Source organism: Desulfosporosinus acididurans, assembly GCF_001029285.1.
GTDB lineage: Bacteria > Bacillota > Desulfitobacteriia > Desulfitobacteriales > Desulfitobacteriaceae > Desulfosporosinus > Desulfosporosinus acididurans.
Genome location: NZ_LDZY01000005.1, coordinates 230687 through 288357, shown reverse-complemented (window position 1 = coordinate 288357; position 57671 = coordinate 230687). Strand labels below are relative to the sequence as shown.

54 protein-coding genes (2 of these 54 running past the window's edge) are annotated in these 57671 nt (G+C 39.8%); 51 read left to right on the top strand and 3 right to left on the bottom strand.

The features are described from left to right. From DEAC_RS09085 to trxA, 8 genes are all read left to right on the top strand, one after another. On the top strand, positions 1–439 hold the 3' portion of the coding sequence (locus DEAC_RS09085) for an adenine phosphoribosyltransferase (RefSeq protein ID WP_047809711.1). The gene continues 80 nt to the left of window position 1, outside the view; 439 of the gene's 519 nt are visible here — the last part of the coding sequence; its start codon lies beyond the left edge, outside the window; its stop codon occupies positions 437–439. A gap of 26 nt (positions 440–465) precedes the next feature. Beyond that, positions 466–2685, top strand: a complete 2220-nt coding sequence (locus tag DEAC_RS09080; RefSeq protein WP_047809710.1) for a RelA/SpoT family protein — start codon at positions 466–468, stop codon at positions 2683–2685. A 1-nt stretch (position 2686) separates the two neighbouring features. Further along, positions 2687–3136, top strand: coding sequence for a D-aminoacyl-tRNA deacylase (gene dtd / locus DEAC_RS09075; RefSeq protein ID WP_047809709.1), 450 nt, complete (start codon positions 2687–2689; stop codon positions 3134–3136). Between the two features lie 13 nt (positions 3137–3149). Continuing rightward, positions 3150–3770 (top strand): MBL fold metallo-hydrolase, encoded by a 621-nt coding sequence (locus DEAC_RS09070; protein WP_047809708.1) that lies wholly within the window; start codon positions 3150–3152, stop codon positions 3768–3770. Between the two features lie 378 nt (positions 3771–4148). After that, positions 4149–5420: a histidine--tRNA ligase gene (hisS, locus tag DEAC_RS09065; RefSeq protein WP_047809707.1), complete on the top strand. Its 1272-nt coding sequence runs from the start codon at positions 4149–4151 to the stop codon at positions 5418–5420. A gap of 3 nt (positions 5421–5423) precedes the next feature. Next, a complete protein-coding gene (gene aspS, locus DEAC_RS09060) occupies positions 5424–7193 on the top strand; it encodes an aspartate--tRNA ligase (protein ID WP_047809706.1) in 1770 nt (589 codons plus the stop codon). Positions 7194–7337: 144 nt separating this feature from the next. Beyond that, positions 7338–7619, top strand: coding sequence for a metal-sensitive transcriptional regulator (locus DEAC_RS09055; RefSeq protein WP_047809705.1), 282 nt, complete (start codon positions 7338–7340; stop codon positions 7617–7619). Between the two features lie 36 nt (positions 7620–7655). Next, entirely contained in the window at positions 7656–7985 is a 330-nt protein-coding gene (gene trxA, locus DEAC_RS09050) for a thioredoxin (RefSeq protein ID WP_047809704.1), read from the top strand. 156 nt (positions 7986–8141) lie between these two features. On the opposite strand, the gene DEAC_RS09045 is transcribed toward trxA, so the two are convergent. After that, on the bottom strand, positions 8142–9425 hold the full coding sequence (locus tag DEAC_RS09045) for a replication-associated recombination protein A (protein WP_047809703.1): 1284 nt from the start codon (positions 9423–9425) through the stop codon (positions 8142–8144). 234 nt (positions 9426–9659) lie between these two features. Here DEAC_RS09045 and DEAC_RS09040 point away from each other — a divergent pair, with 234 nt between their 5' ends. The 14 genes from DEAC_RS09040 to mltG all read left to right on the top strand — a co-directional run bounded on the left by DEAC_RS09040 (position 9660) and on the right by mltG (position 22828). Beyond that, positions 9660–10112: an RrF2 family transcriptional regulator gene (locus tag DEAC_RS09040; RefSeq protein ID WP_047809702.1), complete on the top strand. Its 453-nt coding sequence runs from the start codon at positions 9660–9662 to the stop codon at positions 10110–10112. Positions 10113–10148: 36 nt separating this feature from the next. Then, on the top strand, positions 10149–11336 hold the full coding sequence (gene nifS / locus DEAC_RS09035; protein WP_047809701.1) for a cysteine desulfurase NifS: 1188 nt from the start codon (positions 10149–10151) through the stop codon (positions 11334–11336). A 119-nt stretch (positions 11337–11455) separates the two neighbouring features. Continuing rightward, positions 11456–11833, top strand: a complete 378-nt coding sequence (gene nifU, locus DEAC_RS09030; protein ID WP_047809700.1) for a Fe-S cluster assembly scaffold protein NifU — start codon at positions 11456–11458, stop codon at positions 11831–11833. Positions 11834–11839: 6 nt separating this feature from the next. Continuing rightward, positions 11840–12934 carry a tRNA 2-thiouridine(34) synthase MnmA gene (gene mnmA / locus DEAC_RS09025; RefSeq protein WP_047809786.1) on the top strand — a complete coding sequence of 365 codons (1095 nt, stop codon included), beginning with the start codon at positions 11840–11842 and terminating at the stop codon, positions 12932–12934. A 73-nt stretch (positions 12935–13007) separates the two neighbouring features. Next, positions 13008–13502, top strand: coding sequence for a PRC-barrel domain-containing protein (locus tag DEAC_RS09020; RefSeq protein WP_047809699.1), 495 nt, complete (start codon positions 13008–13010; stop codon positions 13500–13502). After that, a complete protein-coding gene (locus tag DEAC_RS09015; protein ID WP_047809698.1) occupies positions 13499–13693 on the top strand; it encodes a hypothetical protein in 195 nt (64 codons plus the stop codon). The genes DEAC_RS09020 and DEAC_RS09015 overlap by 4 nt, the downstream gene beginning before the upstream one ends. A 123-nt stretch (positions 13694–13816) precedes the next feature. Beyond that, on the top strand, positions 13817–14875 hold the full coding sequence (locus DEAC_RS09010; RefSeq protein WP_047809697.1) for an AI-2E family transporter: 1059 nt from the start codon (positions 13817–13819) through the stop codon (positions 14873–14875). 185 nt (positions 14876–15060) lie between these two features. Then, complete coding sequence (gene alaS, locus DEAC_RS09005; protein WP_047809696.1) at positions 15061–17691, top strand: alanine--tRNA ligase; 2631 nt, start codon at positions 15061–15063, stop codon at positions 17689–17691. A gap of 72 nt (positions 17692–17763) precedes the next feature. Beyond that, positions 17764–18018, top strand: coding sequence for an IreB family regulatory phosphoprotein (locus DEAC_RS09000; protein ID WP_047809695.1), 255 nt, complete (start codon positions 17764–17766; stop codon positions 18016–18018). A 196-nt stretch (positions 18019–18214) separates the two neighbouring features. Then, positions 18215–19156: an aldo/keto reductase gene (locus DEAC_RS08995; protein WP_047809694.1), complete on the top strand. Its 942-nt coding sequence runs from the start codon at positions 18215–18217 to the stop codon at positions 19154–19156. 222 nt (positions 19157–19378) lie between these two features. Continuing rightward, positions 19379–19801: a Holliday junction resolvase RuvX gene (gene ruvX, locus DEAC_RS08990; protein ID WP_047809693.1), complete on the top strand. Its 423-nt coding sequence runs from the start codon at positions 19379–19381 to the stop codon at positions 19799–19801. Positions 19802–19864: 63 nt separating this feature from the next. Next, positions 19865–20191: a DUF1292 domain-containing protein gene (locus DEAC_RS08985; RefSeq protein ID WP_047809692.1), complete on the top strand. Its 327-nt coding sequence runs from the start codon at positions 19865–19867 to the stop codon at positions 20189–20191. Positions 20192–20381: 190 nt separating this feature from the next. Continuing rightward, entirely contained in the window at positions 20382–21770 is a 1389-nt protein-coding gene (locus DEAC_RS08980) for a VanW family protein (RefSeq protein ID WP_047809691.1), read from the top strand. A 38-nt stretch (positions 21771–21808) separates the two neighbouring features. Beyond that, positions 21809–22828, top strand: coding sequence for an endolytic transglycosylase MltG (gene mltG, locus DEAC_RS08975; RefSeq protein WP_047809690.1), 1020 nt, complete (start codon positions 21809–21811; stop codon positions 22826–22828). A 6-nt stretch (positions 22829–22834) separates the two neighbouring features. On the opposite strand, the gene DEAC_RS08970 is transcribed toward mltG, so the two are convergent. Then, on the bottom strand, positions 22835–24043 hold the full coding sequence (locus DEAC_RS08970; RefSeq protein ID WP_047809689.1) for a vWA domain-containing protein: 1209 nt from the start codon (positions 24041–24043) through the stop codon (positions 22835–22837). Between the two features lie 3 nt (positions 24044–24046). Next, on the bottom strand, positions 24047–24910 hold the full coding sequence (locus DEAC_RS08965) for an AAA family ATPase (RefSeq protein ID WP_047809688.1): 864 nt from the start codon (positions 24908–24910) through the stop codon (positions 24047–24049). A 229-nt stretch (positions 24911–25139) separates the two neighbouring features. Here DEAC_RS08965 and DEAC_RS08960 point away from each other — a divergent pair, with 229 nt between their 5' ends. The 29 genes from DEAC_RS08960 to DEAC_RS08825 all read left to right on the top strand — a co-directional run. Then, positions 25140–26399, top strand: a complete 1260-nt coding sequence (locus DEAC_RS08960; protein WP_047809687.1) for a peptidase U32 family protein — start codon at positions 25140–25142, stop codon at positions 26397–26399. 122 nt (positions 26400–26521) lie between these two features. Next, positions 26522–26773 carry a DUF4911 domain-containing protein gene (locus DEAC_RS08955; protein ID WP_047809686.1) on the top strand — a complete coding sequence of 84 codons (252 nt, stop codon included), beginning with the start codon at positions 26522–26524 and terminating at the stop codon, positions 26771–26773. A gap of 16 nt (positions 26774–26789) precedes the next feature. Further along, positions 26790–27029 (top strand): DUF4911 domain-containing protein, encoded by a 240-nt coding sequence (locus tag DEAC_RS08950; protein WP_047809685.1) that lies wholly within the window; start codon positions 26790–26792, stop codon positions 27027–27029. A gap of 211 nt (positions 27030–27240) precedes the next feature. Continuing rightward, the gene (locus DEAC_RS23520; protein ID WP_161796434.1) at positions 27241–27390 is read left to right on the top strand and encodes a hypothetical protein; all 150 of its coding nucleotides are present in this window, start codon (positions 27241–27243) and stop codon (positions 27388–27390) included. 271 nt (positions 27391–27661) lie between these two features. Then, on the top strand, positions 27662–29533 hold the full coding sequence (locus DEAC_RS22175; protein ID WP_053006352.1) for an HD-GYP domain-containing protein: 1872 nt from the start codon (positions 27662–27664) through the stop codon (positions 29531–29533). A gap of 67 nt (positions 29534–29600) precedes the next feature. After that, positions 29601–30383, top strand: a complete 783-nt coding sequence (locus DEAC_RS08940) for an endo alpha-1,4 polygalactosaminidase (protein ID WP_047809684.1) — start codon at positions 29601–29603, stop codon at positions 30381–30383. Positions 30384–30484: 101 nt separating this feature from the next. Next, complete coding sequence (gene pelF / locus DEAC_RS08935; RefSeq protein ID WP_053006351.1) at positions 30485–32485, top strand: GT4 family glycosyltransferase PelF; 2001 nt, start codon at positions 30485–30487, stop codon at positions 32483–32485. Positions 32486–32500: 15 nt separating this feature from the next. After that, positions 32501–32944, top strand: a complete 444-nt coding sequence (locus DEAC_RS08930; protein ID WP_047809683.1) for a coiled-coil domain-containing protein — start codon at positions 32501–32503, stop codon at positions 32942–32944. Beyond that, positions 32931–33899, top strand: a complete 969-nt coding sequence (locus tag DEAC_RS08925; RefSeq protein WP_047809682.1) for a hypothetical protein — start codon at positions 32931–32933, stop codon at positions 33897–33899. The genes DEAC_RS08930 and DEAC_RS08925 overlap by 14 nt, the downstream gene beginning before the upstream one ends. A 2-nt stretch (positions 33900–33901) precedes the next feature. Next, entirely contained in the window at positions 33902–35485 is a 1584-nt protein-coding gene (locus DEAC_RS08920) for a hypothetical protein (protein ID WP_047809681.1), read from the top strand. 13 nt (positions 35486–35498) lie between these two features. Further along, complete coding sequence (locus DEAC_RS08915) at positions 35499–37454, top strand: hypothetical protein (protein WP_047809680.1); 1956 nt, start codon at positions 35499–35501, stop codon at positions 37452–37454. Between the two features lie 98 nt (positions 37455–37552). Further along, on the top strand, positions 37553–39508 hold the full coding sequence (locus tag DEAC_RS08910; RefSeq protein WP_047809679.1) for a hypothetical protein: 1956 nt from the start codon (positions 37553–37555) through the stop codon (positions 39506–39508). Positions 39509–39623: 115 nt separating this feature from the next. After that, positions 39624–42023: a choice-of-anchor A family protein gene (locus DEAC_RS22170; protein ID WP_053006350.1), complete on the top strand. Its 2400-nt coding sequence runs from the start codon at positions 39624–39626 to the stop codon at positions 42021–42023. A 277-nt stretch (positions 42024–42300) separates the two neighbouring features. Beyond that, positions 42301–43002 (top strand): glycosyltransferase family 2 protein, encoded by a 702-nt coding sequence (locus DEAC_RS08900; protein ID WP_242847111.1) that lies wholly within the window; start codon positions 42301–42303, stop codon positions 43000–43002. Next, positions 42999–43349 (top strand): DUF2304 domain-containing protein, encoded by a 351-nt coding sequence (locus DEAC_RS08895; protein WP_047809677.1) that lies wholly within the window; start codon positions 42999–43001, stop codon positions 43347–43349. The genes DEAC_RS08900 and DEAC_RS08895 overlap by 4 nt, the downstream gene beginning before the upstream one ends. A gap of 110 nt (positions 43350–43459) precedes the next feature. Further along, complete coding sequence (galE, locus tag DEAC_RS08890; RefSeq protein WP_047809676.1) at positions 43460–44467, top strand: UDP-glucose 4-epimerase GalE; 1008 nt, start codon at positions 43460–43462, stop codon at positions 44465–44467. 116 nt (positions 44468–44583) lie between these two features. Beyond that, positions 44584–45327: an RNA polymerase sporulation sigma factor SigK gene (sigK, locus tag DEAC_RS08885; protein ID WP_047809675.1), complete on the top strand. Its 744-nt coding sequence runs from the start codon at positions 44584–44586 to the stop codon at positions 45325–45327. A 191-nt stretch (positions 45328–45518) separates the two neighbouring features. After that, on the top strand, positions 45519–46568 hold the full coding sequence (locus DEAC_RS08880) for a recombinase family protein (RefSeq protein ID WP_053006349.1): 1050 nt from the start codon (positions 45519–45521) through the stop codon (positions 46566–46568). Between the two features lie 79 nt (positions 46569–46647). Next, positions 46648–47160, top strand: a complete 513-nt coding sequence (locus DEAC_RS08875) for a CBO0543 family protein (RefSeq protein ID WP_047809674.1) — start codon at positions 46648–46650, stop codon at positions 47158–47160. A gap of 107 nt (positions 47161–47267) precedes the next feature. Continuing rightward, entirely contained in the window at positions 47268–47444 is a 177-nt protein-coding gene (locus DEAC_RS23515) for a hypothetical protein (RefSeq protein WP_207642580.1), read from the top strand. A 228-nt stretch (positions 47445–47672) separates the two neighbouring features. Further along, positions 47673–47855, top strand: a complete 183-nt coding sequence (locus DEAC_RS08870; RefSeq protein WP_047809673.1) for a hypothetical protein — start codon at positions 47673–47675, stop codon at positions 47853–47855. A gap of 6 nt (positions 47856–47861) precedes the next feature. After that, positions 47862–48827 carry a polyprenyl synthetase family protein gene (locus tag DEAC_RS08865; protein WP_047809672.1) on the top strand — a complete coding sequence of 322 codons (966 nt, stop codon included), beginning with the start codon at positions 47862–47864 and terminating at the stop codon, positions 48825–48827. Positions 48828–49005: 178 nt separating this feature from the next. After that, the gene (locus tag DEAC_RS08860; RefSeq protein ID WP_242847109.1) at positions 49006–51198 is read left to right on the top strand and encodes a sensor histidine kinase; all 2193 of its coding nucleotides are present in this window, start codon (positions 49006–49008) and stop codon (positions 51196–51198) included. After that, positions 51182–51868 (top strand): response regulator transcription factor, encoded by a 687-nt coding sequence (locus tag DEAC_RS08855; protein WP_047809670.1) that lies wholly within the window; start codon positions 51182–51184, stop codon positions 51866–51868. The genes DEAC_RS08860 and DEAC_RS08855 overlap by 17 nt, the downstream gene beginning before the upstream one ends. A 330-nt stretch (positions 51869–52198) precedes the next feature. After that, entirely contained in the window at positions 52199–52564 is a 366-nt protein-coding gene (locus DEAC_RS08850) for a hypothetical protein (protein ID WP_152671374.1), read from the top strand. A 735-nt stretch (positions 52565–53299) separates the two neighbouring features. Then, on the top strand, positions 53300–55135 hold the full coding sequence (locus DEAC_RS08840; RefSeq protein WP_047809667.1) for a hypothetical protein: 1836 nt from the start codon (positions 53300–53302) through the stop codon (positions 55133–55135). A 528-nt stretch (positions 55136–55663) separates the two neighbouring features. After that, the gene (locus DEAC_RS22165) at positions 55664–56341 is read left to right on the top strand and encodes a hypothetical protein (protein WP_053006348.1); all 678 of its coding nucleotides are present in this window, start codon (positions 55664–55666) and stop codon (positions 56339–56341) included. A gap of 186 nt (positions 56342–56527) precedes the next feature. Then, the gene (locus DEAC_RS08830) at positions 56528–57613 is read left to right on the top strand and encodes a hypothetical protein (RefSeq protein WP_047809666.1); all 1086 of its coding nucleotides are present in this window, start codon (positions 56528–56530) and stop codon (positions 57611–57613) included. 44 nt (positions 57614–57657) lie between these two features. Then, positions 57658–57671: the 5' portion of a response regulator transcription factor gene (locus DEAC_RS08825; protein WP_242847108.1), read on the top strand. 307 nt of this gene lie beyond the right edge of the window; the window shows 14 of its 321 coding nt (coding positions 1–14); the start codon lies at positions 57658–57660; the stop codon falls past the right edge of the window.

The following is a 57671-nucleotide window of genomic DNA, read 5'->3' as shown; positions in this document are numbered from 1 at the left end:
TAAAGAGGGCGGCGTTTATCGGGCAGCTGTTAACGAAATGGTTGAAAGAATTAAGCCGTGGAAGCCCGATGTGATTGTCGGTCCCGAGGCGCGGGGATTTTTGCTGGGCGCACCTGTCGCTTATGCCTTAGGGATAGGCTTCGTCCCCGTAAGAAAACCAGGAAAACTGCCGTCCCAAACCATTAGCGAAACCTATGCTCTGGAGTATGGATCCGATACCTTGGAGGTCCATGCGGATGCAATTCATTCAGGTGAACGAATCGTTATTGTTGACGATTTGCTTGCTACCGGCGGAACTATGTCTGCTACGGCAAATTTAATTACCAAAATCGGCGCCGAAGTTGCGGGTATGGGTTTCCTGATTGAACTTACTTTTTTAAAGGGACGTCAAAAATTAGTGGATTATCCAATTTTCTCTTTGGTTGAATATCAAGAGTAACTTGCTTCTAAGAGAGGAGTTCCCCTATGTCCTTCGCGGAATTATGGATAAAACTACAAAAGACGACTCCACAAGCTCGCCTGGCTATTGTGGACAAGGCCTATCGATTTGCTGAGAAGGCTCATCGCAACCAACTTCGCAACTCTGGAGAAGATTATATCCTGCATCCTCTGGAAGTCGCACAGATTTTGGCAGATCTAGAAATGGACGAGGCAACGATTGCCGCCGCCTTGCTTCATGATGTGGTGGAAGATACGGAGTACACCATCGCAGATATCGAGAAAGAATTTGGCTCGGAAATTGCTTTATTAGTCGACGGAGTCACAAAACTTGGAAGAATTGCCTATAAAAGCAAAGTAGAACAACAAGTTGAGAATCTGCGCAAAATGTTTCTGGCTATGGCCAAAGATATCCGCGTTATTCTCATCAAACTTGGCGATCGCCTGCATAATATGCGCACCTTGAAATATCATTCTGTGGAAAAGCAAAAAGAAATTGCTCAGGAAACCTTGGAGATATTTGCCCCCTTGGCCAATCGTCTGGGAATTTTTAGAATTAAATGGGAGCTGGAAGATCTTTCCTTCCGTTATCTTAAGCCCCAAGAATATTATGATTTAGTGGAAAAGATCGCCTTAAAGCGACGTGAACGGGAAGCTTATATTAATGAAGTCATTGTGCAGATGCGAAAACGTTTAACCGAAGTTGAGATTTATGCCGATATAGCGGGACGTCCGAAACATTTTTACAGTATTTACCGTAAAATGATTACCCAGCATAAAGAATTAAGTGAAATCTACGATTTAATGGCTATTCGAGTCATTGTGGAGACTGTCAATGATTGTTACGGAGCTTTAGGTATTATTCACACCCTTTGGAAACCCATTCCCGGCCGTTTTAAAGATTATATTGCTATGCCCAAACCCAATATGTATCAATCTCTCCATACCACCTTAATAGGTGAGCATGGCGAGCCTTTTGAAATTCAGATACGAACCTGCGAAATGCATCGTACCTCCGAGTATGGTATTGCTGCTCATTGGAAATATAAAGAAGCAAGCAACAAAGATTGTGCCAGCAGCGCTGGAAGCAGGTCAGCGGCCAGTGTCAATTTCGAGCAAAAGCTGTCCTGGCTGAGGCAGCTTCTGGAATGGCAGCATGAATCCAGGGATGCTGGGGAATTTATGGAATCCTTAAAGATCGATCTATTCGCTGATACCGTTTTTGTCTTTACGCCCAAAGGAGATGTCGTAGAACTGCCAGCCGATTCCTGCCCTGTGGATTTTGCTTATCGAGTGCATACCGATGTGGGACATCGCTGTGTTGGAGCAAAGATCAACGGCCGGATAGTTCCTCTAGATACGAAGCTGACTAACGGAGATATCATAGAAATTCTTACCTCAAAGCAAGGGGGATGTCCAAGCAGGGATTGGTTGTCCTTTGTCAAAACGTCGCAGGCGAAGAACAGAATTCGTCAGTGGTTTAAGAAGGAACAGCGTGAGGACAACATTATTCGCGGCCGCGAAAATTTGGAAAGAGAAGTCCGTAAACTCGGTCTGGATCCTTCAGAAGTCTTGAAGCCGGAGAGCCTTTTAGCCATAGGCAAGAGTCAGAATTTGGTGGGTATTGATGACTTATATGCCTCCATCGGTGACGGGGTGTTGACTCCTAATAAGGTTTTGATGCGCCTGCGTGAAGATTTAACCAAAGATGAACGAGAAAAGCTGCAATTAGCTGCGTTGCAGCAAAGTGAAGGCAAAACTCCTTCTCAGAGTCATTATGGCAAAGCTTCCCATGGTGTTATGGTCAAAGGTGTTGACAATGTCTTAGTGCGTTTTTCCCGCTGTTGTAATCCATTGCCGGGTGATGCAATCATTGGTTATATAACCCGCGGACGCGGAGTTTCCATTCATCGGCAAGACTGCAGCAACATATTGAATCACTCTCAAGAGGAGCGGGATCGGGTCGTTGAGGTTGTCTGGGCCGAACAGGTAGATTCTACCTATCCTGTGGATATTAAGATCCATGGGCTGGATAAACCGCGGTTGGTAACAGAAATTATGAATACTGTCTTAGACACCAGGACTCATATCCTGGGAATTAATGCTCGAGTAGGCCGGGATAATATGGCTCATATTCAGCTGCGGGTAGAGATACGCAATCTTGAACAGCTGAAAATGGTGATGCACAAAATTCGCAAGATCAAAGACATTACAGATGTCGAGCGGATTCACTCAGGAGGAAAGTAACATGCGTAGTGTTGTCCAGCGTGTTAAACGCGCCTCGGTAAAAGTGTTGGGAGAAACAGTCGGGGAAATTTCTGCAGGGCTTTTGGTTTTATTAGGTGTAGGGTTAAAGGACCAAGAAGCGGACATTGCCTGGATGGTAGATAAACTCAGCGGGCTGAGGATATTTGAAGATTCGGCTGGCAAGATGAATCGTTCCCTTTTGGATGCAGGAGGAGAAATTTTGTTAGTTTCCCAGTTTACGCTCTACGGGGATTGTCGAAGCGGAAAACGGCCAAGCTTTACGGCCGCTTCCCCGCCTGAAAGGGCGAAGATTATTTTTGAGCAAGCTAAAGAAGGGCTTCGCAACAAAGGATTACACGTAGAAACCGGTGTATTCCAGGCAGAAATGGACGTTGAATTAGTTAATGACGGACCGGTGACGATTCTTTTGGACAGTGAGAAAACGTTCTAAAGGAGGCTTAACAATGATTGATGGACGTGCGGTGGGGCTCATGGGGGCAAATTGTTATCTCTATGCTTGTATGGAAAGCAAGAAAGCCGTATTGATCGATCCAGGAGCTGATGGAAAAATGATTCATCGTTGGGTTACGGATAAAGGTCTTCATATCGACTATATCTTATTAACCCATGGGCATGTGGATCACATTGGAGCTGTCGATGAATTAAGGACCCTGCTGGGAGATGTCCAGGTAGGGATACATCCAGGAGATGCTGAAATGCTCACTGATGGCCGAAAAAACCTCTCCAGTTATTTTGGCCCTGGGATAGTTCTCAAAAGTGCTGATTTCCTTTTGGAAGATGGACAGGAAATTTCAGTGGGCAAAGAACGGTTGAAAGTGTTACATACTCCCGGTCATTCTCCCGGAGGGGTATGCCTTTGGAGTTCGGAAGGATTGTTCAGCGGAGATACTCTTTTTGCCGGATCCATTGGACGAACTGATTTCCCGGGTGGTTCCATGGAATTGCTCATTCGTGGGATCAAAGAAAAACTCTTCACTCTTCCTGACAATACCAGAGTATTGCCCGGACATGGCGAAGAGACAAGTATCGGGGAAGAAAAACGCGATAATCCTTATTTAACGTAATCTTCTCAAAGAGTGTTGCATAACAGCAGAACAGTCTGCACATTGACAAATAGCAATTATTTGTTAAAATAGTGGATAAACTATTATGTATACATTATGTTGAAGTATTTCTATTCATCAAGACCGCTTGGAAGCTATGGCGTATAACTTTCTACAGGGAGGGCTAGCGTGACTGGAACTAGCCTGAGAGATACGTGATAGGACAGCCAAGCGGGAGTAGCTGATACTGCGGATGGTCTCGTTAACGACTAAAAAGTGGGCGGATAAATTCCGTCAATAAGGGTGGCACCACGAGAAGTTCTCGTCCCTTGCTCAAAGCAAGGAACGAGAACTTTTTATAATCCTATAGCCTATATTATTTCCTAAGGAGGAACGACCATGGCGATTCAACGACCAAAAGGAACTCAGGACTTGCTGCCGGGGACCGTCGAACAGTGGCAATACCTCGAAGAAACAATTCGGAAGGTCTGTCGGGACTATGGGTATGAAGAAATTCGAACGCCAATTTTCGAGGCAACGGAACTTTTTCAGCGAGGAGTAGGTCAAACAACAGATATTGTAAAAAAAGAAATGTATACTTTTTTAGACAAGGGAGACCGGTCGATGACCTTACGACCGGAGGGTACGGCTTCTGTCTGCCGGGCCTATGTTGAGGACAAGCTTTATGGTCAATCGCAGCCGGTTAAGCTTTATTACAGTGGGCCAATGTTCCGCTATGAGCGGCCTCAAAGCGGACGATTTCGCCAGTTTCATCAATTTGGAGTGGAAGTCTTAGGCGCCGATCAACCTATCGTTGATGCTGAAGTCATTTGTTTAGTTTGGGATTTGTATCAACGGCTCGGATTAAAAGGTTTGGAAGTTCATCTTAATTCAGTAGGATGTCCAACCTGCCGAGCTGCTCATCGGGAGCAATTGCAAAGGTTCTTGACGACCCGCAAGTCTGAATTGTGTCAGGACTGCCAGGAACGTTATGAACGAAATCCTTTGCGGATTTTGGATTGCAAAAATCCTAATTGTCAAGCGGTAACTGAAGGAGCGCCAACGACTTTAGATACCCTTTGTGATGACTGCCGAAGTCATTTCGAAAAAGTATTAAGTTTATTATCTGGGGCTGGAGTAGCCTATAGGGTTGACCCTCGTTTGGTTAGAGGGCTTGATTATTACACTAAAACGGCTTTTGAAGTCATGGTGGAGGAAATCGGGGCCCAGAGCGCTATCTGCGGAGGAGGACGTTATGACGGCCTTGTGGAAGAAATTGGAGGACCGGCCACTCCGGGCATCGGTTTTGCAATGGGATTAGAGCGGGTCTTAGCAGCTCTTCAAGTACAGGGTAAATTCCCTGACCCGAAGCCGAAACTTTTTGCTATGCTTATTGCTTTAGGAGATAAGGCTCAAAACGAAGGGTTCACGATGATGAATGCTTTACGCGGAAAAGGAGTTCCGGTACGCATGGATCTCCTGGGCCGCAGCTTAAAAGCGCAGTTAAAAGCTGCCAATCGTGAAGGAGCAGAGTTTGCTCTTATTTTGGGAGAAGAGGAGTTGGAACGACAGGTTCTTCTTCTTAGAGATTTAAACTCAGGAGAGCAAACCGAAGTTCCTTTGTCTAAAGCCATTGAAGTCATTTATATGAAGCATCGGAGAGGAGTTTAAGTAATGACAGTATTTTCGGAACGTGTTCCCAATGGTGAGTTGGATTTGAACCGAATGGGTGATGAGGTACGATTGTTAGGCTGGGTCCAGCGTCGTCGTGACCATGGCGGTTTAATATTTGTTGATCTTCGAGATCGCTCAGGTCTAGTTCAGGTTGTTTTTGATCCAGAAAAGATGGAAGACAGTTTTAGTTTGGCCGAAAGCCTTCGCTCGGAGTATGTTGTCTCCATCTTAGGGCAAGTGATTGCCCGTCCCGAAGGAATGATAAATCCTAATTTAGCCACAGGTAAAATTGAAGTTGTCGCTAAAAAACTGGAAGTTTTAAATGGAGCCAAAACGCCGCCCTTTTATCTTATCGATCGGGTCGATGTCGATGAAACTGTGCGTTTGAAATACCGTTATCTTGATTTGCGCCGTCCGGAAATGCAGGCTGTATTTAAAACACGGCACAAAGTAACTCAAATCATGCGCAACTTTTTTGACAGCCAGGGTTTTTATGAAATTGAGACACCAATGCTTGTTAACTCATCACCTGAAGGTGCCAGAGATTACCTTGTTCCCAGCCGCGTTCATCCGGGAGAATTTTATGCGCTGCCTCAGTCTCCGCAACAATTTAAGCAACTGTTAATGGTTGGCGGGTTGGAGAAATACTTCCAAATCGTCCGTTGTTTTCGGGATGAAGACCTGAGAGCAGATCGACAGCCGGAATTTACGCAGCTTGATGTGGAGATGTCTTTCGTCGAAGTTGAAGATATTCTGTCCATGATGGAACAGTTAATGGTTCGAATCTTCTCGGAAACTATCGGCAAGTCGATTGCGGTTCCTTTTCCGCGCTTAACCTATAAAGAAGCGATGGACCGATTTGGTTCGGATAAACCGGATACACGCTTCGGCATGGAACTCATCGATGTGGGAGAGATTGTCGGAAAGTCAGGTTTTAAGGTCTTTGCTAATGTAGTGGCAAACGGCGGAAGTGTAAAATGTCTCTGTGCCAAAGGGTGTGCAGGAATGCCCCGCCGCGAAATTGATGATCTGGGAAAATTCGTCGCTGCTTACCGCGCTAAAGGTTTAGCCTGGATCGTCTTTGCCGAGGAAGGAATCAAATCTCCCATTACAAAATTCTTCACTGAAGAAGAAATGCAAGCCCTGATCGAAGTTTCAAAGGCTGAAACCGGAGATATCTTGTTCTTCGTTGCCGATAAATATCCTATTGTTTGTGATGCCTTAGGCCATTTGCGCTTGGAGTTAGCGAAACGAATGAACCTTATCCCTGAGGATATGTTCAATTTTCTCTGGGTTACAGAGTTTCCGCTTTTGGAATATGATGAGGAAGAAAAACGCTATGTCGCTATTCACCATCCCTTTACAGCGCCAATGGATGAAGATCTGCCGATTTTAGAGACAGATCCTTTGCAAGTACGGGCCAAAGCTTATGACATGGTTCTCAATGGTACAGAACTCGGCGGCGGTAGCATTCGCATTCATCGCCGGGGTGTTCAAGAGCAGCTATTTAGCTTGCTGGGATTATCTGAGGAGGAAGCAGTGGCTCAATTTGGGCATCTTTTAGAGGCCTTTGAATTCGGAACACCTCCTCATGGCGGGATTGCCTTTGGACTTGACCGTATGATTATGCTTCTGACAGGTAAAGATAATATTCGTGATGTTATAGCCTTCCCTAAAACGCAAAGCGCTTCGGATCTTATGGCTCATGCCCCATCTCAAGTTTCGGACAAACAATTAAAAGAGTTAAGCATAAAAACTGTTTTGAAATAGGGCCTGGAGGTATAAGTGTACCTTTTGCTTGATGAATTTTCCGGCAAAATGTTCTTGTATTTTAAGGGAACTATTTGACATAATCCCGGTACTTAGATATAATAGCATTGTAGCTACCCCCTTAGGGTATCGGAGGAAAACGGTATGATAAATTCAACGACTTATTCAGAATCGAAAGAAGATATCCTGCGCAGACTAAAAAAAATTGAAGGTCAAGTTAAAGGGATACAGCGCATGATTGAGAGTGACAAGTACTGTGTTGATGTACTGATCCAGGTTGCGGCTGCGCGTGCTGCCCTTAACAAAGTTGGTACCATTGTTTTTGAACATCATTCTCGTGGATGTATGCGTAATGCAGTTGAAAGCAATGATCAGGAAGCCGCCATCGAAGAACTAATTGGGGTGCTAACCAAATTTATTAAGTAAGCAAAAGTTACAATTAATTTAATTGGGGGGATTATCATGGCAGGTGCAAATGTTAAAACCTTTACGACAGCAAATTTCGACGCAGAAGTTTTAAAATCTGAAAAACCGGTTTTGGTAGATTTCTGGGCTCCATGGTGCAGCCCATGCCGGATGGTAGCTCCGGTCGTTGAAGAGTTGGCAGACTCTTATGTCGGCAAAATGGTCATTGGTAAGGTCGATGTTGATGAGAATGGACCTATTGCCGGGCAATACGGAGTTATGAGTATTCCAACACTTGCGATTTTTAAAGGCGGTAAGTTGGTTGACAAAATCGTAGGTTTCCGGGGAAAACCGGATCTCGTGAAAATGATCGAAGCTCAGCTTTAAAGTGAACTCGTTCAGGTCTTAAAAACTGGATCAAACTTATAATTTCTGAGTGAGAATCCTTAAAAGTATATAGTTAACGTCTATTGAATGAGACTATAGTCCAAAAACAGAGCCTTCCGCATAGTTGTTTTGCTATGCGGAAGGCTCTTTAGATATTTACTCTTGAGTACGTTCTTTTCCCATTCCTGAAGGGGTGTAAAATACCTGTCCTTGAACTTGGGGAGGAAGATAATCTTGTTTCACCCAATGATTTGGGTAGTTATGGGGGTAGAGATAACCTTGTCCATTACCTAATTTGTCAGCCCCTGAGTAACTGCTGCTCCGAAGGTGGAGAGGAACCTCACCGGTGGGATTGCTTTTCACATAAGCTAAGGCTTTGTCAATACTGGCTTCAGCGCTGTTGCTTTTGGGAGCGGCAGCGATGGCTAAAACGGCTTGGGCCATAGGGATTCTTGCCTCAGGCATGCCGATCCATTCGAGGGCATTGGCAGCGGCTTGAGCTTGAAGCATGACCATGGGGTCGGCGAGACCGACATCCTCTGAGGCATGGACGATAATTCGGCGCATAATAAAACGAGGGTCTTCACCGGCTTCCAGTAAAACTGCTAACCAATAGAGGGCGGCATCAGGGTCCGAGCCACGCATACTTTTAATAAATGCGGAAATGATGTCATAATGATTATCTCCGGATTTATCAAAGCGCAGAGCACGCTGTTGAATGGATTCTTCGGCAATCTCAAGGGAGATACAGCGGATACCATCTGCGGCAGGAGTCGTCATTACAGCGAGTTCCAGGGCATTAAGGGCTCTGCGTAAATCCCCATTGGCATAATTTAACCAATGCTCCCAGGCCGGGGGGGATATTTGAACATTGCAGCGGCCTAAGCCGCGTTCTGAATCTTGCAAAGCTTTTTCGAGGCCGAGACGAATTTCAGAAGGAGTAAGAAGTTCTAAATGGAATAAGGTTGAACGGCTTAGAAGAGCAGAATTTAATTCGAAAAAGGGATTTTCGGTAGTTGCTCCAATAAAGGTAATCGTGCCGTTTTCAACGGAGGGTAATAATGCGTCTTGCTGGCTTTTGTTAAAACGATGAACTTCATCACAGAAGACTAACGTTTTTTTACCATAAAGGTGAAGCTCTTCGGTTGCCTGGACAGTTATCTCGCGCAGTTCTTTGACACCTGAAGTAACGGCGTTAATTCGGACAAAGTGAGACGTAGTTTGCGAGGCAATGACCTGAGCTAAACTAGTCTTGCCCGTACCGGGCGGACCGTAGAGAATCAAGGACGAAACACGGTCCGCTTCAATTGCCCGTCGGAGCAGCTTTCCGGGACCAAGTATATGTTGCTGCCCAATATATTCATCAAGAGTTCGTGGGCGCATTCTCTCGGCAAGCGGGGCAACTTGTCGCTGATCGAAAGTAGCTGAAAACAAATTCATTGAGCTGATGTTCCTTTCTAGGAGGATTTAAAGTACTGTTTAAATCATACTTGAATTATAGCATATGGAGGTACAACCCTTAAGGAATTTCGGTTTATTAAATAGTCTATAAAGCCAATATTAAAAAGAATAGTAAAAGAGTTGGATATAGCCTTGACAAATTCCGACTATTTTAATAAGATATCCATAGAAAGATCAAACGAGGATTTATAATTCTTGGAAAGAGGTGAGGGTGTGAAACTCTCTACCAAAGGTCGATATGGAGTTAGGGCTATGTTTGACTTAGCCCAGCATATGGGTGAAGGTCCTGTATCCTTAAAAAGCATTTCTGAAAGGCAAGGAATTTCTGAACATTACTTGGAACAGCTTATTGCCGGATTACGCAAAGCAGGACTGGTAAAAAGCGTTCGAGGGGCTCAAGGCGGTTATTTACTCGGAAGAGAACCCGACAAAATCAAAGTTGGCGATATTATTCGGGTTTTGGAAGGGCCAATAGCTCCTACCGAATGTGTCTCTGAGGAAGATCCGGAATGTTGCACCAAGTCGGAATATTGCGTTACTCGGACGATTTGGGAGAAGGTTCGAGACTCAATCGCCGAAGTTTTAGATTCCATTACCCTGGAAACAATGCTTGAGGACGCCCAAAAATTTGAATCCGAACGCAGCTTATATATGTACTATATCTGACCACTGTTTCACAACAACAATAAAGGGAGTGAGCCTATGCGGCGAGTTTACTTAGATCACAGTGCTACGACCCCGGTTGATCCAGAAGTAGCAGCATTAATGATGACTTACTATACTGAGAAATACGGCAATCCTTCGAGTGTTCATAGTTTTGGCAGAGAAGCCAAGCAAGCCCTGGAGGAGGCCCGACGCCAAGTTGCTGAATTAATCGGTGCAGAACCTTCAGAAGTTACTTTTACCAGCGGAGGAACAGAAGCTGATAATTTGGCCATTCTTGGGACAGCAGAAGCCTTGAGCAAGAAAGGCAAGCATATTATTACCACTGCAGTAGAACATCATGCTGTGCTGGAAACTTGCGAATATCTGGAGAAGAACGGTTTTGATCTAACCATTGTTCCTGTAGATGAAGAAGGGATTGTCTCCGTGGAGTCCGTTAAAAAGGCCATCCGACCGGATACAATTCTCATCACCATGATGCACGCTAATAACGAAGTGGGAGCGATCCAGCCTGTTGCTGAAATCGGTAAACTGGCTAAAGAGCACGGCATTGTCTTTCATGTTGATGCTGTTCAATCTCTCGGTAAAATTCCTATTGACGTCAAAACAATGGCTATAGACCTTTTGACCATCTCCAGCCATAAAATTTACGGTCCTAAGGGTGTTGGGGCGCTTTATATCCGCAAGGGTGTCCGGGTTGCTCCCCGAATCTATGGCGGCGGGCAAGAAAAGAAACGCCGTTCGGGTACGGAAAACACTCCGGGAATCATCGGCTTCGGCAAGGCTTGTGAGCTTGCCGGTCAGCGGATGGCTGAAGATGCTCAGCGTCTTAGCAAGCTTCGAGATAAACTCATGAATGGGATTATAGAGAAAATTGATTATGTAAAAATAAATGGACCACTTGGTGACAAACGTTTGCCGAACAATGTCAATGTCAGTATCCAATTTGTTGAAGGAGAATCTCTGCTGCTCTCTTTAGATATGCTGGGAATTGCAGCTTCGAGCGGCTCGGCTTGCACTTCTGGTTCCTTAGATCCTTCCCATGTTTTATTAGCCATGGGGCTGGTGCACGAAATTGCTCATGGATCTCTGCGCTTTACCTTAGGACATCAGAATACGGAAGAGGACATTGATTATGTTCTTGAACAATTGCCCAAGATTGTTGATCGTCTGCGTATGATGTCGCCTCTTTACGATCAAGCAGTTCATGCTAAGCAGGCACAGTAAAAGCTGGAGGATATTAACTATTTACGGCGTGAAATCCCTGCGATTACTGCTAAAAGATAGAATAAAATCATAACAACGGGATTATTTAGTGGAAATTGCAAAAAAAGGAGTGGGCAAGAATGTATACTGAAAAAGTCATGGATCATTTTACAAATCCCCGAAATGTTGGGGAAATCGAAAACGCTAATGGCGTCGGCGAAGTTGGGAATGCAAAATGTGGAGATATCATGCGTATTTATTTAGACGTTGAAGGGGACGTTATTAAGGACGTCAAGTTTAAAACGTTTGGCTGTGGAGCAGCCGTTGCTACCAGCAGCATGGTTACGGAGATGGTTAAAGGGAAAACTCTTGACGAAGCTCTGGAGATTTCCAACGCTGCAGTAGCTGAAGCTTTAGGAGGGCTGCCTCCGGCTAAGATGCATTGTTCTAACCTTGCAGCGGATGCGCTCCACGCAGCTATTAAAGACTATCATGAAAAACAGGAAAAAAAGGAATAGATGATGATGGCTCTGACTACAAAGCCTAAAGTCGTAGTAGGTATGAGCGGCGGTGTGGATAGTTCCATGGCCGCCGCTTTACTTAAAGAACAAGGCTATGAAGTGATTGGGGTAACCTTACAGATTTGGGAATCAGCCGGACCGGAAGTCGAAGGAGGATGTTGTTCGATTTCGGCTATTGACGATGCCAGGCGAGTTGCCTATCAACTTGGGATACCCCATTACGTTATGAATTTTCGCTCTTATTTTCAGGAAACTGTTGTTGATTATTTTACTCAGTCATATTTAGAGGGAGAAACTCCGAATCCTTGTTTGGCTTGTAACAAATATGTTAAATTCGGAGAAATGCTGCGTAAAGCTCGCGGCTTGGGAGCGGATTACATCGCTACAGGGCATTATGCGCAAGTTCTCCGCGACCCGGATAGTAATCGCTTTCTCCTAAGTAAAAGTTCGGATGAACGGAAGGATCAAACCTATGCTCTCTACATGCTAAATCAAGAACAACTTGCCCATACAATTTTTCCTTTAGGAGAGTTTACAAAAGTTCAGGTTCGCAAAATGGCGGGTGACCTAGGCTTAGGGGTTGCCAACAAACCGGACAGCCAAGAGATCTGTTTCGTTCCCGATGATGATTATGCTTCCTTTGTACGTGAACGAGCGAAAAATAAAATTAAACCGGGGAACTTTGTCGATCAGCAAGGAAATGTTTTAGGAAGGCATCAAGGTATTATTCATTATACAATTGGCCAGCGGAAAGGGCTGGGAGTTGCTTTTGGCAAACCCAAATATGTTGTTGGTTTAAACCCCTCCCGCAATGAAGTTGTTCTTGGCGATGACCATGAGGTCTATTCAGATACCCTTTGGGCGACAAATTTGAATTGGATTTCTATCCCTGATTTAAAGGAGCCAATCAAAGCAGAGGCCAAAATTCGTTATAATTCTTCCGGTGCGCCGGCAACCCTTTCACCTTTAAGCGGGGGTAAGGTCTTGGTACATTTCGATAAACCCCAGCGTGCAATAACTCCAGGGCAAGCTGTTGTTTTTTATCAAGGAAATCTAGTCGTAGGCGGCGGTAAAATAAGCGCCCAAACTGACCATTAATTTTACCGAATTATGAATGAATTCTTGAGTACCAGGGAAGAGTATACATAGGATTTCTTAGGAGGTGAAAAGGATGCGCCGTTCACGTGAGATTGTCGGCCTGCCTGTTTTGGATTTGAAAAAGGGAGGATCAATAGGTTGGGTACAGGACTTGGTTTTGGACTGCAACAAAGATGAAGTTGCCGGTATTCTCCTGGAAGGCGGACATCTCTTTCACACGACGAAAGGAATTCCCCGTAAGGCCATTGTAAGTGTGGGTAAGGATGCAGTTACAATCCAAGAAAAAACCTTGGAAGAACTCAGGGGAACACGATGGTCTGAAAAAATCGGGAATGAAGTCTATACCCAAGCTGGAGACTCAAGAGGAACGATTGAGGATATTTTTGTTGATGATTCCGTAAAAAAGTTGGTTGGCTTTGAGATCTCAGACGGACTCTTCGCAGACCTTCTTCATGGCCGGGGTACGATCCTGAGGCCGCACGTCATGATCGATGGGAAGGATATCTTAATCGTTGATAATCAAGTATCTCCCTTGGATCAAGCAAATGAAGGGGGCTTTCAATCATGAATTGTCCGGTTTGCTCGGGGCGCGCCATAGGTAAGGTCGGAGTCGAACAGTATTATTGCTGGGATTGTTGTGTGGAATTCACAACTCAAACAGACAAAGTTGTCGTTTACGATTTAGCAGAAGACGGTTCTTTAGTAGCTTGGAACGATCCTGCTCTGGATCAAGAGCCACCGAATGCCGCAGTTGAATAACTTGGTTGGCAGTAATCAAACTCTATTGCAGGTATTGCTAAAGCGCGCGCTTTGCGCGCTTTTTCTATATTGGTATTGTAGGAATTGTAAAACGAATGAACATGGCGAGGGGCGTGGTTATTAATGGATGCAAATATAAGCCGTCCCTATTGGAAGAATATTCCTTGGAAATGGTTGTTTGGCGTTGCTTGTCTTGTTTTAGGAATACTTTTGCTCCTAAAAGTTAAAACAATTTTAGGCCCCTTTGTTATGGGCTTTTTGTTGGCCTATTTAATGAACCCATTTGTTGATGGTCTCGAAAAGCAGGGAATTAGCCGCAATAAAGCAATTGCCGTGGTATTTATCGTAATTCTAATAATCATAGCATTGGCTGTTTTCTTGATTCTGCCAATTGTCTATACGGAACTTGGAAAATTAGTATCAATTTTACCGGCGACGATCCAGACAATTAACGAAGAAATCGAGAAGTTTAGGAATCATTTTAAAGCCAGTGGATTGCCTGATCGCGTGGCGATGGTTATCGATCAACATCTTGGACAAGGAGAAATCATACTTGCCGATCGACTCAATAAGGTTATCGCCGGTTTGCCGGGTCTCTTGTCTACAGTAACCCTTTACATACTATCGCCGGTAATCACGATTTATTTATTGGCTGATTGGAAGAAAATCAGTATTCGATTTTATCGTTTGGTTCCTCAACGTCAGCGTATGGAATGGAGACGTCTGTGGCAGGACATTAGCCATACGGTGCGTCGATTTGTCCGGGGGGATTTGGCTGTTGCCGTTATTGTAGGATTACTCATCGGTATTGGGGTAAAGCTGGTGGGGATGGAGTATGCTTTGCTTATCGGTTTAATATGCGGGGTGTTTGATTTAATCCCTTATTTTGGGCCTGTGATCGGCGCTGTGCCTTCAGTCTTGTTGGCCCTAACCAAGTCTCCGGGAATGGCTTTAAAAGTTGCTCTGGTTATCTTGGTTGTCCAACAAATTGAAGGAAATATAATATCTCCAAAATTAATGGGAGACAGTGTGGGACTTCATCCTCTCTGGGTTATGTTTGCCCTCTTAGCCGGCGGCGAGATCGCAGGATTTTGGGGAATGCTGCTTGCAGTTCCATGTGCCGCCGTGATTCGGGTATTACTTCGGCATTTTTACAACAAGCTCGTCTCGCCCCAAGTTTGAGACGGTTGACAAAGAAGTCCTTACCTGTATATACTTTAGAAATAATGAGAATTTGTGTAAACGAATGAGAATACGTGTTTTTTAGCCCGAAATTAAGCAGGGTAGCAGCTCGAAACATCTCGTCCCTGACAGTTGTGGGGAAGGGATTATTTTTTAGTGCGATGAATCTAAAGGAGTGTTTTCGAATGTATACAGGTAATCAATTAAGGGATATGTTTCGCAAGTTTTTTGAGGAGAGAGGGCATAAGATATTACCTAGTGCTTCGCTCATTCCTAAAGATGATCCAACCTTGTTGCTAACGGTTGCGGGCATGGTTCCCTTTAAGCCGTACTTTCAGCGCCGCGTTGAGCCGCCATTTCCCAGAGCCACAACGGCTCAGAAATGTGTGCGTACGCCGGATCTGGAAGAGGTGGGGAAAACCGCACGCCATCATACATATTTTGAGATGTTGGGAAATTTTTCGTTTGGCGATTATTTTAAAAATGAAGTAATTCCCTGGGCCTGGGAATATGTAACTGAAGTCTTGAAAATTCCTGCCGAGAAGCTTTGGATTACCGTTTATCCGGAAGATGAGGAAGCGAAAAAACTATGGCTTGAAAAAGCCGGTGTTAAGCCGGAAAGAATCGTTGGAGATCCGGAAAACTTTTGGGCAGCCGGCCCGACAGGACCTTGCGGGCCTTGTTCGGAAATCTATGTTGATCTCGGTGAGTCCAGAGGGTGCGGACAACCGGATTGTGCCGTAGGATGTGATTGCGACCGCTTTTTGGAGATTTGGAATTTGGTATTCATGCAGTATAATCGAGATGAGGCCGGAGTTCTAACACCTTTGCCTAAACAAAATATTGATACAGGGATGGGGTTGGAACGGATTGCTTCTGTTATGCAAGGAGTGGAGACTAATTTCGATACGGACTTATTCCGCCCGATTATTGATTTTGTTGCCAGTCTTGTGGGCATAAAGTATAAGGAGAATCCTAAAAATGATCTTGCTTTGAAAGTAGTTTCTGATCATGTAAGGGCGATTTCCTTTATGCTGGCAGACGGAATTCGGCCGAATAATGAAGGACGAGGGTATGTTTTACGCCGTATTTTGCGACGTGCAGTTCGCTATGCCAAACTTCTTGGGATTGATAAACCATTTTTGGAGTCGGTATTTCGAATTATTCAAAGAGATTATGCTCAAGCCTATCCTGAGCTGATTGAAAATGAGAATTTTATTATTAATCATTTGAATTTAGAAGAGAAAAACTTTCAGGCAACGTTGGAACAAGGAATGCAAATGCTGCAAGATAAGGTCAAAGAGCTAATTGAGAAGGGAGAAACGGTTTTAGCCGGCCCTGATGCTTTTTACCTTTATGAGACTTACGGCTTTCCCGTGGAATTGACAGAAGAAATTTTGGCGGAACAAGGACTTTCTGTAGATATGCCATCCTTCCAAACTTCTGCTGAAGAACACCGTCAGCGAGCCAAGGAACAGTCTCAGCAGATGCGGGCTGTCGCTGAAAGTGCGGATTTGGTTCAAAAAGTTAAAGCATTGGGAGTAACGCCTTTTGTAGGTTATCAGCAAATCTCCAATACGACAAAGATCGTCGGTTTATTTGTGGATGGGGAAGATAGGCAAGATGCCGGCGAAGGCGAAGAAGTTACTGTTTTCTTGGCTGAAACACCCTTTTATGCCGAAAGCGGCGGTCAAGTCTCAGATAAGGGCGTCTTGAAAACCTCACGGGCGGAGGCTCGAGTCTTGGAGGTAAAAAAAGGTGTTACGGGAACCCTATACCATCGGGTTGAGATTCTGACCGGGGTTTTGCATGTCGGAGAAACCGTAGAAGCAGCTGTTGATAATTCGGATCGTATGGCAACAGCACGGCATCACAGCGCCACACATCTCTTACAAGCGGCACTGCGTTCCGTTCTTGGGGAACATGTGCAGCAAGCAGGGTCTTTGGTGACAACAGAGCGCTTGCGTTTTGACTTTACTCATTTTTCCCCCCTAACTCCAGATGATCTAAAAGCCGTTGAAGGCCTTATTAATGAGGCAGTCTTGAAAAATATGACCGTTGATGCTACGGAAATGTCTTTGGATGAGGCTAAACAAAGCGGAGCTACTGCTCTTTTTGGCGAAAAATATGGTGAAAGAGTTCGTGTTGTAACCATGGAAACCTTCAGTAAGGAATTGTGCGGCGGAACTCACGTTCACAGCACGGGAGAAATCGGACTGGTTAAAATTCTCAGTGAAGGCGGAATTGGTGCCGGTTTACGCAGAATCGAAGCCGTGGCAGGTTTAGAAGCCTTGAATTATCTCCGTTCCCTTGATGAGCAAGTAATGGAAGTTGCTCAAGTGCTCAAAGCTCAACCGACAGATGTGGGCAAACGAGTTCAAGGTCTTGTTGCTCAAGTCAAGGATCTGGAGCGAGATATTTCGCAGCTTCAGGCAAAGCTCAGCAAAAATGAAGCGGAAGGTTTGCTAAACCGCGTTGCTGAGATTGAAGGAATTTCTGTACTTGCTGCTCAAGTTCAGGCCTCTGATATGGAAGGGCTTCGGCAGATGGCAGATCTTTTGCGCGGTAAATTGAAGGCCGGAGTTATAGTTTTGGGAGCTGTCCATGAAGGAAAGGTAAACTTTGTTACAACTGTCAGCCCAACAGGTTTAAGCGGGCTTCATGCCGGACAGATTATTAAGGAAGTCGCGAAAATCGCCGGCGGGAGCGGCGGCGGCCGTCCCGATATGGCGCAAGCCGGAGGGAAAGACCCCAGTAAGCTGGGTGAGGCCATAGATCGAGTGCCAACGATTCTTCGTGGATTATTAAAGAAATAGAGGAGAAGGACTAGGACAGCGAGAATATATAGTTAGTAGGTAAACAAAGGACAGCGAAAGGGGGACAGGAAAATGGATCGTATGGAAGAAACCATGATGTTTAAGGCTGTCGGGGAAGAAGATATATCCGCGCGTGAGGTTCTGCAGAAAGTTTATGCGGCCTTACAAGAAAAAGGATATGACCCTATTAACCAAATGGTGGGTTATCTCATGTCGGGTGACCCGGTCTATATAACCAGCCACAATCAGGCACGGGCAATGATTCGTAAACTTGAACGCTTTGAGCTGATCGAAGAACTCGTTAAGTCCTACTTGCAGGAGAAATAAAGCAAAACTGGCCTTGGTGTCAGGGGCAGGGATAATTAACGTTTTGAAACTCCGCATCACTGATCGTGGTGCGGAGTTTGTTACTTTTATCAGGGTTTTGGCCAGTGAAGGAGCAGAGATTGCGGCTGCTCTGAGCTGCCGGGGATGGAAAAGTACGTAAAGCGCTTAAAGACTTTAACAAGGGAAGGAGACAGAGATGAATCAGGTTAAACTAGGTTCATGGGGGCCGTTAGTGTCTGAGATTTGTTTTGGAAGTCTGGCGATTTCCCCTTTGCAGGGGCGAGTTACTGAAGCTCAGGGAGTCGACGTTTTAAAGTATGCTCTTGAACGGGGGATCAACTGGATTGACACTGCAGAAATATACGATAACTACGGGCAAATAGCACAAGCTGTCAAGAATTACCCTCAGGTTCGAATTATTAGTAAATCTTATGCCGTTACAGAACAAGACTTGCGTAAAAGCCTCGAGAAAGCGCGTTCAGAACTGAATAGGGATGTTCTGGATTTCTTTTTGCTTCATGAACAAGAAAGTGCTCTGACGTTAAAGGGACATTCAAGAGCTTGGGAGGAACTGCTGCGGGCCAAAGAAAAAGGGTTGGTGCGCTGGATTGGCATCTCTACCCATGCTGTAGACGGTGTTCGTGCGGGCGCCCTTCAGCCAGGGCTGGATGTTATTCACCCGATTATAAATTACCAGGGACTGGGGATTATTGACGGCACTTTGGATGATATGCTGCAGGCTCTGTCCTTTGCCGCAGAGATCGGGGTTGGAATTTATGCTATGAAAGTGTTTGGAGGCGGTCACCTAAGCCAAGATCCTCAAAAGGCTATTGATTTCATCAAAAAGGTTCCGGGTATTCAGGCTATGGCTTTAGGAATGTCGAGTCCTGATGAAGTGGATTATAATCTTCTTCTGGTGTCCGGCCAAGAGGTACCTCAAGCTCTTCGAGAAAAGGTTAAGCATAAACCAAGGAAGCTTTATATTGCAGACTGGTGTGAAGGATGTGGACGCTGTCAGGAGGCTTGCCCACAGAATGCTTTACATATTGAGAAGACGGCTGTTGTGGATCAGGAGGCCTGTGTGCTCTGCGGGTATTGCGGGAGGGTATGTCCGCATTTTTGCTTGAAAATTGTTTAGGTGGGGAGTCGGGCGATTTTCCTTTCTGCTTTTGAGAGACTTTGGGGTCGGGGGGAGTGGCATGGGCTCCGCTTCGCAAACTAGCGTAAATCGCTCAGCTCCGGCTATGTCGCTCCCCTTGCTCAAGGGTCTTGTGAGCGGGAAATGACTGGGGTCAAATCGGCCCGTCTCTGCAGGTATGGAGAGGACGGGGATGATGTGGGTTAGGGAAGGTGGATTTGGATGCGGATTATGGGTTTGGATTTTGGTTCTAAGACGATTGGGGTGGCGGTGAGTGATGCGTTGTTTTTGACGGCGCAGGGAGTTAAGACTATTCGACGCTCCCCGAAGGAGATTGAGGAATTAGGGGAATTGCTTAAGGAGTATGAGGTGTCTGAGATCGTTATTGGTTATCCGAAGAATATGAATGGTACGTTGGGGCCGCGCTGTGCTTTGACGGATGAATTTGTGGAGCGTTTGCTTGCAGAGTTTGGACTTCCTGTAGAGCGGTGGGATGAGCGTCTCAGCACGGTGGCTGCCCAGAGGACTTTGTTAGAAGCTGATGTTTCTCGGGGCAAAAGGAAGCAAGTGATTGACAAGATGGCGGCGGTCTTTATTCTGCAAGGATATTTGGATCGCAGGCATGCGAGAAATATTCCTAATTGAATATTTGACAATCATTACCTACAATAGTACAATGTCCATATTCTTAGATAAGAGGTGAAATACATGTCTGAACATAAACACGACCACGACCATGAGCATGAGCATGAGCATGACGCTGAGGAATTTGACACAGTTGTACTTACTGATGATGAAGGAAAAGACCATGAGTTTCTTCATCTTGACACTTTGGAAGTCGATGGATCAACCTATTTTGTGCTGATGCCTATTTCGGAGGAGGACTCCGAAGATGAAGATGCTGATGAAGCCATTATTCTTAAGCTCGGTAAAGATGATGAGGGCGGCGAAATGCTGCTCGACATTGAAGATGATGAAGAGTGGGAAAAAGTAGCTGACGCCTGGGAAAACTTAGTCGAATCTGAAGAGGACTAAGACAAGGACTAATTAAAGATCTTAGATTAGCGGTTTACATAATGACAGAAGACCTCACTGAGTTGTTTCTAGTGAGTTTCTTCTGTCATTTGTTTTTTTAATATTGGTATATTTTTAAAAGGACCAAATCTTAACTATAAAGCTACAAAACAACGGAAATACTAAATCCACGAAAGTGGAGGTGTGGGCATTGAAAACTATTATTATATTTCTAAGTATTGTTTTATGTTGGCTTATTGGAGGATGCAGTCCCTTTTCTAATCAATCTAAGCTTAACTTCAATACCCCGAGACCGTCCACTCAAAGCTCTGTGAAGCCGGATAAAGAGGTTAATGAGGTTGATGAGGTTAACGAAGGAAGTCAGGTAATTCCTCAGGGGACAAAAGTAGATAATGATCTGGATTTAAGTAATATCCCTGTAAGTGAAGCCTCCCGCAAAATTAACGATTGGGCGAAGGACAAGCTGGAAGAATCTCGTGTCCTGTTGTACAATGAAACGGAGATTCCCATCACTTTAAAGGAGTTGGGATTTGAAGTTGATGTTGAAAAAACTCTGGAAAACGCCCAACAACGTCAAAATCAACCACAAAGTCAATCTCAAAATCAAAATAACGTTAACGTTATACCAAGTGTTCTAAAAGCTAATCCTGAATTGGCTGCTAAGGTTCTGAAAGAAAAATTCAAGAAATTTAATCAACCAGCAAAAGATGCAACCTTTAAAATTCAAAATGATAAAGTTGTCATCACTCCTGCGCAGAAGGGCAGAAAAGTTGAGGTAGATCAACTAATAAATAACCTTCAGAATAGTTCTCTTTCTGAAGTGCCCTCAAAAATTAAGGCTCCGTTGGTTGAAGTTCCAGCGAAAGTTACGACTGAATCCATCGAGTCTTTGTCGGGTTCTGTCCTTGGCGAATTTAGTACAAAGTTTGCCGTCGGAGAAACCAATCGTTCAGCTAACTTAACTGCGGCCGCTAAGGCTTTAGACGGCAAAGTAATCAATCCTGGGGCTGTGTTTTCTTTTAATAATGCAGTAGGACCAAGGGAGCCTCAAACGGGATATAAAGAAGCCTATGTTATTATTAATGGCGAGTATGTTAAGGGGACGGGAGGGGGCGTATGCCAAGTTTCCTCAACCCTCTACAATGCAGTTCTCCTCAGTAATTTTGAGGTCGTTGAACGAAAACACCATGATGTAGCAGTGTCATATATTCCGGCGGGCCAGGACGCTACCGTCAATTACCCCAACATCGATTTTAAATTTAGGAATAATACAGGCAGCTTGGCTTATATGCGAACTGAGGTTAAGCCAGGGGTACTGACGATTAAGCTTTATGGGAAAAAGACAGGAAAGACCGTTCGTCTTGAACGACAAATCGTAAAAGTTAGGAACTATAAAACGATACGTCGTTATGATTCTAAATTACCGAGAGGCAGAGTAAAGGTAGACCAAATTGGTACCAAAGGAATAGTTGTCAATGTGTGGAAAGTAATCCAGGATGAAAAAGGCCATGTGACAAAGCAGTTTTTAGGCCGAGATTCTTATGAACCGGCCAATCGCATCTTGCTGATCGGTACATAAGCTTACCTGGGGCTTTCGGGGAAAGAGAGTGTGGAAATGTGTCCGGAAAGAAAAAGAGTAAGGATTTACGTGCGGGAATAGCTTTATTTTTACTCGCAGGGAGCATCATATTGTTGTCGTGGTGGTCTTGGGCTACTAAACCTTACTCTTCAACAGGGAACAGCGTTACAATTACTATCACTTCAGGAACAACAACGGATCAATTAGCTACTGAATTAGAACAGCGTCATCTTATTCGTAGTGCCAATTTGTTTCGTTGGTTAGTGCGAATGCAGAAGACAAATTTTAAAATGTTTGCTGGGGATTATATGCTATCACCTACTATGACACCAGCTGAAATTATCGAGCGGTTAATCAAAAGGGAAGAGGTTTCCAATTCCATTAGGATAACTATTCCCGAAGGTTATTCCACGGAGCAGATTATTGATGTCCTCGTCCAGAAAGGCCTCGGCAGTAAAGAAGACTATACAAAGGTTGTCGCGGAAGATTCTTTCCCCTATTCTTTTCTTAAAGGGACTCCGGCAGGAATTCACCGTTTAGAAGGTTTTCTTTCCCCGAACACCTATTTCATCGATCCCAAAGCGAGTCCTCACGCTGTGATTGATATATTTCTGCAGCAATTTGCCAAGGAAATGACACCTGAGGTTCAAACTCGGCTGAGCAGTACAAAGCTTACGGTACTTCAGTGGGTAACCCTAGCTTCTTTGATAGAAAAAGAGGCAGCAAAGGAAACAGATCGCCCGCTGATCGCTTCGGTAATAATGAATCGCTTGAAGCGCAACATGCCTCTTCAGGTTGATGCTACGATTCAATTTTTATTGGATACGCCCAAAGCAAAACTCCATAACAAGGATCTTCAGATACCTTCACCGTATAATACCTATCTTCACCGCGGCTTACCTCCGGGGCCGATTGCCAACCCCGGAGATGCTTCTTTGCAAGCGGCTTTGTATCCCGCTCAAACGGATTATTTATATTATGTGGCGAAAAAAGACGGATATCATGTCTTTGCCAAGACCTATGCAGAACATCTTAAAAATATTAAATTGTATCAGTAAGCGAGGCTATTTACGAACCATTAATTTCTTAATAGCCCGATCGAGACCATCGAGAGTTAATTCATACATGGGGAAGATTTCTTGGACCATCTTTATGCTTTGATATCCGTGACCCCGTTCCCAATAGGCCGTAGGTATTGGGTTAAGCCACACATGATAGGGAAACTTTTGCGATAATCGTTTCAGCCAGGTTATTCCCGGCTCTGTATTTCCGATATCCCAAAAAATGTTGCCGTCGCTCATTAGCAGTTCACTCGGCGCCATGGCCGCATCTCCAATAAGGAGAACTTTGTAGTCAGAGTGGAGGGATTGCAGGATATCTTCTGTTTTAATTGCTTTCCGGGGATTACAGGACGCATCAAGATAGAGAAGATCATAGATGCAATTATGGAAGTAATAGAACTTTAAATCTTTAAAATGCGATGATCTATGGACCGCCGAGAAAAGTTGGCTGCAGATTCTGGCATAGGGGACCATGGAGCCGCCTGCATCCATAAGGACAATGACTTTGACGGCATTTTTACGGGGCCTTGTCCAGATAATTTTCAATTGCCCGGCATTTTTACAGGTTTCGTCAATGGTAGCGTCTAGATCGAGTTGGTCCTTGGTTCCCTCCAGACGGGTGCTAAACTGACGCAGACCGCGCAGTGCCAGCTCAAATTGACGAACACCTAAGGTTTCGTCTCGGCGGTATTCCTTATAATTTCGTTCAGCAGCCACTTTTACGGCGGATTGGCCGTGAGACTTTCCACCAATTCTTACGCCTCCCGGATGGAAGCCGGAGTGGCCGAAAGGTGATGTGCCGCCTGTCCCGATCCAGGTATTTCCCCCATGATGAGGCCCGTCTTGTATGCGCAGACGTTCTTCGAGAGCTGCTCGTAAGCTTTCCCAATCCGGTAAGCCTAGTTTTTTTAGGAGTTCATTCCGTTCCTCTTCAGAAAAGAGTTTTTCCGGAAGAGGATTGGCGAGCCATTGGGAAACTTGTTCAGACAATTGTTCCGGGGTTTCGATCCCTTGAAAATATCTCTGAAACGCCAGATCATATTGGTCAAAGTGACTTTCGCTTTTAACTAGTATTGCCCGGGCCAAGTAGTAGAATCCGGAGAGACTGGAATTAGCTAAGCCGATACTGAGAGCTTCCATTAAGGTCATCCACTCGGTTAGGGAAACGGGAATGCCTTCTTGCCGTAATTGATAAAAAAAGTTCGTAAACATAGCTTACCAACCACGCTTTGAGGTGCGAGTCGGATTTTCCATACCGCGCGTATGTAATTGGCGCAGGGTCAGGTCAAAGTCCTGATTCTTTTTAAGCAAAGCTCCTAAAAAAGGAAGCTCTTGGGAGATCGCTTCCGGCGCAATCCCACCGATGGTCAAAGCCTGAACCCAATCTAAAAGTTCGCTGGTGCTGGGCTTTTTCTGTATTCCTGAAATACTGCGTACCCAGTAGAAGGTCTTTAAAGCTTCTGCCAGCAGCTGGCCTTCCAGCTCTGGACAATGAACCTTGACAATTTCCGTCATCATTTCCGGATCAGGAAAATCAATATAATGAAAAATGCAGCGCCGTAAAAAAGCGTCCGGAAGCTCTTTCTCGGCATTGCTCGTGATAATAACAATCGGCCTCTGTACGGCGGTTATGGTTTCTCCGGTTTCCGGTATATAGAAATTCATAACATCCAATTCCCAAAGCAAGTCGTTAGGAAATTCTAAGTCAGCCTTGTCAATCTCATCAATTAACAGCACAACCCGTTCCTTGGCTTTAAAAGCCTCACCCAGCTTGCCTAATTTAATGTACCGTTTGATCTCGGAAACATTCTGTCCTCCAAATTGACTGTCATATAAATGTTGAACGGTGTCATAGACATAAAGACCATCTTGTGCTTTGGTGGTGGATTTAATATTCCAAATAATTAGGGGGAGACCAAGGGAACGGGCAATGCTTTCAGCAAGCATAGTTTTTCCTGTACCCGGTTCTCCTTTGATTAAGAGCGGTCTTTTTAAAGCAACGGAGATGTTAACACTATTTTGCAGATCCTTCGAAACAATATAGTCTTCGGTTCCTTGAAAGATATACTGATCGGTCATTTCCGAACTATCCTCCTCTCATGGTAAGGTAATGATATAATAATACCACTTATTTCCTTAAGAAAGGATAGCCTGGAGTAAAAATAGTGGAAATTACTTGATATCGATTGGAGCAGTTGCTATACATGGCCTTAAAGACGACAAAAACGCTAATTTAAGGTATAGTAATTAGGAATACTATAGATTATTCTTGAAGCGAAATTCTTGGGAAAAGTTAAGGGGAAAAAACATGAAAAAACCTGAATTATTAGCACCTGCGGGAGATTGGGAAAAACTCAAGTATGCCTTGGCTTATGGTGCGGATGCAGTTTATATGGGAGGGCCATCGTTTGGCCTGAGAGCATATGCAGGGAATTTTAATCTGGATGAATTAGAACGGGCAGTTATATGGACCCATAAGCTCCAGAAAAAGATCTATATAACTGTCAATATTTTTGCCCACGAAGCAGATTTTGAAGAGCTCCCCGCCTATCTGAAGCGTTTAGAAGCCTTAGGCGCAGACGGAGCCATTATTTCCGATCCGGGTATTATTGCTTTAGCTCAAGATGTAGCACCTTCTTTGCCGCTGCATTTAAGTACCCAGGCAAACAACACAAATTCTTATTCAATACGGTTCTGGCTGAACCAGGGCATCGAAAGGGTTGTTCTGGCCCGGGAATTATCGCTGGAAGAGCTGCGGGAAATACGTACCAAGGTAGAAGGCGGTTTAGAGGTGTTTATCCACGGTGCCATGTGTATGTCTTATTCCGGCCGTTGTTTGCTGAGTAACTATTTAACCGGAAGGGATGCCAATCGAGGCGAATGTACCCAACCCTGCCGTTGGGGATATGCCTTGGTGGAAGAGAAACGGCCGGGAGAAGTGTTTCCGATTGAAGAGGATGAACGGGGAACCTATGTCTTTAACTCTCATGATTTATGCTTGCTGTCTCATTTGCCCTTAATAAAACCTCTTAATTTAGACAGTTATAAAATTGAAGGCCGGATGAAAAGTGTCCATTATGTTGCCAGTACCGTCAAAGTCTATCGAGAAGCTATCGACACCCTTTGGGAGGATGGGGAATCATCATTTCAAGGGAAATTGGCACAGTGGCTTGAAGAAATGGACAAAGTCAGTCATCGAGATTATTCACCAGGCTTTTTATTTGGAAAGCCGGGGGCGAAATCTCATAATTTAGAAACGTCTCAGTATGTGCGGGATTATGATTTCGTCGGGGTAGGCTTAAGTGAGGAAGAAGGTGAGAATTTGCCCACGATTGCAGATCAAGGCGCATCCTGGGTTGAGCAGCGGAACAATTTTAAATGTGGAGAGGTCTTAGAAGTCTTGACTCCTCAAGGTAATCCCTGGTCGTTTCAAATACGGGAGATGTGGGATATGGATGGGGAACCTCTAGAGGTGGCACGTCATGCCCAACAGAAGATAAAAATCAGGACACCGCAGAAAATCCTGCCTTACAGTGTCTTGCGGCGGGCGAAGAGCGATAAGAAGTAAGTAAGTAAGTAAGTAAGTAAGTAAGTAAGTAAGTAAGTAAGTGGCAATCTCTTAGTCTTATACACTCACCTGCTTCAGCTTTAAGGTATACCATAGAGTTAAATGATTAAGGAGAAGAATGAATGAATTCTCATGATTCGGAGTCTTTGAGCCGCTTGCCTGCGGATGTCGATGTAGTCGTTAGAGCGCGCATGGAGAGAAAAGAAATGCAAATGCTCGATAAACTTGTTGAAGGATTAGGGCATTTAGGCGTTGTTACCACAACGAACAAAGCTTTGGGAGAAGTCATGATTCAATCAACGAAACATTGTTGGCCGGATTTGAAAAGAGCCATCGAAGAGATGCCCTTTGAGATAGAGTTTTTAGAACCATAAGATCGGAGATGAGTATATGAAGTTATCGGAGCACGCCGAAAACAAATATTTAGATAATGGTGTTATCGTAAAAGCGCGCCTGGATCGATCCGAAATTCAAATGCTATGTAAGCTCGTTGAAGGTTTAGGACACTTGGGGATTGTGACAACGACAAATAAAGAGTTGGGAGAAGTCATGCTTCAAACAACGAAGGATTGTTGGCCTGAACTAAAAAAAGTGGTAGAAAAGATGCCGATAGAGGTTCAGTTTCTCTGAAAACATATTCCTCTCTAGATACGATTTTTATCAGACGATCTTAGTTTAAGAAATTATGTGATTAGCATTTGCGTTAAATTTGAATTATAATTTCAGGCTTATTTCACTCTGCTGGAGGAGAACCTAAGCGTCTTTATAGATACTGCAGAGATATGGGAGTGTCGCAAAACTACTATCTAAAGTAGCAAGCGCTCTCCCCTATTTTTTTACCTTGAAAAAGTATTCATTGGTGGATGAAAATGCTCAATCTCTATTTTATTCTCAAATGTTTGTCGTCAACTTCATTAAGGTGCCCGCTGCCAGAAAAAGCCTTATCGTCTTGCTTACCGTATTTATTGATCATGCCATGAAACACGATTGATAGCCATCATTTTGTAATCTTTATCAAAAGTTCATATAAGGGGCACCTCCGTGGTTTTGTTTTATCACACGTTCTATGTGTCCATAAAATCGCGGTAAGGTCATCATTTGGTTATTATTTGAATTGACAATTGACAAACGGAAACAATTCAGTTAATCTTGAAACATAGTCAATAGGTCTTTAGGACTATTTTGATTCGATTTTAGCAAAAAAATCTCGAAAAAGGAGATATTTTGTTTAATCATTGAGAAATAAGGGGCATAAACGCATAATGTTTTTTTGGAGCATAAATCATTTCTTTATGGTCAAATACAATATTCTTTTTTTAGTTTGTTGTCTCTCTCTAAGTGTCTTGATTGTAATTTTGCTTTGGCTTATACGAAAAGTTGGGAGTATCTCTTGGGAGTTAAATATTAACAGAACCATATTAAATGGCATTACTATTGAAAGTAGTATAGAAAAGCATCTTAATGAATATCTGGAATTATTGTTCCCGATAATTGAATCGCGGGGTTACTTTTTTTATTTATATGATACTAAATCTGAAAATTATCTTCTGAGGGTTAGCCGCCAAGTTGATAAGAGCACGGGTAAAATAGCTCCTAGTTATAGTGGTTTAATTCCTTATAATAGGGAAGTTTATAATCCTCCATTGTGGTTGCCTAGAACAAATAGTGCTGAAGGTCCGTTGATTATTAAAGATGGTGGAGTCCCTTTGCTTCATTTGATGATCAGAGAAGGGGAGGGACTAATTAGAATTGGACCTGTGCGATCGGCTATTGGTAAAACGAGGCTAAAGAAACTCGAAAAAATAGCGAGAGTCCTTCAACCCTCGTTAGCTGTACTCTTATCTATTGAGAAGCAAAAATTCGACACAAAACTAATTGTAACAACTGCTAAGGCAATTAATGGTCTTGCAAAGTCAGTTTTTGACATAAATAGTTTATTCAACACGCTAATATCTCTCAGCGCTAAAATGATTGATGCCGAAGCATGTTGTTTCTTGCTTAAACAGGACAATAATTTCGTTGTTTCAGTTATTTCCGGATTTAAAAAGGAGGTCGAGACTCAATTAAAATGTAATCAACAAGGTTTGCACGAATTATTCAACATAGTAAAGGATGTTGAAAGTTGTCAGATATTACCTAGCACATATGATTTTCAAAAAATACCTACTTGCTTCTCGACAAGCTCGAATCAGTTAGTAACATTAATTAGAATTGACAATTTTCTTCTTAAAGGAGTAATTGCGTTTTGGCATAATCAAGATTCGACTTTTGGACAACACCAAATTTCAATTGTTAAAGATCTTATTTTACGTATTGGAGAATTATTCGACAGTAAAAGAGATTCCGGGGAATTTGTTAATGCTTACAGCGAAGTTTTAAGTATATTAATAGAAGCTAATGATAATTTGGAACCATTTACCGTTGGACATTCGAATTTAATTGCAAATTATTCTGTGGCCATTGCCCGAGAATTAAAGCTTCCCCAAGATGAAATACCAAATATTAAATTGGCAGCGTACTTTCACGACATTGGAATGATAGGGCTTTCAAATAATATTTTATTTAAAAGGGGCAAATACTCTAAAATTGAATTTGAAACTATGAAACTGCATGCAGAAATTGGTGCTTCAATAGGTGAGTCTGCATTTGCTAATACAAATGTCCCTTTATATATTCGACATCATCATGAGAGATGGGATGGATTTGGTTACCCTGATGGCCTTAGTGGAGAAGAAATACCTTTGGGTTCGAGGATCATAGCTGTTGCAGATATGTTTAATGCCAAATTAGGAGGCCGAAAATATCGCGAACCGGTTACCTTCGAGCAAGCAATAAAGGATATGATTTCTTCTGCGGGTACACAACTCGATCCCAAGGTAGTACAAGCACTTGTAGAGTGGTTTAAGAACAAACAAACTGACCATAAACGTATAGGCAGATCTTTAGGCCCCTGTTGGTTAATGCGCTGCAGCCCAGCTTCTATTTGTAAAGAATGTAATGCGTTTAATAGACGTGATAAAAATTGTTGGGAATTTAAAGATGTTAATTGTTCTAGTCATGGCAATAATTGTACAACGTGTTTTGTACGTACCGAAACTATTTATAGATCCAACGAACCGCAATTTTGTATTTAAACTAATTAACATAGTTAATGAGGTACTGTTATGAAAATATAATACGGTAATGAATTGGAGGGATATAGTGAATAAGAAGGCGAGATTTACTTTAGCGAATAATTACGCTCTCTACTATGGAAGAGGTAAAGTAAATCAACTCACACAATTTGATATAGCCATTGTTGAACCTACTGCTCATTCCTATAGCTCTTTATTGAAAATGAAATCTTTTGATACGTTAACATTAGCATACCTTAGTGTAATGGAAGTGTCACTTTGGAGTGAAGATCTTATGAGATTAGGCTTCGGTGATATGCTTCATATAGATGGTAAGCCCTACATAAGTCAAGAATTTGGAAATTATTGGATAGATTTACGTTCGTCACGATGGAAAAGGTTATTGTTGGACAAAGTAGAATACCTTTTAGTTGACCAGAGATATGACGGCATTTTCCTTGATACAGTTGGTAATGTCGAATCGGATCACTTTTCCGATAAAATGAAAACAGAGTTAGTCTCAGCCGCAACTTCGATTCTGCGTAAAATTAGAAAAAAGTTCCCTAGTTGTTTATTGATTCAAAACTGTGGCTTGGAAATATTGTTTAAAAAAACCGCCAAATACCTAGATGGAATATGTTGGGAAAACCCGCCTTTTCATCTGCCCACCAGCCGAGATTGGATATCTCAAGTAATGGACTTACTTATTAAAGAAAAACAAAAACATAATTTAAAAGTTTTTATACTAGTAGAAGAAAAAAACCCATGTGCAAATTATTTTGATATTGTTAAAAAAATGGCTTTTGACAATCAATTTTTGGTTTATTTCGCTTCGTCCTTCTATAATACTGATGTATTGGAAGCTAGATAAAAATGCCACACGAAAATTGTTTTTTGGAGTATAACTGAACATTAAACGTTTTCGATGTAATCGAAAGGTCAAAACTTAGTTAAGGTAGGTGATCTTCCGAGATGACAAATGGGAAAATTAAAGTGATGTTAACAACGGAAGGAACCTTTCCTTTTCATCAAGGTGGAGTAAGTACTTGGAGTAACGTCTTAGTTCAAGGATTGCCTTCCGTTGACTATGTGGTTTACAGCATAATCATGAATCCTTATGTTACACAAAAGTTTACTTTGCCTGCAAATGCAACATTAATTAAAGTGCCTTTGTGGGGAACAGAAGACCCAAGCGAACATTTAACCACTCCATTTTCAAAGACATATTTAGCTAAAAAACGAACCGACCCTGGTATTATTAACTCACAATTTCTTCCGTTGTTTAAAGAAATGATCCGGGAGATCCTTAGCATAGAAAAAAATCCAATTAGTTTTGCGAACATACTTTATGATATGTACAGATACTTTAAACAATATGATTACAAAAATAGCTTTAAAGATGAGGTAGTTTGGTCCGTTTTTAAAGAAACTATTTTTCAATTTTCCGTTAACTCTTATTACAAACTTCCAGAGCCAAGCGTTTTTGATATTATCCAAAGTTTAGGTTGGATATATCGCTTTTTTACAATCTTAAATACACCTTTACCACGTGTTGATATAACTCATTCCGCTGCCGCTGCATTCTGTGGGATCCCGGCAGTGCTTGCTAAACTAGAATACAAAACCCCCTTTCTGCTGACAGAACATGGAGTTTACTTGAGAGAGCAATATTTAAATATTAATAGATCTGGTTATACGGCGTATCTTAAAACATTTTTAATTAGATTCGTACACTCGATTACGTCACTAAATTATTTCATGGCAGATCAGGTCTCACCAGTTTGTCAATACAATACCCGTTGGGAAAGACGTTTTGGCGTTGATGCGTCAAAAATTAAAGTTATTTACAATGGTGTTGATAAGGATGTTTTTGCTCCATCTCGGCAGCGGAATATTAGTCCTCATCCAACAGTAGTTTCAGTGGCAAGAATTGATCCTGTAAAAGATATAATAACATTGATTAAAGCAGCTTCTTCGGTCAGGGAACAGTTCCCTGAGGTGCGTTTTATAGTTTATGGATCAGTAACGGTTCCAGAGTATTATGAAGAATGTTTATCTATTCGCAAACAGCTAGGTTTAAATGAGACATTTATTTTTGCTGGTCACTCAGATAACGTTCCTTCAGTGTTAGCAGATGGGGATGTTATTGCTCTAACAAGTATTACGGAAGCTTTTCCCTATGCTGTAGTTGAAGCGATGATGGCGGGCAAACCACTTGTTGCAACTGAAGTTGGAGGCGTGAAAGAAGCTATTGCCGATTGTGGTATTGTGGTTACCCCGAGGCATTATGATCAAATGGCAAAATCTATTATTACTTTATTAAAAAATCCCGAATTACGTCAAAAATTAGGCGATGAAGCTCGAAAACGTGCATTAGACCTTTTTACAATTGAACGCTCACTAAGACTTTATAGTGTTTCCTATTACAAATTAATCAATACTTTTGGACAGCCACAAATTTTTATTTTACAACTTCAACGGCAGAAACTGCTTTCTGATAAAGGGTATGCCTTACTTGAACTAGGTTATTGGAATGAGGCAATAATTCAGTTTAAAAATGCCATAGAAGCCTATTTGGATTCTAATGCCGTGCCTGTATTGATGATGGAGATTGCGTATGCCTATAATGAGCTTGGGGATTATGAGAGCGCACTTATATTCTTGAAAAAGGCTAAAAATCTAAATGGAAAATATTCTCAGGAAAAAGCGCTAAAAACACGATTGGCAAGGCAAAGAATTCTTGTTGATAAAGGATATGCTTTACTTGAATTAGGTTACTGGAGAGATGCTATTGATCAGTTTGAAAAAGCGATAAATATTCACTCGAATTCTTCCGCGGTCCCTTTATTATTATTAGAAATTTCACATGCATATAATGAGCTTGGAGAACTGGATCGTGCTCGAGATGTCTTAGCTAAAGTACAGATTTTAGCAGAACAAACCGGTGTACAGACGCTAACAAAAACATCTTGAAGGTAGGTGATTCACGTGACTTTGAGTTTTAGACGTTCTATTAAGGGCTATGATCCGAAATCTGTCGAAAGTGAAATTTCTAACATTATACGAGAATTTCAGCAAGAATTAGATAGGCTAAATCAGGAATTATTGCTGAAAACTCAACAGATAGAGTCATTAAAAGCAGATATCCAAAAGATTAATAAAGACTTAAATCCTAAGGTGGCCAAAGAAAAGGAAATATCTCAGCGCCTATTAGATTCTCTTCTGAAAGGTGCTGAGAAAGTTATGATTAGTATTAAGAATGCAGAGAAAAAAGAAACTGAATTGAGTGAAAAGGTAAATCAACGAAAGAGGGAGCTGCTTAGGCTTCAAAATACTACAGGAAAAATGAACAATGACTTTCTTACAACAGCTAGCCGATATGGGTCTATCTTAAATTGGGGAAAAGAAGGTGAGATTCATGTCAAAGATTAAAGGTAAATTGTGGGGCTATTCAAAAAGTGAAGTGGAGGATTATCTAACTAACATAAAAACGAATCAAGAAATTGAGTTGGAAAAATTGCGAAAAAAAATTGATGTTAGTGATAATGAAATTAAGTCCTTACGAGATGAATTACAAAAATTAATTGACAGTGAGGCAAAAGTCCCTAAGCAGACTCTTTTAGAATTTGCTATTACTAGAGTGGATAGGTTATTCGAATACATTTATCAAGATGTTGAAATAGATCTTTTGGAAATTCAAAAAATTTCTGATCAGAAAATTGAAATTTTAAAAAATAACCTAATAGACATTGAAAATGAAATAAATAAAGAGAAAGAAATTATTGAAAGAAATTTGAAGAATATAGTAGAAACTGTTCGTAAACAAGAAAAGTCGAAAAATATTAACGTGGATGTCTTGAAAAATATTGGGAAAGTATTACCAATAGCTGATTGGTTGAAAAATAATAAAGAAGAAGAACTTGTTCATTCTCAAGAATTTTGGGGAGATAACGATACTAATACGGAAAAAGCTATTAATAAAATGACTTCTGATGGGACAACAGTCAATTTGGGGGTAGTGAATGAAGATGATAATACTAACCAAGTTGATGATTTTGTTAATAAAATAAATAACAACTTTTGGGATTTTGACTTAAAAAACGATCAAAATGAAACGATTACTAAGGAAATAGCGGTAACTGATGAAGTTGAAAATTATGCCAATTCAAGCAAACAGACGTCACAGGAAGTACGCGATGAAATCACATCTGTCCGTGATAAATATATCCTTGGGAAAGTTGTAGGTGAAGATATTACAGATAAAAATGGGAAGATAATAATTCGGAAGAACGAATCCATTACTGAAAGTGTTATGCATCTAGCTAAAAATGAAGGAAAACTCACTGAACTAATAATTCATATGGAATTACCAGGGCAGGGCGATTAAAGATGCAATTACTTGAAAAAAATTCAACAAAGTTTAATGAATTAGTTGAACAAGTTTTAGAGGTGACAAAGAATCCAACCGATATGTATGAAGTCGCCGCAGTTTTAGAATCCATTGGCTGGAATGATGCAATGGTAAATGATGAATTCGGAGCGAATGATATTTTCAAAATTGCTGAAGATATATGGTCTGTAACTCAAAATGAACTTTTAACGCTTCCAATAAATCATGCAGAAAAGCTTGATTATGTACACTATTTCTTTGGAATTCTTCGTAGTTTTATTAGAGGGACAATTTTTGCTTTACCAATGGCTGTTTCTGTGGTTGCCATGCTAACTCTTCGTTTTTCCTTATGGTCTTATGAATATTTATCTTTAGAAAATGCAACGAGTATTTCTATTGGAACGATACTTAGCTTTATGGTGGTTGGGGGCTTTACGCAAGCAATTGCCCGTCGCGGATTTATGTATTTGGGGCTCGGTTATTATGATATTGCAAGAAAATCCACATATTATTTTGTTAAACTTGGTTACATAATGTGCGTTATAACTGCAATTATTTATCTTTTTATCAATTCTATCTTTTCTATTTACCCAATGAGCATGATATTAATAACAATTTTATACTTATTATTCCTCTCGGGAATATGGCTTTCGGTAACTGTATTATATATTTTACAAAAAGAGTTGATTTTTACAGGATTAATAACTGCTGGTATAGGAATTGTCTTTATACTATTTCGATTAGTTTGTTTGAATATTATTTTATCTCAGGTAATTGCTTTAAGCATAGTATCACTGGCAAGTATTATCATGGCCCATTATATTTTTATTAGAGCGGAGAGAAAAATGGAGAAGGGAATAGCTCCAACTATGCCTCGACGTTCGATTACTTTTTATACCAGTCTACCTTACTTTGCATACGGCTTCTTATATTTTACTTTCTTAAACATTGATCGAATTATTGCTTGGTCTACGAACAATATTTATATGCCATATTTTGTTTGGTTTCGTGGAGAATATGAATTAGGTCTTGATTTTGCTCTTATAGTTTTAATATTGCCGATGGGCTTGGTGGAAGTTGTAGTTAATGAATTAATATCGAACCTCTTAGCACATCAAAAAAACACACAGGCAATTGATTATGAGAAATTGAACCAAATGTATCGTTCTTTCTTTATAAAAAGATATAGTCTTGTTTCAATTTTTTGTGTAATTAATGCTCTTATACTGTTTCTGGTTCTGGTCTATGTTACCAATTTGCACATCGTAACGTTTGATTTTTTATCAAATCCAACTATTTTATTTACATTCATCTGGGCTGTTATTTCATATTCCTTGTTAGCTTTATCGCTAATGAATTCACTCATATTGTTTTGTCTAGCCCAACCTACTATGGTATCTTATTCGATGCTGATCGCCTTATTGGTTGATATGATTGTTGGTTTCTTGCTAAGCCGCTGGATTGCTTATAGCTGGGCGGTACTGGGTTTATTTGCTGGTTCAGTAGTTTTTGCCATCTTGACGACTAAGAAAGTGTTTAAGGTTTTTGAAAATCTCGATTATTATCTATATGCTGCCTTATAAAGGGGGGAGGTGATTGGATGCTGCAATTATTTCACAAGGTATTAGTCTAATTCGATGGGGATTGGCCTTTATAATGATGTATGTTATGTTTCCGATTATTATTTTTCCTGCTGAGGGAAATGGAATGCTTGAGCGAATCTTTTTTAGATATATCCAAATGGTTTCGCTTACTTTGGTTATTGTATATTTATTAGTATCACTTAAATTATACGAAAGCCTATCATTCCTTATGGTAATAATTATCTTTACGATTTTTTTGAGAGTACCCAGAGACTATAGAAAAAATGGTTTTCAAGAAGTAAGATATGTTATTTTATCCAGAGTGTTTGATTACCTAGATGGTACATTTAAACCACTGGTTGATCGACAGATGCTAAGTAGAAAGATAAGTGAGGCAAAAAATGAACTTTATAGGACGTTATGTTCGGTCAACCTATTTCAATATGTTCTTCTTTTGATCATTCTTATCGCATCAGGATATTTACGGTTTTATGATACGTTACAGCATGCAGCGCCAGCTATGTCCGATTCTTATGTAACATTAGCTTGGTCAAAATACATCGATGAAAACATGTTATTTCATGATGGAATCTACCCACAAGGATTCTATATTTATCTATCGATATTACACAAATTTGCTGCGATTGATCCCCTTTATGTTATGAAATATACGGGTCCACTTAACAACGGGATCATAACCACTATAGGCATTTATTTATTCGTTCGAGGAGTAACTGGCGATGGATTAGCTGGTCTAGTAAGTGCCTTTGTTTATGGAGTCTTGGGAGGAGTTTTACCAGCGGGCTGGGATAGACAGGGAGCATCATTATCACAAGAATTTGGTAGTGTTTTTTTATTCCCAACATTTATGTTTGCACTAGCTTATTTCCAGACTCGTAGAAAGAGTTATTTATGGACCGTAGTAGCGGCTCTTATAGCTTTAGGTTTAATTCATACGTTGATTCTAGCGTATGTATGGCTGGGTCTTCTCTGTATGGCATTTGCCAATTTGCTCTGTGAATTTAGAAAAAGTTTGAAGCTCGTTGCGGGCTTGGTTATTGGCGGGATTGCATCTGGATTTTTGGCTGGACTGCAGGTTTTAATTGGGTGGTTTGAAGGAAAAGGGTTCCACAGCACCTCTCTTGAGTTTTTAACTCAGGCTACGCAGACCAAGGTTCCAATCCCCTCTCTGACATACATTGACAAATTAGCAATCGTTGGTTTTGTTGCATTTTTTCTTATAACACTTGTCAAAAGTAGAGATACTTTTAATCGAGTGTCTTCACTTTTTCTTTTATTCTTATCGGGATCTTCCTTAGTGCTATACCTTATTATTGGACCAATGTCTGGTAGTGAATTGCTTTCAGTCAGGTCAAGCGTAATGTGGGCCTTAGTAGAACCTATAGGGGTTGGACTTATTGTTGCTGCAGTATTACGGATACTTTATTCTTTAGGCCCAAAATTAATCATAACGATTATTATGACCATAACAGTAATTTGTTTTTTCGCATGGGGAGTAATTTATTATAAACCATCACCTGCTCAGCCATATAAAATGCAGTACGATATGGAAATTAACGAATATCTGAGGATTTCCAAGGAGTTTGCCCCTGCTGAATGGACATTAGTGGGTAGTGAAGATGAGTATGACCTAGCTTTAGGCAGGGGATGGGATATTTATATTGGGGATTTTCTTAAATGGTATAACCCAGAAAGTGCTAAATTAGTTAAGACTGATGGAGGTAAATACGAACCTTTAGTTGCTAAGGATCTATTTATTTTTTTACAGAAGAAACTCTTTAGGGTTGAAGGCGAAGCAATGAAACCTATACTACTTCAAAGGGAAAAGAATTATCTAGCTCTTGAAAAATGGATTGAGAAATATTCTAAAGTTCATAACAATTGTGATATTTACTATGAAGATAATTACATTGTTATCTATCATATCCATGATCTTAAAGCTGATTAAAATTGATCGGCAGCATGAGGATTATACTTTGCAGTTTCATAAATAATGACATCGAATTTATACAGATTAATATAAGAAAAGGACGAGGGAATGTTTAATTGGAAATTGTAATCAGGGCACAATTTCTGGGGTTTACACGTTGGTTCTTTACTTTTATGACGATTTCAATTATATTACCTATATTTTTCTTCCCTGATATAGATGACAGTTTTTTAGCAAAGATATTTACACGTTATATCTTTATGGTAGCGATATTAATTTCATTAGGTTATCTTTTGCTGCTATTAAAGTTATATGAGGCTATTTCACTAATTTTAACATTATTAATATTTGTTGTTTTCTTAAGGTTGCCTAAAAACTACAGAATAAATGCTTTAGTGGAGATGAAATCTCGGATACTCATTCATCTTTACGATTTCTTAGACGGTATACCCAATACAACTGATTTTATTCGCCATTTCGTTTTGGATTTAAGAAAGAAAGTTGCAAATAACCTTGAAAAAATAACTGGTATAGATGTTGCAAACAGTTTCTTGCTATTATTTGTTCTGGGATATACAAGTTATTTAACATTTTCTGATACTTTACAGCATGCAGCCCCTGCGATGACAGATTATGTTACATTGGCTCGGATGAAGTATATTGATCAAAGTATGTTTGTACATGGAATAAGTCCGCAGGGTTTTGAAATTTTTCTCTCAATTTTGCATAAGTTTGCTGGTTGCGATGCTCTTTATATTTTGAAATATACTGGTCCACTAAATGGAGTTCTAGCGACTTTATCAATGTATTTTTTTATGGAAAAAGTTACAGGCAAAAAATTGTCCGGAATTCTTAGCGCTTTTGTTTTTGGAGTTTTGGGCAGCGCCCTATCCCCTGACTGGCAAAGTCAAGGATCAACAAATTCGTTAGTGTTTGGGATCATTTTTCTATTTCTGTCTTGGTATTTTGCTATTTCCTTTATGAAAACTCATGAAAAGCGGTACTTGTGGACAGTCGCCGCGGCCATGTTAATAAACGGATATGTCAATACATATATTTATATTCTTTCGTGGAGCATGTTTTTATTTTTGATTTTATCATATTTAATATTTGATGCTGGTAATTCCAGACTAGCTTCGAGAGATTTATTTTTAGTATCTTTTGGATCTGGGATAGTAACACTATTGCAAATTATAGTTTCGTTGCTCCTTGGTAAAAAGTCAGACGTTAAGGCAGCTGATTTACTTACTTTTAATTTAATTCCTAGTATAAAAAAATTTGGAATTATTGACGAGATTGCAATTCTTGGTTTTATATTATTTCTGCTGGTTGCAATATTACAAAACAAAGAAATTCATGAAAGAATTGTTGCTTTTGTTCTATTTATATTAGGCATATCATCCCTATTGTTGTATCGATATATCGGAATAAATATAGATAATTTGAATTTAACATTTGTATTTGGGGTTTTTTGGACGTTATTAGCGTCAATAGGTGTTGGACTTTTGCTAGGATTAATCCAGGATAATTTTGAGAAATACACTCCGATTCATATCCTGGAATACTGTATTTGCTTCATGGCCATGGTTACTATAATACTTTTTAGCAGGCCTTCCCTACCACAGCCTTTTAAGATACAGTACGATCAAGAAATTAACCAATATCTACGGATATGTGATGAGTATTGCAATTCGGAATGGGTTATGGTTTCTGAAGAGGAAGGCTACTATATCGCTTTGGGAAAGGGAGGGTATATTAACATAAGTAATTTTTTAAATCTATATGATCCTAGAACACTGACTTTTAGAAAGGAGGTTAATCAAGAAGAACCGTTCGTATCGGATTACTTTATCTTTGTGCAAAAGAAATTATTTAGCAATGGTATGTATATCAATGAGGCACTTTATAAAGAGCGGCTTAAAAACTATGAAGCAATTGAAAAATGGATTGAAACATATAGAACAGCCCATCAAAACTTAAGCATTTATTATAAAGATGATTTTATAGAGGTATATCACATTAGTCTGAGTAGAACATCTGAGGATAACTTTAGAAGAATTTGGGGTTTCTGAGCTTTTTGTAACTTGTTTTTAATAGAAAAGTTAAACTAGTATTTTACTCCCAAAACTTGTTGCTTTATTTTATAGTATTTTGTGAAAATGTTTATTTGAGGGGTTGAATTATAAGATGCATCGAAAACTTTTAGCTGTTTTATTGATCCTGTTCCTATCGTTGCAATTGTTGGTGCAATACAAAATTGCGTACGCATCTGGTGTTAATTATCTTGGTAATTATGATCAATCAACAAATTTTGGGGTAGCGAATGATTTTAATGTTTTTATTTTAGAGGATGCGATCAAAAATGGGGCTGATTCTGAAGGAAGAATTGCCATCGGCGGAAATGCAACCTTAGGTAATTTTACGGTAGGATCGCAGCTGAATAATCCAACAGAAGCAGATATCCTCGTAGGAGGAAATTTTACATTAAATGGAAATTTAATAAATCAAAGCGGAAATACTGTTTACGGAGATGGACTTCAAACCAATGGATACAATATCTGGCAAAATAGGAAGGGTACTTCGGTTATCTGTTCAAAAGTTATTGATTTCGACCAAGCAAAAAGTTATTTGAATGATTTGTCTGGGAAATGTGCCCAACTTCCTGATAATAGCTGTAGCCACAATGTTGCTCCCTGGGGCGAATTAGATTTAACAGGAGACAACAAGACATTAAATGTTTTTACTTTTGACGGAACAAATGTATTTGGCAGTGGGAAAAGCCTGAAGGACTTGGAAATACATATAAACGTGCCTAATAATTCAACAATTCTTATGAATGTAAGTGGAGATAATTTAGGTTTTAAAAACAATAGTATGTTTATTAATGGCAGCGAACCTAATGGAAAAGTATGGGGTAATGAGAAATTGGTATGGAATTTCTATGAAGCCACAAAACTTACTGGTTATACAGTTCATGGCTCTATACTTGCTCCAAAAGCTACGTGGATATCCAGCGGGTGTGGTAATGTTCAAGGAAGGTTTATTGTAAAAGAATTATTGGCAGATAATTCAAACGGATGGGAATTTCATGATATCCCTTTTACTGGATGCTTACCTACGTCTTCGCCAGTTAATAGTAATCCGATTGCCGAAAATGATGCGGAGACAACGCCAGAAAATACCGCAATAACTATAAATGTTTTAGGAAATGATCGGGACCCCGATAACGATCCCCTCACAGTAACGGATGTAACGCAGGGAAGTCATGGCAGTGTAAGCATAAACCCAGACAACACGGTCAAATACACACCAGAAACAAACTATGAAGGAACCGACAGTTTCACCTATACGATAGGTGATGGAAAAGGCGGAACAGCAACGGCAACAGTCACGGTTACGGTAACTAGCACGAATAGTCCAGGGCAGGGTTGTAATGACAATCCCCCCCCTAATCCTTCTGATCCGAGATTTGCTGCAACTAATTATTCAATTGTTAATTACGTCGGAACAAGTATAGGTGGATTTAATGGCGACGAGGGTTCTTCAGATCCAAAAACTTTTTCCCCGGCTACTAGCGGTGAGGTCTATGGACCTCGAGGTCTCTCAGTTGATAGTAATGAAACACTTTATATTGCAGATGAAAAAAATGGGAGTATTAGAAAAGTAGTATTTTCAAATGGAAGTACAAACATGTCAACCATAACGGGGAATGGAAAAGATAACGGGTATACACCTACTGATTACCAAGGATCTGCTCACGGGCAGGGAATGTATGAACCGATGGATGTAGCAGTAAGTCCGTGTGGTAAATATATTTACTTTCTTGATACAGATAATCATATAATACGGATGATTGATGAATCAGGTAATTTAAGAACCATTGCAGGAGTTTTAGAACCTGGTTCTTCGGGTAGTTACTCAGATGGTGGAGGAAATCCATTAAAAGCAAAATTCAATACACCCCAGGGTATTGCTATTGATAAAAAGGGGAATTTATACATTGCTGATACCCAAAACGACATTATTAGAAGAATTTCAAGTGATTGGACTAATATTATAACGATTGCTGGACAGGCGGGAATAGGCGGCTTTTCGGGAGATGGAGGCCCTGCCAAAGAAGCTACTTTAAATAATCCCATTGGTTTGGCCTTTGACAGCGTGGGTAATCTGTATGTTGCTGATACATTTAACCACAGGATACGAAAAATTGATTTAAATACTGGAATAATAACAACAGTAGCTGGAGGGGGTAAATTGCCAACTAATAGTACAACTGCAGAAGGAATTGGTGACGACAGTAGTGCTGTCGAGGCATCTCTATTTTATCCTTATGATGTTGCTATTGATGAAGCAGATAATTTATATATAGCTGATTCAAGTAATCAGAGGATAAGAAAGGTTATGCATTCAACGGGTGAAATAATTACCATTGCTGGTGATGGTTATCTAGGAAATAGCAGTGATATGGCAGATGCAACATCAGCTAGGCTTAATTGGCCTAAAGGCGTTGCTGTTGACAGAAATGGTAACGTTTATATATCCGATACCTTAAACAATGTTATAAAACGGCTTATTCCAAAACTGTGATTGATATTGTGGGTGAAATTATATCGAGATTATTAAGATTAATTAATGAGTTGCAAGAGGTTTAATCAACTTTGCAACTCATTATGTCTAATTTGTCGTTTTATATTATCGAAGTTTATCTCTTCAAGGTCTTTTAGCATTAACAAAAATATACCACAATAGAAAAAAACTGGTTAAATTTAAAAGGATTTCTAGAAATTCTGTCGAAATGTTATTACATCTATTTCATATCCACTTGAATTTAAGGAAACCCTGTTCTGAAACTGGAGGCTTGATGTTGGATAAGATTTTGGTAATCATCCCGTCATGGAATGAAGCGCGAGGAATTGCTAATGTAATAATGGAAATAAAACAATTCCTACCTCAATCAGAGATATTAGTAATTGATGATGGATCCACCGACAATACATATTCAGTTGCTTTGAATGCGGGCGCAAAAGTAGTTTCTTTGCCCTTGAATTTAGGGATTGGAGGTGCAATGCAAACAGGGTTTTTATATGCAAAATGTCGTGATTTTAAAGTAGCAATACAAGTTGATGGAGATGGTCAACATGACCCGAGCCAGATACCTTTATTATTAAAACAACTTGAAACCTCTGATCTAGTAATAGGATCTCGATATATAGACAAAGATGGGTTTATATCAAGTCGAGCACGTCGTATGGGCACGAATATCTTCAAATTTATGCTTAAATTTCTAACTGGTAAGGTGTTTACCGATCCTACTTCGGGCTTTCGTGCTATAAACTCTAAAGTAATTAATGAGTTTGCTAATAATTATCCTACGGATTTTCCAGAGGTTGAAGTAATTACACAGTTAAATCGAAGAGGGTTTAAGATTAATGAAGTTCCAGTAAAAATGCGCGAAAGAAAATATGGTCATTCTTCAATAACATTAATTAAATCAATCTGGTATATGATTAAAGTAGGTACAGTTCTGTTAATTGGTGAGTCAAAGGGTAGGGTGAAGCAAATTTGATTTACAATTTCTCATTAAGTTTTGGGATTATTTTTGCATTTGTGACCATATTGGCGGTTAGAAAGCATAAACTTCATTTTTTTTATGCTTTTTTATGGCTAATTCTAGTTGCTATCATAATTTTTATTCCTTTGACAGTGAAGTTTTGGGATAGATTTGCCCATATTATGGGGATAGATTATGGACCTTCTTTTATTTTCTTATGTGCTATTCTGTTTTTAATCATTTATATATACTATCTTACCATTACAATAACAAAAATAACTGATCGAACTACAAGATTAACACAAGAAATTGGTTTGCTTAAGCTTTACATAAAAGAAGATAAAACTTACTTAGATCAATAGGTATTAGCATTTGCCATACGAGCTGTAACTTTCGAATATCTTTGGATTAGCAACATTAATAGTTTATTCTATTCATTTAAGGAGGTTTACCTTACTCTGGGAGGTTTGTTATGAGAATATTGATCACGGGAGGAGCTGGCTACATCGGAAGTCATACTTGTGTAGAACTCTTAAATAGCGGATACGAGATAGTAATTATAGATAATTTTAGTAACTCTAAGCCAGAGGTACTCAATCGAATACAACAAATTACTAATAAAAACTTTAAATTTTATCACATAGATCTTTTAGATAAATTAGCTTTAGAAAACGTTTTTGACGATAACCAGATTGATGCAGTCATACATTTTGCTGGGCTTAAGGTTTTGAGAGAATCCATACAATTTCCACTCAAATACTATCATAATAATGTTTGTGGTACGTTAACTCTTTGTGAAGTCATGGATAATTACAAAGTAAAACGACTAGTCTTTAGTTCATCAGCCACCGTTTATGGAATCCCGAAAAAGGTCCCTATTGAAGAAGATTCTCCTTTATCAGGCACAAACCCTTACGGGTATAGCAAAGTTATAATCGAGAATGTTCTGAGCGATCTCTACAGGTCTGATAACGAATGGAGCATCGCCTTACTTCGATATTTTAATCCAATTGGGGCGCATCCAACTGGGCTCATTGGAGAAGACCCAAATGGTGTCCCTAATAACCTTATGCCCTATCTCGTTAGAGTAGCTGCAGGAAGGCTAGAAACACTAAGCGTGTTCGGTAATGATTATCCTACAAAGGACGGAACAGGTATCCGCGATTACATTCATGTGATGGATCTTAGCCAAGGGCATTTAAAAGCTCTTCAAAAAATTATGACCGACCCAGGAGTACACGTTTATAACTTAGGGACTGGTAATGGGTATAGTGTTTTAGAAGTAGTTCAAACCTTTGAAAAGGTAACAGGACAAAAGGTAAATTACAAACTGGCTCCCCGTCGTTCTGGTGATATTGCGGAATGTTATGCTGATGCGCATAAAGCAAAAACTGAATTAGGATGGACTCCTAGCCGAGGACTTAGAGAAATGTGTATTGATTCTTGGAGATTCCTGTTAAACTCAAGTTTAAAATCTTAATCGACATAGTAATATTACGCGTTTAATCATTGGTTTTTCCTTATATTATTTAGTGGAAAAGCACAATTCATCTTTTTCGAGCATAGTTATGAACATGGTTCGAAAGGGGTGAGAGGGTGTTCACTGAATTTTTGCTGGCTGCAATTGCTCTATCCGTTCTCAAAGGCGTAACCTTACTAGTTTCTTATATTAATAATAATGCTTTTCCCCAACCATTGAGCGAGCATGAAGAAGCTCGATGTTTATCAATTTTAAGCAAAAGCAAATCAACGCAGCCCTTTACAATGACTCGTGAGGTGGAGCACGCGCGTAATACGCTTGTAGAACATAATTTGCGCTTAGTGGCTCATCTTGTCAAAAAATTTGACGGAACGGGAGAGGATGGGGATGATCTGATCTCCATTGGAACCATTGGTTTAATTAAAGGCATCAACACCTTTGATCCCGGGAAGGGGACCAAGCTGGCAACTTATGCGGCCCGGTGTATTGAAAACGAAATTTTGATGCATCTGAGATCCTTGAAGAAATCCCGAGGGGAAGTGTCTATATACGATCCTATTGGCATGGATAAAGAAGGAAACGAGATTTCTCTCATTGATGTTCTGGGTTCTAATGAAGAGGATATTTCAATTAGAGTTGAAAATGCTTCGGAGCAGAAAGCGTTATTGGAGCTCGTCAAAAAACTTACCAAGAGGGAGAAAATGGTGCTTCAATTGCGCTATGGGCTCATGAACAGCCCTAAGCGGACCCAGCGTGAGATTGCAAAAGTTCTGGAGATATCACGGTCTTACGTGTCAAGGATAGAAAAAAAGGCGATTCAAAAGCTGATGGAAGAGATGAAGAGGATTGATCCGAAATAATAACGATATGGGTAGATATGGGAATGGGAAATATAATGATTAAACTTCATTAAATTCGTGAACGAGGCCATTGAAGGGCTTTGCAATAGGACACTTCAGGTTAACAAAGAATCAGTTATACAAGGTAACTCACTCAAATGTGAAGGTCGTCAGTTATGTTTCCGCGGACGTAACAAGAAGAGAGTTCCAACTTGTCGCAGATTACGAAGATGGGTATTAGTTACAGGTTTCAAGAGGGAAAGGTTTTAGTTAACCATAACAAATTTCTCGGGTATACCAAGGATGAACAGGGCCAGTTAATTATAGCACCCGAGGAAGCCGAGACTGTTCGCCGGATATATCGGGAGTTTCTTGATGGCAAGAGCCCATATAAAATAGCCAGTAACCTGCAAAAAGATGGAGTAATCACTGGCGCTGGTGGTACAAAGTGGTATGATAGCACCGTCGTTGGGATACTAAAAAATGTGAAGTATATGGGAGATGCGCTGCTCCAAAAAACCTACACCTTGGATTTTTTGACCAAAAAGCGTGTGATAAATACTGGACACGCAGCCCAGTATTATGTTGAGGATAGTCATGAAGCTATTGTTTCTAAGGAAGAGTTTGCGGCAGTGCAGGCTGAGTTTGAAAGGCGGTCAAACCTGCGGGGGTATTCTAAGACTGGGAAAAGCAAATTCACAAGTGACTACGCTTTTTCCGGCAAGTTGTTTTGCGGGAATTGCGGTAGTAAATTTCGGCGCAGCAAATGGGGAAGCGGTAAGAATCTGCAGATTGTTTGGATATGTATTAACCATCAAACGGGCGGCGATTGTGATATGAAGGCTGTTAAGGATAAAGCTTTGGAGAAGGCGTTTGTGCGGGCGATGAATCGGATCATCACCAATAAAGAGGCCATTATAATAGAAGAAACTAGTGGACCTGAGTTTGACTTCGAGGCTATCGATGCAAAGATAGCTGAACTTCAGCAAGAGTTGATTGATGCGGTGCGGAATAATCAGGAATATTCAACTGCTGAAATTGAAAGGTTGCAGGCGCATAGTCAAAGAATGAAGACTGATGAGTCCGAGAGAGCGTGGAAGGGCAGGTTGGTTGAAGAATTCAAGGCTTATCTGGATGGCGAGGCACTGGATAGGTTTGATGGGGACTTATTCCGGAAGTTGGTTGAGAAGGTTAGAGTGGAATCGATGGTTGAGGTGGAGTTCGTGCTTAAGGTGGGGTTAGAGGTAAAGGAGATTTTATAAGGGACGCAATAAAACTAGATAATTTATCGCAACGCGGAAATAATATAAACTAGTCAAGTTTATAGAAAGCGAAGATAAGATGATCAGATTGATAAAAATCTTTATCTGGATAATTTCTGCTTACAAATGGGGACATTGGCGTGATTGGCGAAACTATTATTCTACAATATTGTTTGGGGTAACCGGGGAACTAATTTATTTCGTGCTCACATATAACCATCCATTATGGGAGCTAACTTCACCAATAATGAACGTAACTTTTAATCATTTAATAACTGATTTGCTAACCTTTCCAGCAATGGGCCTGCTCTTTCTTTCTAACTATCCTAAAAGTAAACCACGGTCAGAGCGAGGTCTATATTTGTTTTTTTGGCTGGTAGGAGCGGGAATAATTGAACTTGTTATGTCGATGTTAGGATACTATAAATATAGTAATGGATGGAATGTTTGGTGGTCTACTGCATTTGATTTAGTATTTTTGCCAATGATGATTATCCACCAAAAATATCCTCCCATGGCGTGGGTTATCGCTCTGATACTGGGTACAACAATTTTTCTTTCTTTTCAGATTCCAATATCACAAATGAAGTAAATAAAATGCTTTTAGAGGTTGTCATAGTCACACTTCATGTATATTTAAAACTGAATTGTTACGATATCGTCTCTTAGTTTTAGGAGTGTCGCAAAACTAATTTTTTAGTGGCTGTGACACTCTTTTTATTGGCAGAAGAATTCAAGGCTTATCTGGATGGCGAGGCACTGGATAGGTTTGATGGGGACTTATTCCGGAAGTTGGTTGAGAAGGTTAGAGTAGAGTCGATGGTTGAGGTGGTGTTTATACTTAAGGTGGGGTTGGAGGTGAGAGAGATACTGTGATAGTCGAAAAACAAGTCGAGGTCAATTATGGATTTCATCGGTGTTGCGAAACATTGAATATATGAAGCGGCAACTTAACTATTCGATAAGGTTTTATTATGAAAAAGCATTCGACAGCATTTGCTAAATATTGTAGCAGGAAAAGGATAGGACTAAGAAGAAATAAATGAAATAATAGTTATATATGGTAAGGAATTAAATTAATGATTAAAGAAAGGGTGCTTGAAAATGAATTACAATGATATTGCTAAAATTGTTCATGATTCAGTCAAAAATGCTCATAACAACAGCTTGGCATCTACACAAATAAATTCCCATGAGGCCACGGTCATTAAAAAGGTTCTTTCTGATTTCGAGGTATCGGGAGAAGACATAACGCTTGGTACTATACCACTACATTTTTGGGGATAAAAGGGGATGAAGCTTCAGCTTGATCAAGCTATTACTGCCGGAATTAATAAAATCCTGACGAGTGCTCAACTTAGTTCCGAAATGATCGCTATGATTAATTCCTCCTTGAACGCCGACAGCGAGACTGGTGAACTATTTCAATGGGCACACTTAACGCTCATGAATTGTGAGTGTGTAAGCGGAGTGTTTGAAGATGCGTTGCCAGGCGCAATTGCCATGGAATTATCTGCACTGGCGATTGATATTTTTGATGATATTCAAGATCAGGATCATGATGACTTACCGTGGCGCCAAATCCCCACAGCTCACGCTCTAAACCTTGCTAGCTGTTTAAGTATGTTAAGCTATGAGGCTATTTCGATGTTACCTGATGATAGAGATAGCAGACTCTACAGGGAAATTGGCCAAATTCTAAGCCATATGTGGATAACGTGTAGTGATGGTCAACTCCAAGACGCTTTGTTTGATACTCGTGAGCAGGTTACGCTTGACCAATATTTTGAGCTAGTCAAGCATAAGTCAGGAAGTTTAACGGCCTGTGCCTGTAAAATCGGCGCGACCTTAGGTGGTGGGTCAGAATCGTTGGTGCTTCAATTAAATCAGTTTGGGACATACCTGGGTATCATGAGTCAAATCAGGAATGATATAAACGACTTTTTAGACTTCGATAAGAAAAAGGATTTTGTTAATCATAAAAAAACTTTGCCGTATGTCTATCTTTTGAACATTCTCAAAGGTAAACAAGCCAAACAGTTCAAAGAACTAACCCAGCTGAAAGGCAACGTATTAGAAAGGTTCGGGAAGGAAGAACAAGGCAATTTACAACAATTAACCCTTGATGAAGGAGCAGTACATTACGGCAGAGTGATGTACGAACTATTCCGGCAAAAGTCAATGGAAATCATTCAAGCAATTTCTGTTCCGGAAAAACGCAAAGAGAAGATGATCAAACTTGTTAAAGAAAATATTTAGGCGGCAAGCATATTATTATGCGAGTGCCGCCTTTCTCTTATTGTTGTTGGTGTATTCTGTAGCTATCAATAACCACCCCTACGTCGGTCTTGATCTTGAGAGCGTCAATGGACAATGGATCGTGACTTACAGTGATTCTGTCGGCCAGGGGTACAAATCAGGCGTACGTGACGGGGATTTGATTTTAAAGATCAATCATGATGATCCTGGTAAAAGCAGCTCTGTTCAAATATGGAGTGAGGTGGAAGGGGCATCAACTCTCGAAGTCCGTAGACCTGACATGTCAACCGTTCAGTTGATTAACATACCTGAGCTTCCACTTTTTCAGAGTACACTGAGCGATATTTCTTTTTTAATCCTGGGATTCATTTTTTGGGTTTTAGGATTTATAACTTGGTTACGACGTCCTTTTCTGGTTCAAGCTCGTGATTTATTTTGGATGAACTGGATTATCGGTTTGGCTTTCGTCCTGGCTCCGGCTTCGAGCCGTGATTTAATATTGGCTAGGGAATTAGAGTACATAATTTTTGCGGCAGTACCTATTTTTATAAATAATTTTATCTCGAATTTTGCATATGAAAATTTAAACCGTATAAATCAATTAGGCCGCCTTATGTTAACAGTAATGTCGGTAATCATATTAATCGTAACTGTGCTACAGTCTGTCGGTATTGTCCAATTTATTAGTCCATTAAGAAAACTGGTGTTAGTAACAGTTAGCATTGGAGTTCTTTTCACACTCTGGAATTTATGTAACATATTAAAGTTGTCTAAAGATAAACCGGAAAAAAACCAGACGAATATTCTATTACTGGGCATGGCGATAGGGTTCTCACCATTCGTTCTTTTGACGGCAATTCCCGCTGTCTTTGGCTTTCAACCGATAATGAATGCCCAGGTTAGTTCCTTGTTTATTTCCGTTATTCCGGCTACCTGGTATTATGCCATAGTCAATAAATATTTACCGGACAGCCGAAGGATTATTTGGTCACTGATTTCTTATGTCCTAGCTGGAGCACTAATGAGCTTAATCATATCGTATTTACTCTTTGTTTTAAGGATTATAAAGACTCTAAATTTTGCCTTGTATCTTTCGACGTTATCATTAATTATGATATTCATTCTTTGTTTTGGTTTGATAAGAGCTGCGATAAATCGATTCTTAAAAAACAATTTATTTTTAGGTGAAAAACTGGCTCTTAAGAAACGAATCCTCGAATTAAACCAAAGACTTAGTTCAATTAAAGAAGAAGAACAGATATTAGAAGAGGTGGCTAAAAGCCTGGCTATTGAAGGAGTCTTTGCAATCATAGAACATGGTAATGGAAACTATTTCAAGAAATCTGAAGGCCTATTTTCCCAAAAACCAAGTGAGCAAGTTAAACTCGTAGAATATTACAAAACAGATCCAAAGATCCACTCAGAAGCAAGAATACTCTCAGATGAGTTGCCTGCTGAAATTTATAGTTTGTATAGGACAAATGAGTTTACTTGCGGAATATTTTTAGGCCATCGATATTCACATATCAAATTTGAACGCGATGAATTACCTACTATTACTTTAATATTAAGTCAATTAGCTCAGCGGCTCATAACTACGTTACTTATTAAAGAATTGTCAGAAGAAGTGAAGTCCCTTACTCAACAATTGCAGAGTTACCAACGGAAAATTCAATCGTTACAGCGAGTAAACAGTCTCTTCTTTAAGAACTTTGAACAAGAGAAAAAAGCATTAGCTCAGGATCTTCACGATGGATCATTACAGTTAGCGCTAGACCTGAATCGATGGCTAGATGATATCGAAGAAGAATGTCTAAACGATAAAGTTAACAAAGCGCCCCAAGCTATTAAGCATATGCGGGAAGTAATAAGTAATTTAAATTTTGAACTACGCTCAATTTGTAGTGATTTACGTCCTCAAACTTTAACGGATTTAGGATTGTTTTATGCCGTCCAAACGCTGTGCGAAGAAAAAATGGAACATGAGTCTGTGATAATTTCCCTAGAAATGGCCGGTTTTAGTGACAGGGTGCGTTTGAAAGGAGACGTAGAACTGGTAGCTTATCGCTTTCTACAGGAAGGAATAACGAACGCAATAAAGCACTCTGGTTCCAGTAAGATAACTCTTAAAATTGAGTTAAACTACTCTAAGCTTGAATTAATGATAAGAGATTTTGGCAAGGGATTGGATGTTACTAAATTAGAGGACTGGCAATTATCCAGTAATCATTTTGGGTTAGTTGGAATGAAAGAAAGGCTCGAAGGTTTAGGCGGAGAACTGCAAATCAGTTCTGCAGTTTATCAGGGTACGATCCTTAAAGCTACAATTCCAATAAGAGAGGAAGATATGAAAGATGGCATTGGACAATGAGAAGTCTAAAATGCTGAAAATATTAATAGTCGATGACCATACTCTTTTTGTGGAAGGAACCGTGTCCTTGCTGTCGTCGGAAACAATTCTGGAGATAGTGGGAATCGCAAATGATGGAGTCCAATGCCTGAATCTCTTAAAATCAACGGCGCCAGATGTTATTTTACTTGATATAAGTTTGCCGGATTGTTCAGGTATTAATTTAATTGATGATATTAAATCGATTCACCCCGAAGTGAAAATAATTATGCTTACAGGCCTGAATCCAGAAGGGTATCTTACAAAATCACTGCAGAAAGGAGTTCAGGGATTTCTGCTTAAAGAATGTAACAAAACAGAAATGATTGAGGCTATTCATTATGTAGTAGAGGGAAAAGAATACTTTTCAAAAGGCTTGGCGCATTTTCTAAAGGTGGAGGTTGTAGATAACAATGATGATCAGCAAAGTATAACGCCAAAACCAAACGATAAAGTACTGTCTGGCAGAGAAGCGGAAATAATGAATCACATAATAAAGGGTTTAAACAATCAGGAAATTTCCTTAGCTTTAGGTATTACCATTAGAACGGTAAAATTTCACACAAGCAATATACTTCATAAATTCGGTGTAAAATCCCGATCAAAGGCGGCTGCTGCTTGGAAAGAGATGTCGAAGAATAAGAATGAATAACATTAAAATAAATATTATAAGAAGTTTGGATAACCAGAAAATAAAAGACACAGCAACACGTCTTAGTTAAGCCTGTACGATTTAATACCTGTACTAAAGTACAGGTATTTTTTTAATGAAACCTGTACTTTGGTACGTGGTTGAAATTATTGCTATACGTTATAATCTAATAAAAGCAATTAAATAACAAAATATCTAATACTACCATATATTAGATCATAATTTTGCGAAATATGAAAAGTATTTAGATGCTATCGCATTTAAATAAAGACGCCCTCAGATGATGAAGACGGAAATATAGTTAAGGAATATAAGCCAATCAGGGATTTCGTGGATGATATATCTTTGTCGTCGGATGCAAGTAATTTGATAATATCTATAAGTACGGAGTGGTTAAATAATGGTCAGGGCAAAAAAAATATCTTTTTATTACAGAACACTAAAACAGGAGAAGGAAAACAAATATTAATCAGTTCCGAACAATTTCAGGGGATTAAAAATGCAAAGTATTCTGCAGATGGAAAGGGATTCTATTTTTTGGCAATAAAACCTGACGCCAAATCTTTTATAAATGACGGAGGATATACCAAAACACAAAATACCTTATTTTACTATGATCTACAAACAGAACAATCTAAAGAATTATGGAGTGTTAATAATAAAACCATCACTAATTATGAAGTGCTAAATAAATAACAATTCGCTTGGAAGATACAAATCTAAGAGTAGGGCCACAGCAGTTTTAGTCTCTACCACAGTCAAAACTTTGATATTACAGACATTTTCCTCACTTACATGCATCAAATTCGGAGTTTCTGTCAGTACTTTCTTTCTACTAAAATTATGGGGAAAGAGAGAATGAAATGAGAAAGAACTATTTCGCAAAATTAGTAAACTATATGAAGTATGCTCACTACCTCGAACACGGTTTGAATAGGCTTTCTGACGGAAGAGTTAGCCCAACTTGTTGCACAAGCGAAGTAATTCTGCCTGTGCTTTTGTTTTTTTGCTTCGGATAAAAACTTTGAGGCATTCATATGAAATGCCGCAACGTATTTAACTGGTCGGGAGCGTTTTGGGCGTTTCCGTTTTTATGTATGCAAAACTTACTGTTTAATAGGAATTATTACCAACTACTTAGAATGGAGAATTTTGAGGCAATTGTAGTAAATAATGGTGGATTTGTATTTGGACTGGGGCAAATCCTGCTAGGATAGGATACTGTCTTGGGTAAGCAGTGCGAGCGTTTTTATATGTTTAAAAGATAGAGCATCATAGCATCAGATCCTTGGCTTAGTCTTAGTAGATCATTAAAACTAAAACCTATATTCAATACTATTTGCTGAGCATTAAGAGATATGACGTGTACTTATACTAAAACTTCACTATGTTTGTATAAAAGCAAAACTATTTCGTCGCAGGGGGTTAAATGTGAAAATTAACAAGTTATATAGAAGATTAACACTTATTTTTCTAATAACAATTGCATCTATAGGACTAACGTTAACTGTAACTGTAGGTAACATACCTAGTGTCTCTCCCGTTAAAGAGAAAACTACATACGAATCGTCAGTATCAAAAAATAATAATGTATCTGATTCTTCAGAAGAAAAACTTACATTCATGGATTCTTTAGATGCCCTAAATTATGCCTTTTCCGGTTATGAATTTTCATGTTCAAAGGATTCAGGTATTTTTAAAATGTATAATTATCAAACTAAAACATCTTCCGACGATACGTACTTCGATACGAGTTTTTCCCTAATGGCCACTTTTCAGGCAACGGGTGATTTAAAATATTTAGATGTTGTTAAAAGAAATGCCGATTATTTGAGTACGATCTTGCCAAGTACTGGATTAATCCCTACTTTTCCAAATAAAGGAGAAATATCGACTAATCCAAATACTTATTTAGGTGGAAAAGGCCAACTGCAGGCAGTACAAACAGTTGCTTTTTTGGCTCACGAGGATAAGAAGTATTTACCTTTAATGTATAAATTAACGAACGCTCTTATTACTTATGGCATTAATCCTAGCAACAACTTAACCTGGTATCAAGTAAATACTCTTTCAGGAAAAGAGGCGTTCACGATAGGAACCAGTTATGAAACTCAACTTGGGCAAAATTGTTCTAATTGTGCACAGTCTTTACTCATAGCTTATAAAACGGATCCTTCCAAACTGCAATATAAGCAAAAAGCACTAGACATTTTAAAAGCAGTTTGGAAGTGTCGTGATAAATCAAACAATCTAATTCCCGAGGTGTGGGACGTAAAAATAAATAAACCTGGTAAGAATTTGTACCCTTATTCTGATTTTCGGTATGATGATATGGGTGGAGCATACATTAGAGCATTAACTTTAGCATACCAAGTAACTAAAGATAAAGATATTATAGAAATTCTAAATACCTACTCATCTTCATTAGTTGAACACATATGGGATAAAAATTTTAATGGTGGTGGATTTAGATATATGACACATTTAGACGGAACTCCAAGTGCTCAAACCGTAGAAACTATGTATGGCTTGTTTATCGGAACTTTGCTTGAGGCGGAAAAAGTACTAGACCAACCAAAAGGGATATTATATCAAAGTAGTTTGGAACATGCTAATAATATTTTTGTGTCAGGCTTCGGTTTAAAAAATAATATGGTTCCTCACCAGTTGAATGGACAAACCGGTGAATACTGGGGAAGCGATAGCACTTCTCAATTAAATTATGCTGCCATACAGTTCCCGTTAGGTATGGAATTATTAAGCCAAGAATCAGGCAACTCAATTTATAGATTAATAAGCAATAGAGTTATTAATAAGTTTCTTGATCATTCAAAGGTTGGGGATAACATTAATGAACCTAATGGTTATGTGGATATAACAGAAACTCAACCGCCTTATGGCTTTGATTTGAAATATGGGTCCCCTAGCTACATGGCACAGATATTTTACTTACCTACGTATATTCTGTTTAATAGTATCCATCCAAGTGCAGGAGTATCGATTGACTGGCAGAATGACTTGCCAATAGGTGTTTTTGGATTAGTTTCAAATATGCCATTTTTCGACAGGGACCTTGTTGACGTAAATGTTAATGCCAAAACCATATGCTTCAGTAAGGTAACTGGATCAGGTACTATTGATTTAGGTGATATGGGGTTTGGATATATTAAGAAGGTTATGCTAGACAATCAAAATTATAATTTTTTTACTAAAACAAAAATTATAACATTGAGTGGAACCCATAGATATCAGGTGTTTTGGAATTAAATCCTTTAAAGAATTGAACCCAAAACAAAGGCGGCTGCTGCTTGGAAAGAGATGTCGAAGAATATGAATGAATAACATTAAAATAAATATTATAAGAAGTTTGGATAACCAGAAAATAAAAGACACAGCAACACGTCTTAGTTAAGCCTGTACGATTTAATACCTGTACTAAAGTACAGGTATTTTTTTAATGAAACCTGTACTTTGGTACGTGGTTGAAATTATTGCTATACGTTATAATAAAAGCAATTAAATAATAAAATATCCAATACTACCATATATTAGATCATAATTTTGAGAATTATGAAAAGTATTTAAATGCTATCGCATTTAAATAAAGACGCCCTCAGATCATCAATACCCGCAAAGTAACAAATGATCTGGAGGCGTTAGCCCCTACACAAAATAGTAGGCCTTTTAATAGTACACCTGATGGGGATATTTGTGCAAGGGAGATTTAAAGAAAGGGAAGGGAATTTATATTAAATGTTATTCCTAGTCAAATAATAATTAAGGAGTGAAATTATTATGAAGAAAAGTAATTTTCTGGGTTTATTTTTGAGCTTATCTTTAGTCTTAACAACATTTTTAGCAATGCCAGCCTTTGCCGCAAATGGTTCAACCAGTTCTAAAATTAGTACAATACCTTCTCAAATGAAACCGGGTACGATAATTGAATATGATAAGAGTAATAATATGGTTATTCTAAAAGATGGTTATGTAGGTAAAGATGGTAAAACAGTCGTTCTCGATAAAAATGTTTCATCTAAAATAACATTGAATAAGATCACGTTACCCTCACCTCAAGCAGGTATGGAAGTATACTATGATGGTTTAGGGGAGCCTACAAAAATAACAATTAACGGGGTTATTTATACTAATAACGCTACTGCTGTTATTTCTCCTTTAACCGCATATACATCACCAACTGGTGGAGTTACATGGTATTCGGGTGGGACTGGACAGTATGGCGATACGTTAGGCTATTATAGTTGTGCGACAGATATGTATAATGATAACTGTGCAAGAAATACACAAATAAAGTTAACTTGTTCATCAACTGGAAGATTGGCGTATTTTAATAAGCAAGATTGCGGTAATTTGTGGCACTATAACCATATAGTGGACTTACTGCCTGCGGCGTTCCAAGATTATGGCTTTTCGCTTTCAACCGGAGTATTTCAAGGGCACTATGTCCATAGTTAATTAGCAATTCAATAACTATCTAAATTAAGCCCAAGTAATTGAAATAAATCTAGGAGGCAGAGATATAATGGATTCTCTGTTTTCCTAGATTTATACTTAATCATGGAAATTACGTGCAGTATAAAAAGTGTAACAATGGGATTGTTTGAGTTTTTGTTCCCTGACTACGTGAAAGGAATGATACTAATGTTTAAAGATATTCGTTTTAACGCCCTTGTTGGTTTATCTGTTATTTCGATACTAAGTATAATAATAGCTACCGGATGTAATTCAGTGAAGGTCTCAAGTAATAATATTGCCCCAAAAAATACTGCTCAAATGCTGTCGCTTTCATGTTTTGAAACAAATGCAGATATTAGTTTATATAAACTGAATACTAATACAAAGCAGACAGATTTGCTAAAAACTCAAATTACTCCAGGAGCATTTACTCCAAATGTGTTGTCAGATGATGGTAATTTATATTATCCTAAACGAGATTCTAGTGGAAAATTCGTACAGTTGTTCCGGTATAATCTAGCGTCACGGAAAGAAATTCAGCTTACAAGCCTAGAAAAAAACGACACTGTTCTTGTTGAATACTTAGATATTGATAATGAGACGTCGAAACTATTTATGCGAATTTTACGAAAGAATCATGATAACTCGGAATTGGCAGTATATAATTTAAAAACGGAGAAAATGGATGTATTCGGAAATAATGATAAGGATATAGAAGTTTTGAATTTTGACTTATGTAAAGATAAAAAATTGGTGGCAGTTGCTACATATTCTAAAGCAGAAAACATTAATAAAATGGATAAAGCGAGTAAGAACCAACTGTCTTTAGAACCGGCTCAGCGTAATATCACTATCTATGATGAAAATGGAAATATCGTGAAGGAATGTAAACCAATAAATGATTTTGTGACTGATATATCCTTGTCGCCGGATGCGAGACTTCTATTATTTTCTATAAATACGGAATGGTTAGACGATAGTCACAGCAAAAAAAATATCGTTTGTACCCAAAACGTAGAAACAGGGGAAATAAAACAAGTATTAAAAAGCTCAGATCAATATCGGGAAATTGAAAATGCAAGATTTTCCGCAGATGGTAAGGGGTTTTTGTATTTAGCAACAAAACCTGATGCGAAATCTTTCGTAAATAATGGGGGCTATACAAAAGTGCCAAACACCATATTCTACTACGATCTACAAACCAAACAATCTAAAGAAATATGGAGTGCCAATAATAAAACGATCATTAACTATGTTGTATTAGATAAGTGACAATGGGAATTAGAAGTGGTAAAAGTAAGCAAAGAGCTCAAAGAATGTTGGAAATGAT

Excerpts from the sequence above, each read along its gene's own strand:
- DEAC_RS09080 (WP_047809710.1), top strand. The coding sequence starts at position 466 with ATGTCCTTCGCGGAATTATGGATAAAACTACAAAAGACGACTCCACAA.
- dtd (WP_047809709.1), top strand. The coding sequence starts at position 2,687 with ATGCGTAGTGTTGTCCAGCGTGTTAAACGCGCCTCGGTAAAAGTGTTG.
- DEAC_RS09070 (WP_047809708.1), top strand. The coding sequence starts at position 3,150 with ATGATTGATGGACGTGCGGTGGGGCTCATGGGGGCAAATTGTTATCTC.
- hisS (WP_047809707.1), top strand. The coding sequence starts at position 4,149 with ATGGCGATTCAACGACCAAAAGGAACTCAGGACTTGCTGCCGGGGACC.
- aspS (WP_047809706.1), top strand. The coding sequence starts at position 5,424 with ATGACAGTATTTTCGGAACGTGTTCCCAATGGTGAGTTGGATTTGAAC.
- DEAC_RS09055 (WP_047809705.1), top strand. The coding sequence starts at position 7,338 with ATGATAAATTCAACGACTTATTCAGAATCGAAAGAAGATATCCTGCGC.
- trxA (WP_047809704.1), top strand. The coding sequence starts at position 7,656 with ATGGCAGGTGCAAATGTTAAAACCTTTACGACAGCAAATTTCGACGCA.
- DEAC_RS09045 (WP_047809703.1), bottom strand. The coding sequence starts at position 9,425 with ATGAATTTGTTTTCAGCTACTTTCGATCAGCGACAAGTTGCCCCGCTT.
- nifS (WP_047809701.1), top strand. The coding sequence starts at position 10,149 with ATGCGGCGAGTTTACTTAGATCACAGTGCTACGACCCCGGTTGATCCA.
- nifU (WP_047809700.1), top strand. The coding sequence starts at position 11,456 with ATGTATACTGAAAAAGTCATGGATCATTTTACAAATCCCCGAAATGTT.
- mnmA (WP_047809786.1), top strand. The coding sequence starts at position 11,840 with ATGGCTCTGACTACAAAGCCTAAAGTCGTAGTAGGTATGAGCGGCGGT.
- DEAC_RS09020 (WP_047809699.1), top strand. The coding sequence starts at position 13,008 with ATGCGCCGTTCACGTGAGATTGTCGGCCTGCCTGTTTTGGATTTGAAA.
- DEAC_RS09015 (WP_047809698.1), top strand. The coding sequence starts at position 13,499 with ATGAATTGTCCGGTTTGCTCGGGGCGCGCCATAGGTAAGGTCGGAGTC.
- DEAC_RS09010 (WP_047809697.1), top strand. The coding sequence starts at position 13,817 with ATGGATGCAAATATAAGCCGTCCCTATTGGAAGAATATTCCTTGGAAA.
- alaS (WP_047809696.1), top strand. The coding sequence starts at position 15,061 with ATGTATACAGGTAATCAATTAAGGGATATGTTTCGCAAGTTTTTTGAG.
- DEAC_RS09000 (WP_047809695.1), top strand. The coding sequence starts at position 17,764 with ATGGATCGTATGGAAGAAACCATGATGTTTAAGGCTGTCGGGGAAGAA.
- DEAC_RS08995 (WP_047809694.1), top strand. The coding sequence starts at position 18,215 with ATGAATCAGGTTAAACTAGGTTCATGGGGGCCGTTAGTGTCTGAGATT.
- ruvX (WP_047809693.1), top strand. The coding sequence starts at position 19,379 with ATGCGGATTATGGGTTTGGATTTTGGTTCTAAGACGATTGGGGTGGCG.
- DEAC_RS08985 (WP_047809692.1), top strand. The coding sequence starts at position 19,865 with ATGTCTGAACATAAACACGACCACGACCATGAGCATGAGCATGAGCAT.
- DEAC_RS08970 (WP_047809689.1), bottom strand. The coding sequence starts at position 24,043 with ATGTTTACGAACTTTTTTTATCAATTACGGCAAGAAGGCATTCCCGTT.
- DEAC_RS08965 (WP_047809688.1), bottom strand. The coding sequence starts at position 24,910 with ATGACCGATCAGTATATCTTTCAAGGAACCGAAGACTATATTGTTTCG.
- DEAC_RS08960 (WP_047809687.1), top strand. The coding sequence starts at position 25,140 with ATGAAAAAACCTGAATTATTAGCACCTGCGGGAGATTGGGAAAAACTC.
- DEAC_RS08955 (WP_047809686.1), top strand. The coding sequence starts at position 26,522 with ATGAATTCTCATGATTCGGAGTCTTTGAGCCGCTTGCCTGCGGATGTC.
- DEAC_RS08950 (WP_047809685.1), top strand. The coding sequence starts at position 26,790 with ATGAAGTTATCGGAGCACGCCGAAAACAAATATTTAGATAATGGTGTT.
- DEAC_RS22175 (WP_053006352.1), top strand. The coding sequence starts at position 27,662 with ATGTTTTTTTGGAGCATAAATCATTTCTTTATGGTCAAATACAATATT.
- pelF (WP_053006351.1), top strand. The coding sequence starts at position 30,485 with ATGACAAATGGGAAAATTAAAGTGATGTTAACAACGGAAGGAACCTTT.
- DEAC_RS08925 (WP_047809682.1), top strand. The coding sequence starts at position 32,931 with ATGTCAAAGATTAAAGGTAAATTGTGGGGCTATTCAAAAAGTGAAGTG.
- DEAC_RS08920 (WP_047809681.1), top strand. The coding sequence starts at position 33,902 with ATGCAATTACTTGAAAAAAATTCAACAAAGTTTAATGAATTAGTTGAA.
- DEAC_RS22170 (WP_053006350.1), top strand. The coding sequence starts at position 39,624 with ATGCATCGAAAACTTTTAGCTGTTTTATTGATCCTGTTCCTATCGTTG.
- galE (WP_047809676.1), top strand. The coding sequence starts at position 43,460 with ATGAGAATATTGATCACGGGAGGAGCTGGCTACATCGGAAGTCATACT.
- DEAC_RS08875 (WP_047809674.1), top strand. The coding sequence starts at position 46,648 with ATGATCAGATTGATAAAAATCTTTATCTGGATAATTTCTGCTTACAAA.
- DEAC_RS08870 (WP_047809673.1), top strand. The coding sequence starts at position 47,673 with ATGAATTACAATGATATTGCTAAAATTGTTCATGATTCAGTCAAAAAT.
- DEAC_RS08865 (WP_047809672.1), top strand. The coding sequence starts at position 47,862 with ATGAAGCTTCAGCTTGATCAAGCTATTACTGCCGGAATTAATAAAATC.
- DEAC_RS08855 (WP_047809670.1), top strand. The coding sequence starts at position 51,182 with ATGGCATTGGACAATGAGAAGTCTAAAATGCTGAAAATATTAATAGTC.
- DEAC_RS22165 (WP_053006348.1), top strand. The coding sequence starts at position 55,664 with ATGAAGAAAAGTAATTTTCTGGGTTTATTTTTGAGCTTATCTTTAGTC.
- DEAC_RS08830 (WP_047809666.1), top strand. The coding sequence starts at position 56,528 with ATGTTTAAAGATATTCGTTTTAACGCCCTTGTTGGTTTATCTGTTATT.